The sequence below is a fragment of the Psychrobacillus mangrovi genome, from assembly GCF_037104765.1.
Classification (GTDB): Bacteria; Bacillota; Bacilli; order Bacillales_A; family Planococcaceae; genus Psychrobacillus; species Psychrobacillus mangrovi.
The window spans coordinates 1-43,400 of record NZ_JBAWSY010000025.1 but is presented as its reverse complement, the minus strand read 5'-3'; the positions used below and the strand labels follow the sequence as shown (position 1 = coordinate 43,400).

The following is a 43,400-nucleotide window of genomic DNA, read 5'->3' as shown; positions in this document are numbered from 1 at the left end:
TGGGCTCTAACGCACCATAGTTCATCGACCTTCCTCTCCCAGCCGTAGAATCAGTATGTACGGTTTTTCCCCATTTTCATTCTCTGTGGTGAAGCGCTGATTTTGCGCTTCATGGATGGCTAACGGGGTAGGTTAGTTGAACAAGGTATAGTTAAGAAACAATCTAGAGCCTATTTGAATATAAAAACAGGCTCCATTGAATTTGGAAAAGAGAAATACTAAGTATGAATTCAGTTGTTGAATTTATATTTGATGGGCATCTTCTTTATTCATCGTATCAATTAAGGGCATCAATTGTTGCAAATACTTTTCTGGTTCTGTTTGTTGATTTTGCATCCCATGCATTGCTACCCCGTAAAGCGCCCAGCTTAACGCCACCGAAAATACCTCAATATCCGTATTATTTTGGTTAGGCCATTGTTTATGTGCCCATTTTGAAAAGGAAGCATGAAGTACATTTTTAAAAAGTGTTTCTATTTGTGGTGTAAATGCCTTATAACTGCGATGACATTGGTTACTAATTGATGTTTGGAACCTTATAATTGATAAAAGTATTGATTTTATGCTTTCTTCGTTAATTACCTCATGGGTACTTACCTCTTGAATAACCTCCCTCATGATACTTTCACTTAACACTTTTTCAAGCAAGTCGTACTTATCATAAAAGTGATTATAGAAAGTCGCACGGTTAACCGTTGCAGAAGTTGTTATATCCTTAATGGTCATATCTTTAAAATCCATTTGCATTGATAACTCAATAAACGCTTCCATAATAAGATTCCTAGTGCGAAGAATCCGGGGATCTATTTGTCTTGCCATCAAATTCCCTCCTACTTAATAGACATTTTTCGCAATCTGTCGTTTAAGCGATAGATGCGTTAAATTGTCTATTGCATACGATTTTTCATCTTGATATATTGATTATACAACAAATGTTGTTTAAGCGAAAGGTGTTAAAGTAAGGCTATAGAACTTTAGAAAAATGAAACATAATAACAAATTGGAGGTAATTAAATTATGAAAATTGGTGTAAGTGGTGCAAGCGGCTGGACAACATAGTGTTGTAACAATCACGCGTACTCCGGAGAAAATTGCAATTGATGACGTGGAAGCACGTTTCGGTGATTACGATCAACCATCTTCGCTGATTGAGGCATACAAAGGTTTGGATCGCTTACTGCTTATTCCGTCGTCCGAAGTAAAACCTGGTCGTCGTTCAGAACAATTTATTGCAGCTATTGATGCAGCTGTAGAAGCAGGTGTTCCACACATTGTCCTTATTTCGTCTACAGGCGCGCGCAACACAGAAAAAACGAATATTGCATACGACTATTTTGTCAGTGAACAGCATTTGATGCGTAAAGCAAGCAAATGGAGCATTTTGCGCATGAACTACTATTCAGAGTATTTCATCATGGATGCGCAAATGTCATTAGCTTATGGCGTTCTTTCAGGTCTCACTGAAAGCAAAGTCGCATTCGTTTCACGCGATGATATCGCCACTGCAGCAGCTGGTTTGCTACTCGGCGATGATCACGAAGGTGCAATTTATAACGGAACTGGACCAGAAAGCCTAACAGGTGCACAGCGTGCAGAACTCATCGCGAAAGTTAGCGGTAAACCACTTTCATTTATCACAATACCAGTTGAGACGCTACAAGATCAGCTTCAGCAAGGGGAACTTCCGGCAGAGATCATCAATTTAGTCGTGAATACTCAGCAAAACTTCTCTAATGGAGATTACGATATCGTTACGGGGGACATTGAAAAATTATCAGGTCGTCCAGCACGAAGCCTTGAATCCATCCTGTCAACCACTACATTCCAGTAATTTACTCTTGTGATAAAAGGAGAGCCACCATTTTGATGGTGGCTCTTTTTATGGTAGTGGTTTCTCGTAGTTTGTATGGATAATATAAGATATATAGATACAAATACTATTATGAATAAATAATTAAATCATCTTCAACTAACGGGTGCTTTACTTCAAGAAGGAGTATAGTCTAAAGCGGCAGTTTAGTAGAAGAGCGATGATTAACTGTGTTCAAAAATCGAGCTGAATTATTTGATGATTTAAATTTCTGATTCAATTTGTTAAGATGGTACTAATTGTAAATGACTGGAGGCTAAATTTGTGGTAACATTTGAGGACTTTTTGAAATTGGACATCCGCATTGGTACTGTTATTAACGCAGAACCCTTTCCAGAAGCACGAAAACCTGCAATAAAATTAGAAATTGATTTTGGAGAAATTGGTATTAAACATTCTTCTGCACAAATTACAAAAAGATATACACCAGAACAACTTATTGGACATCAGGTGGTTGCAGTAGTAAATTTCCATCCAAGAAGTATTGTGTCCCTGTGTCAGAAACTTTCATGTTAATTCAAATAAACATGAAAGTCGTGAATTTCACGCTTTTTTCTGACATAGGCACATATTACAAAACCATAGTCATTTCAAACAATCCCCTTAAACAACCGCTTCTTCACTGCTTTGTCCGTTATAAACTATTAATCCCATTACGCCGCTGAGGAATAGCAAAGTGGAAGCCAAAACAAAAACAAACGCATAGGGAATGGTTTCCGACAGCCAGCCTGTCAACAACTGAGAGATGGGAACTGCCCCGAAAGCCGCTAGCGAAACGATACTCATCGTTCTGCCGAGCCTTGCCCTTGGAACATGGGCATGAATCTTTGAAATGATGATGACACTTGATATACCATTCAAAATCCCTATGGCCGCTAAAGATAGCAACACGACCCATACGGAAGGAATAGCTACCAAAAACAAGAGCAGTCCCTGTATAAGTTCAAGCCAGTAAAACGAACGAAGTGTTTTATATTTTGGGTGTAGTTTGGTGACAAACATCATGCCTATGACCGAACCAGCTCCAAAGGCAGCCAAGACGAATCCCATCTGTGAAGGTGCCAGATCGAAGCTTTCCTTTGAATATAGCGGTAATGCGATCTGCATTGGACCGACTACTACCAGTCCCCCCACTAAATCTACCAACAGTACGGTACGGAGCCACTTGGTTGTCCACACTTGCTGAAACCCTTCCACGAAATCTTTCACAATACGCGAGTCTTTCACTTTAGGTGAGCTTTCCTTGTTAACGCTGACCATAATCCCGGTGATAGCGCCAATCAAATAAGACATGGCATTTATGAGAAAACCAGCCTCTATTCCGTAGAGCCCCACCACTAATCCAGCAAGAGGAGGACCAATGAAGATGGCGGTTTGAGAGATTGATTGAACCCATGCATTGGCATTTTCTAAATTCCTTGTTTCTACGATGGAAGGAACAATGGTATTAAATGCCGGATAGAAAAAGCCGCTTGCCACACCAGATAAAGAAAGTAAGAGGTAAAGCAGTGGAAATGACAAGGCATCAAAGAATAAAAATGAAATCAAAACGGTCAAAATCACAAACCGAGCGAAGTCTGAAATCCAAATAACCTGTTTCGCACTTAACCGATCAACTGCAACGCCTCACACCAGCAATAGAAGAATGCGGGGAAAGACCGAGAAGAATAGGGAAAGAGCCATTTGGCTGCCGCTTCCACCCATCTCAAAAATCAAGTAAATCAGGGCGATCTGCTGGAATCCATCTCCTATTGTCGAGAAGGACTGACCAAAGAAAAAATAAGCGAAATTCTTATTGGAGAAGAGGCTGTTTTTAAATAGTCTTCTCATTGTTCTGTTTCTCTTCTCTTAGATTTTGGAGAAACTGGATGAAAAAAACTGCTGAGCGTGTAGAATTTCCGATTATCTGTAGGTGTTCGTTTCATGGAAGAATTATTCATAATTTGATCGATAGCAGATAAATGCTTCTTAATAGAAGCTATTTCTTCGTCTGTTAACCACGCGTGTTCCTGAGTGATGAATGAGTTTGGAAGGAAACCTTCATGATAATCGACACTTTCGATGAGATTCCGGTAAGTTTCATGAAAAGTAGATTCGTAGAGCATATGTTCATCGGATTTGGCCAATTCAAGAGAAGGAGAAAGTCGGAATGAACGGGCTGAAGCCGTATAATATTTTTCGATGATGGATCCTTTTACTTCTTCTCTTGTAAGTCGGATAATGCCAGAGTTCAGGAGTTCCTTTACGTGAAAGTGCACTTTAGGTGCAGACTCTTTGAGGGCGTTTGAAATTTCTTTATTTGTCATTTCATCAAACGAAAGAACGGTTAAAATACGTTGTCTTAACGGATGAGATAATGCGTGCAGCTGCTCAGTCGTTTCGATGATCATTTCATATTTCATGTTTTAGTCTCCTTTTGAGTTTCTCAGATAATAAAATTATATTTATCGATAAATTATAATTTATTAAAGAAATTATAATTCACCTTTTTTAAAATTGCAATATACACATCTAAAGTTTTAGGTTAGAAGCCGGGATAAACTAAGGACTGTTTCTCAAAAACTTTATTCTAAAAAGAATCGAGCCTTTTGATATTTAAGAAGCATTGCCATTTTCAAGGATCGTATCAGAAGTTATTACATCGTACATAGAAAAAAACCACTCTTAGGTATTTGAGTGGTTTTTTCTATTGCATCTATTTCTCGGCTACTCCATTCAGTTGATGTAAAAGGTACATGATTCTTTCTTTTATTTCATCCAATTCCTTTTTATTCATGCCAGTTGCGTCGAATAAGGATTGCGGAACACACGATGCCTTCTCCTGTAGTACTTTGCCAGCTTGCGTAATATAAATGTTCATGACGCGTTCGTCCACTGTGTCACGGCGAGCTCGATGAGACCCGCAGTTTCCATACGTCTGAGTAGTGGAGACAGTGTACCAGTATCAAGATTAAGCACTTCACCCAGCTCTTTAATTGTTCTTTGTGGCTTCTCCCACAGGGTAACTAAGACTAGATACTGAGGATAAGTGAGCTGAAGTTTATCTTTGAAAATGTACTTTATTAATCATTTTTCCTTCCATCATTAAACGAATAAATTGCATTAGATTTTCATTTTTAATTTTGTAGCTCAAACATTGTTGGCTATTTAATTTGGGAAAAAAAGGACATTGACACCTCCATCCTACAAGTGTAGTCTATATTCAGATTACACTTGTAGGATGGAGGAACAAGATGAAGAAAGCAGAGTGCAAAATATCTGATGCAGAATGGATAGTAATGAAGGTGTTATGGGAAGAAGCTCCATTAACTTCTGCGATGATAGTAGAGGCAGTAAGTTCTAATAAGAATTGGAGTCCGAAAACAATTCATTCATTAATAAGTAGACTGGTAAAAAAAGGTGCTTTAGGTGTGAATAAGGAGAAGCCTCTTTATGAGTATTATCCTTTAGTAGATAAAAGAGACTGTATGTTGGATGAAACAAGATCGTTTATTCAAAAGGTATACGATGGTTCTATCCACCTTATGCTCGCCAATTTTATAAAGGAAGAGAAGATTTCTGAGAAGGAAATAGAAGAACTGGAACGATTGCTTAATAAAAAAAATAACAAGTAAAAGGCAGGTAATGATGTATGGTTTTATCTGCAATATTTAAAGAAGTCTTATTACTTTCGCTTATGGGTAGTATTTTAGCATTAGGGATACTTATTATTAAGGCTATTTTTAGACAAAGACTTAGTGCAAAGCTTCATTATTATATTTGGATTTTGCTTGTACTTAGGCTAATAGTGCCAATAGATATTCAAAATCATATAAGCTTTATGAATTTTATTCCAATTGAACAAAAGGAACTTGATCCTCATTTTATAGCAGAACAATATGTTCCTAACATAAAACCAAAAAGTACGATCACAACCGGAAATTCACCGTCTATAGAAGATAGTAACGCATTAGCTGATTCAGGAATTATAGGTGCTATTTTTAGTTATGATACTGCAGCGGTGCTGTGGATAATAGGTGTTTCATCGATTTTACTGTATATTTTATGCGTAAATATCTTAATGAGGGCTAAATTGAAAAAGTGTTCAGTCTGTGAAAGAGAAGACTTAATTAAAATTTTAGAAGCAGAAAGATCAAAGCTTAAAGTTAATTCTAAGATAAAAATTATTTATAGTAATTACTCGAAATCTCCTGCAGTTTACGGGATGATCCATCCTAAAATTATTATTCCAGAGGAGCTTATAGACAAACTAACCCCGGAAGAGTTTGGGTTTGTGTTAAGCCATGAATTAACTCATATTAAGAACAAGGATTTAGTGGTAAACACCTTACTTATGATTGTTAAAGCAATCTATTGGTTCAACCCCTTAATCTGGTATTCACTTAATCAGGTAAAACAAGACTGTGAAGTGGCTTGTGATGCGTCTGTCATCAGCACTTTAAAGACAGAAGAAGTCAAAAAATACGGTCAGACAATAATCAATATGCTTAGACTATTCTCAGAAAAAAGGAGTAATACTGGGACATTAGGATATGCAAGTAAATACAATAAACGGAGAATTGTTATGATTACACAATTTAAAAAAAGTTCGGCAATATGTGCAGTATTGGCTCTATCTCTTACAATTATAGTAGGCTGTTCAAGCACCCTTAAATCTGGCAGCTCAGAGGATATCCCAAATGAAGATAGTGGCACAAATAGTTCTACTCCATCAGAAGAAATAACCTTACAAGATGAAGCACCACAAAGCAATGCAACTCAAGATAATGCAAATCAAGCAACTCAAAACGATACATCCCAAGACAATACAAGCCAAGCTATACGAAGCAATACATCTCAAAATAATACAAGCCAAGCGTCACAAAACAGTGCAAAACAAAATAACAATACAAACCAAGGGGAAGCATCGAAAAACAATACCTCTGCTTTATCATCTAATGGGGATACTCAGCGGAAACTTCTTTCAAGTATCATGCAATTGGCAAAGCAGGGTAAAATCATCAACTCAGAGTTTCCTGTTAAAACAACCGTTATAGAAGACGTAGAGAAAAAACTAGGAAAAGCGGAAAAGGTTGATTGGGTACCTAATGCGAAAGGAAATTATGCTGTATTTTCAAAATACAATGTGGTATTTGGTTTCAACAAAGGATCACGGATTTTTGAGGCGAGATCGTTTGATAAGAAATTAAATGAATTATCACTTTCTATGGTGAAGAAAGAATTTGGAACTCCAGATTATGATGTAAAAAGTAATGGTGAAGAAATTATAGGGTATGTTGCAAGCTCTGATTTCAAGATTTTGTTAGTATTTCCTAAGCCTTCAAACAGTAATCCAGACCCGGTAATGGACCACTACTCCGTGTTTTACCCTAAGGGGACAGTTAATAATATGTCGAATGATCCGGGAAGACAATGGTAATAAAATGTGAAGCGAAAAAGTAACCACACGTAACGAGCTTCTTTTACAGCGTAAACATTATAATTAACAACTTAAATAGAGGATGAATGGATGATTTCATCCTCTGTAAATTACAGGCTTTATTGAGCCGATTTAACGCAATAGAAATAATCATCAGAAACTGAATTCGAAAAATGTAAAAAAGGTCATAATAGTTAAAGGCGAAAAGTTAGAAAGGAAAATTGGATATGAAAAGACAACAAAGAAAATCACGAAATAAACTACGTATTTTTACGATTCCACTTTTAATTTTAGCTATAATTATTGGCGTTTATTATTATGCAATCAAAGAAAATAGTAGCGAACAGACGACGCAAGATAAAGAAAGTCCAATTATTACTCAACCTACCGGTAAAAATACAGTGGATTCAAAGAATGATCTGAATTCAAATCTTGAGAAATTGGTAGAAGAAACTTTTTCCTTATCGAAGGAAGGCAAGGTTCCGAATATTCCCTTTGCTTCTGGTAAAACAGAATGGAAGGAAGTAAACAAAGAGTGGGGAAAATCAGACCATATTTCGGAAACTGCTAAAGGCAGGTATGAGGAATACAAAAGTCATCATTCTACAATAGGCTATACCGATCAGACCGTAAATGATATACGTTCTTATGATTCTGAACTACAAAATATTCCTTTAAATGAAATTACGAAAATTGGTGGAGAACCCGATGCCATTCGATACTATAAAGATTCAACTGTTGACCAAATGATCCTTGTCTATCATGCAACGGCCTCTACTGACTTATTGTGGGTTTTACCAGTAAAAACAGAGCTGGAGCCAAATCCTAAAGTTGACCATATCTCACTCTATACACAGGTTGAAAAAACACCAAATCAGCAAGCCCAAGATGAAAAGAGCCCAAATCAACAAGCAGAAGTAGGGAAACACTCGAATCACCAAGAAAAAACCATTTCAGAAGTAATATCTAAAATGAGCTTAGAAGATAAAATTGGCCAGATGATTCTTGCTGGGGTTTCCGGGACTACAATGGACGCAAATGCAAAAAAATTAATAGGCCAATTTCATGTCGGGGGAATTATTTTCTACAAATATAATTTTGACACCCCTGCACAAACCGTTCAACTTGTTAATCAGCTGAAAGCTAAAAATAGTTCGAGTCTTCCGCTTATACTAAGTGTTGATCAAGAGGGTGGACGTGTGACAAGATTGCCAGGTGGACTTGTAAACTTTCCACCAAATAAACAGATTGGACAAGTAAACAATCCTGATTTTTCTTATAAAGTCGGAACACTCTTAGGCCATGAATTAAAAGAATTTGGTTTAAATCTCGATTTTGCACCTGTTCTTGATATTAACAGCAATCCAAATAACCCAGTAATCGGAGATCGATCATTTGGGAACAATCCAGAAATCGTAAGTAAACTTGGGATTCAAACGATGAAAGGGATACAGTCTCAAAACGTCATCACGACAATTAAGCATTTTCCTGGTCACGGAGATACATCAGTTGATTCTCATCTGGACCTTCCAATTGTAAATAAAAGCCTAAATCAACTTAAAGAACTAGAGTTAATCCCGTTTGAACGTGCGATTAATCAAGGAGCAGATGTTGTGATGGTGGCTCATATCTTATTGCCTCAATTAGATAAAACGAATCCAGGGACCATGTCAAAAGCTGTAATGACGAATCTTCTTAGAAAACAACTAGGCTTTACAGGTGTAATCATGACGGACGATATGACAATGGGAGCCATAACAGAACATTTTGATATTGGTAAAGCATCGGTAGAATCAGTTAAGGCAGGAAGCGATATTATTTTAGTAGGGCATGACTATAATAATGTTGTACAGATTATCTCCTCTTTAAAAGCTGCTGTTCAAAATGGGGAAATTTCCGAACAAAGATTAAATGAAAGTTTAGAGAGAATTATTCAACTAAAAAGGAAATATAGCATTAACGATACGAAAGTAGAAAATCCCAACATAAATGAAATAAATAAATCAATCAATAGTCTTCTGAATAATTATTTACATTAATTATTCATATTGGTTTGTGGTAAACCTTATAATACGAACGGGTGCGCTAGTTGAATAATAAAATAAATAAAGGACCATACATATTAGACATATCTAAAATGTGTGGTCCTTTTATTATCAACCCTTTTGACTCCTAACCTAAATAAACATTGGTTATACCCCTATATGCGCGATAATGATAATGACGGTATGGTAGGTGAGTAAGCCCCTAAAACTTTGAGGCAAAATAAATGAACGAAAGAACATTTTCTTCGTTGGACGATTTATAACAATTTGCGAATGGGTGTCTGTACAGGAACAACTGAAGTTAATGGTCATATCATCTAAATTTGTATGGTGAAAATATAATTATTTTTCACTAATGGGTGCTTTACCTCAAGAAGGAGTAAAGCCTTTTTTTATTGAACTAAAGACGGCAGGTTAGTTCAATAAACGAAGAAATAACCGACTCCAACTGGGTAGTTTCACATAGGTGCAATTAATGTAAAATATGGGATTCAAAGGTTTTTCGGACAGCTCAAGTATAGTGATTGACATCTACTAATTAAATACAAAGTGAACCAGAAATGGACTTGTAAGGTGATTGAACAGTTTGCGGAAGAGGATCTCATATGGTGACCGACACCCGAAAGTAACAGCGTCGTGAATTTGATAGCAAACATTTCGGTTGTTGTTCATCAATGTTTTTGAAACCGAATACTTCGGTATATTGTTTGGAAAACAGTTTGACTTTGAACGAACGTTCGATTATAATCGGTTTATGAAAAATAAAACCGAAAACAAAATGGAACTTATCTATCAGACAACCATTGCACTTCTCAATGAAATAGGGCTATCCGATATATCCATGTCCAAAATTGCGAAAAGGGCAAGCATCTCTTCATCATCCATTTACTTTTATTTTGAAAGTAAAGAAGACTTACTGATTAAACTATATTTTAACCTCAAGGATCAAATGCATCAGCAGATGTTTAGAGGTATAACGGCGGATATGTCAGTCAGGGATGGATTTGAGAAAATATTGCGTAATTATTCCAATTATATTGTGAATAATAAAGCTAACTTTCTGTTAATGGAACAGTTTCTTGACTCTCCGTTTATACGCAAAAGTTGTAAAGATCAAAATGGTGGTGTGTTCAAGCCGATTTATGCTCTATTCGAGAGGGGGATCAAAGAAGGACTATTCAAGGATTCGGAGACCAATCTTCTGGTTACCTACTCCTGTCTGCCATTTGTCCAAATGGGGAAAGAGTATATAAATGGTGAATATGAATTCAGTTCTGCTAATATCGATATAATGATTCAAATGAGCTGGAATGCTATTAAAGCATAAACAGCCCTTTTTTTGAAGTGAGTTGAACGAACGTTCGATAATTTTTGGGGCATATTGAACGGACGTTCGACATTTTTTTTTGAAGAAAATTGAACGAACGTTCGATTAGGAGGTTACGGAGCTGATAAATGGGGAATTGGTCGTACACTGATTGCAAGTCTGCTCCTTCATGTGATTGCCCTGTTTTTTCTCCCGATTGTTGCCGTCACCTTTGCAGGTGCCTTGTTCATACTAGCTCTTTGGATGCTTGGAGCTTGGACAACGGCCCCAGCACAGCAGTTTAGTCTGGTTACTATGGCTCCTCAATCAACCGATATTATTTTGAGTTTGAATTCCTCTGCATTCCATCTTGGTGTTGCCTTGGGGGCAGTTCTAGGTGGTGTGGTTGTCGAACAACTCTCCCTATCATCGATTGGTTGGGTCGGAGGGCTAATCGTATTGCTTGCAACTGTATTTGCAGTGATTTCGATTGCTTTGAAAAATAAACAGAATGTAGCAGAACAACTCAAAAGAGTATAGGAAAAAGATATCTAAATGCAAAACCATACCGTTTTGTGATTACAACATTGAACATGAGGAGTGATTTTTTTATGGAGAAAAGAGCACTTGGATCAAGCGGGCTTGAAGTATCAGCTCTTGGATTAGGCTGCATGACCATGTCCGACTTCTACGGCAGCGACCGGGATGAACAAGAATCCATACGGACGATTCATCGTTCACTGGAACTTGGTGTGGGTTTCTTGGATACCTCGGATATGTATGGTGTCGGCGAAAATGAAAGACTGGTGGGAAAAGCGATTATAGATCGACGTCATGAGGTCACTTTGGCTACCAAGTTTGGGGTAGTACGAGACAAAGGGCCGATGTGGGAATATAACGGAAGAGCGGAATATGTTAAGGCTGCCTGTGAAGCAAGCTTGCGCAGATTAGGCGTTGACCACATCGACCTGTATTATCAGCATCGTATTGATCCCTACACTCCAATCGAGGAGTCTGTAGGGGCGATGGCTGATCTGGTGAAGGAAGGGAAGGTCCGTTATATCGGCCTTTCAGAAGCCTCGCCAGCTATGATTCGCAGAGCACATGAGGTTCATCCAATATCTGTGGTGCAAACGGAATATTCCTTGTGGTCCCGAGACGTAGAGGACGAAGTTCTTCCTACCTGCAGAGAGCTTGGCATCGGCTTTGTAGCCTATAGTCCTCTTGGACGTGGTTTCTTAACAGGTACGATCCAACGATACGAGGATTTGGGAAACGACGACATCAGACGAAACTTCCCTAGATTTCAGGGACAAAACTTACAGAAAAACCTTCAATTTGTCGCCCGGATTCAAGAGATGGCTGATGAAAAGGGGTGTACCGCACCGCAATTGGCGCTGAAATGGATATTGATGCAAGGCAGCGATATCGTACCTATTCCAGGAACGAAAAGAAGAAAGTATTTGGATGAGAATATTGGATCTTTGCAGGTTGAGCTTACGGATTCTGATCTTAAACGAATCCATGAAGTTGCGCCAAGAAACGTTGCCGCAGGACATCGATAATATTTCTGTCTGCGATCAACACGATAAGGAGTATCAGCTATGGCTGAATATACAGATAACTTTGAAATAGGCATCAATACTTTTCTAGAGAACTCACCGGATCTCGTAACGGGAAAGAGGATTAATCATCCCGAGCGGATTCGGAACGGGATCGAAGAAATCGTTATTGCCGATCAAGTCGGCCTTGATGTGTTTGGAATCGGAGAGCATCAACGGTCTGATTATGCCTCGGAATCGCCAGCCGTGGTGCTTGCAGCGGCTGCAGCTTTAACCAAGCGAATTCGGCTCACGAGTGCCGGGGAAGTAGTAAATTAGCCAACTTTTTGGCTAAACAATATTGGCACCCCTTCTTCAACTAACGGGTGTTTTAGTAAAAAATGGACATCAAAATACAATGAGCTGGAGATACATCTCCCAGCTCATTTTTTATCTGCATTTTAAATCAACCTGTACCTTTAACATAGCCTTTTTAAAAGATAGGCTCTGTATTATTGAACAATTGGTAGGCATCCGATGAGCTGCTAATCGGACACCTATTTTACGTTTAATATAGGTAAAGATTTTAAAACTGAACAGCTAAAAAGTTATCAGGATAGCTCTCTTCTATTCCTGCGAAAAAAACGATCAAGTAGTTCATTATACTCTTCCTTTTTTTCTAAAATAGGTAAATGTCCACAGTTATCAAATATGACGACTTCCGCTTTTGGCATAAAGCCTTTGGTTATATAGCTGCTTATTAAGGGGTTTATTTCATCGTATTTTCCACCAATAATTAAAGTTGGAACCTTTACGAACGGTAATATTGGAAGATAATTGGATTTGATTGCTGACAGAGATGAATCGATATAAGTCTTTTTACGAATAAGAAACATTTTCTTTGCAGCATCAATTAGAGTTGATTCCTTTTGATAGAGACATTTTTTGGCGGTGTAAGTAGTATAGTTTTCACTTGATGTTGATTGAAGTTTTTTAATTCCTTTCATAACTGTCAAATGACCTAAAAATGTTGGAACGTAAGAAAATGTATTAGACAAAACCATGGATAAAACACACTCTTTTTTTTGTTTATAAATCTCTTGCACAACTAGACCTCCCATGGAAAGACCGCAAAAGTGTGCTTTTTTTATGTCTAAGGAATCTAGGAGCGATAAAATATCTTGAGCAAAATTGTAAATGGAAATATCGGTGTATATTTCAGATTCTCCATGTCCGCGTAGGTCAGGTATTATTAATCGATAATTGGAGGAGAGGTTGTATTGGTTTACCCAGGATTCTTTTTTACTCCCTAAGCCATGAATTAATACTACAGGTTCACCTTGACCAATGTCCAAGTAATGAATGATGCAAACCTCCTTTACGACAGATTTTAGTTCATGCGTGCATGCTGATTGTTTCTATTTTATTCAGAGAACAGAAGAAGGCTACTTTTATGGAATTTACAGGAGATCTCTTTCTAATGGACGTGGTTTTGTCTTTTTGCTAAAATCCAGTACAATAGTACATAGAGTATTTGATTGTGAAATGGAGGACTAGTTGTGCGTGAAAAAGCGGCTTTACAAAAAGAAGCAATGGATATGCTAAAAAAGACAAGTAGAACATTTTATATCCCAATCACTTTTTTAGAACCGACACTAAAGAAGGCGGTTGCTTCTGCTTACTTATGTATGCGTGCGATAGATGAAATTGAGGACCATGAATCGCTTGGGCAAAATGAGAAACAACAATTATTATTAGAAACTAGCAAAATGCTTTTGAATGATTTTAATCCAAAAGAATACGAGCAGCTTGTTGAACCTTTTAAAGAAATACTACCAGAGGTTTCCATGAGACTTGCGGACTGGCTAGAAATTTGTCCTACTGATTTAAAAGTAACAGTAAAAGCCTACACGGGTGAAATGGCAGAAGGAATGGCTAAATGGGTAGGGAAGGAATGGCAAGTTAAAACAAAAGAAGATCTTGATGAGTATACATATTATGTAGCTGGATTGGTTGGGGTAATGCTATCGGAACTGTGGAAGTGGAATGCAGATATAGATACGGATCGTGATCTTGCGATAGCATATGGACGAGGCCTACAGGCAGTAAATATTTTACGTAATAAAGAAGAAGATAGTGAACGAGGAGTTCAATTTTTTCCAGAAGGATGGACTCGTGCCGAAATGTTCGATTATGCTGAAGAAAACCTATCTAAAGCAGATGAGTATATAAAAAGTATCAATCGTCGCAGTATCTTATTATTTTGCAAGCTGCCACTCGCCCTTGCGCACAAGACATTAAAAGCATTAAAGAGTGGAAAAGAAAAAATGACTCGAACAGAAGTTGAAGCCACTGTAGTAGAAGTACAAGCAGAAGTTAATTAAAACATAGAAAATCCCAAGTCGAGTATGGATCTCTTCTTGGGATTTTGCTTTTCGGAAAAATTTAATTTTCTTTTATTTAGATGTTATAAACTTACCCCTAGTTGTTCCTACGACATTTTTGCAATTTCTAAACGGTCAATGCATTTTATTCATTTAACATGTATATCATTCAATTATTTAGCTCTTATAAATAAAACCTTCAAATAATTTCCTTCTTTAAACAAAGGAGAAGTTTTAAAGTCACTTGGAAGGGAAAATTCTTCTTCAATGATGTATTTTCTGTTGCTTTCTTTAAATGCTTTTTCTACAAAGCTTTTGAATTTTTTCATTCCAAACGTTGCGTTGTTTGTAGATGCAACAATTATGCCACTTTTTTCTGTAATTGCAATAGAGTCTTTTAATAAGTTTGTGTAATCTTTTGCAGAACTGAATGTGTACTTTTTTGACCGAGCAAAGCTTGGAGGATCTAAAATAACGACATCAAAGGATAATTCTTTGCGTTTTGCATACTTAAAATAATCAAACACATCCATCACAATAATGTCTTGTTTTTCTACATCGATACCATTTACTTCAAATTGCTCAGTGGTCTTACCGAGGCTTCGTTTTGCAAGATCGACACTCGTTGTTTTCGTTGCACCACCCGCTGCAGCAAAAACGGAAAAAGCACCTGTATAGGAAAATGTATTAAGCACTGTCTTTCCTTTGGAATAAACATCTCGAATCTTTTTACGAACGTCTCGTTGATCTAAGAACACACCAACCATTGCTCCGTCATTTAAGTAAATAGCAAAGTTCAGCCCATTTTCTTTCACGATTAAAGGGAACTCTCCACGTTGACCTTTCACAAAATCATCGTCTTCTAAATATTGACCCTTTGTATCAAAGCGTTTCTTTTCATATATACCTTTATATGAAACAGATGCTTCTAATGCCTCGAGAATCATTTCTTTAAAGGAATAAATTCCTTCACTATACCAACTAATAACATAAAAACCATCAAAATAATCAATGATCAGACCACCAATTCCGTCTCCTTCACCGTTAAAAACACGAAATGCAGTTGTTTCAGAGCTATTATAAAAATCATCTCGCTGTTTGATAGCTGCAGCTATTTTCTTTTGAAAAAAAGCAGTGTCGATTATCTCATTTTCATTTTTTGTAAGTAGCCAGCCGATTCCTTTATTTTGTTTTCCTACATAGCCTTTACCTAGAAATTTACCTGCTGGATTTTTTAATTTCAGTATAGAACCTTCTTCTAAATTGTCTGTTTCCTGGAATCCATCTTTTAATAAAATAGGAACACCCTTTTGCAAGTCCAGAGCAAGTGTATCTTTTATTTTTATATCTATTTCTTTTTGCATTATAGTCATCCTTAACAATCGTTTTTGTTTATTATCCCACACGAAGGCGTTTTAAAAAAGTAAGGTGATAAATTAGGGGGATAAAAAGATGTATGAACAAATTCATCATATACTTTTTATTTAATTAAATAGTTGAATATTAGTCGAATCTCAATTATATTTAACTACATGGTTAACTATGAGGGAAAATATTTAGATGAGATTTTTCATGCTTTAGCAAATTCAACAAGAAGAGAAATGGTAAATATGATGGCTCTGGAAGATAGGTCCGTTTCTGAACTTGCGGTACCGTTTGATATGTCCTTGGCTGCAATATCAAAGCATTTAAAGGTTTTGGAGCGAGCAAATCTAGTTGAAAGGATTGTAAATGGAAGAACTCACATATGTCGCTTAAATAAAGAAACATTAGCTCAAGCTACAGAATGGCTAGATTTTTATAGGAAGTTTTGGAGTAATCGTTTCGATCTTCTTGAAAATGAACTGTTGAAAGCTAAAAAGGAAGAACAATAATTAATTAAAGGAGCAATAAGATGGAAAACTATTCAACAACCACTTTAAAAATGACAAGAGTCTTTGACGTAGCCCCTGAAAGAGTTTTTGATGCATGGCTGAACCCTGAAATGATGAGAAAATGGTTCTTTACACTGGAGGGGACAAACAAAGTTGCACAAAATAATCCTCAAGTTGGCGGTTCTTGGGAAATTGTTGATCATCGAGAAGGAAAAGATTATAGAGCGATAGGGGAATATCTCGAAATCGATCCTCCTAATAAATTAGTATTTACTTTTAAAATGCCACAGTTTAGCGATACAGTAGATACAATTACAGTTGAACTAAAGGAGCTTTCAAAAGGGTGTGAAATGACATTTTCACAAAACATCATTGTTCCTCATGAAGAAAGTTGGACGAAATCAGATATTGAAAAAGCGCTTGGAGAGTATCACGATGGATCTGAACATGGTTGGAATTTAATGTTCATGGGACTTAAAGAATTAGTTGAGACAGGAAAAGTTAGCTATACAGGCTAATCATAAGTGATAATATATAAATTATAAGTAGCCACATTCTTCAACCGAAGAATGTGGCTTTCTCTTACTACACATTTGTTGATATCATGCTTGATTGTATCTATCTCATCCTTTTTATGAAATTTGACTTTAAAAGTAATTTTTAATCAAACTTTTTTAAACGAGTACACTTCTTACAGAAAGTTGTCGAAGAATGATTATGAGATGGAAAAAGGGGAATAAATAAAATCGAGGATTTTTCTCGGCCACTTTGTTCCTCTTATAAAACCTCTCAAACAAAACCTCCGAGCAAAATACAATTTTAGAAGGAGAAAGGTTCCAAATGAATTGGTATGAGAAGCTCAATCAATACTTTCCGGTCGACGAAATGAAGTCACGAGCGCATATGGAAACACTTTTAGCTGATAAAGGAAATGTGTATATTAAAGATGAAAGTCCAAAGCACGTATTAATGTACGTTGAATTTGAAAACTTTATCTTTGTAGATTATTTATTTGTTTCTAAGGAAGCTCGTGGAGAAGGTCTTGGTCGGAGATTATTGAATAAATTAAAAGAAAAAAATAAAGTCATTTTATTGGAAGTAGAACCCATTAACTATGATGATACAGATTCAGAAAAGCGACTTAGATTTTATGCACGTGAAGAATTTAAACACGCCACACGCATTGGATACACACGTCGTTCCCTCGCTACAGGTGAAAATACCGTTTTGGAAATTTTGTATTGGTCCCCAACTGATGAAGATGAATCTGTGATTTACGAAGCCATGAAATGGACGTATGAAAACATCCACACGTATAAGGATCAGTATTTTTACGGTGATTCCTATGACCCGTCTGATGAAGTATTAGTGTTTAATGATGAGGGTAAGAAAAACATGTTGAATCCATACTGACATCATATTAATAATACCAGGCGCAGGCGTCTATAATGGGCATATAGAGGACCCTGCGAAGTCACCGCAGAAATTGGGCTCATCACACGTGTTGGACTTCTTTCCGAAAGGCGGATTCGTACAGTCCCTTCCAGGAATCTGATGAGGGAATCAATCAGGTTCTGGATTGCTAACAACGTTAAGAAGAAAAAGCTAATATTTGAAGAGAGAAATAGTATAAGTAGACATAGATTGACTAGAGGGATATAGAATGCGCAATTCCCAACACTCGCTTGGGGACTGCGCATTTTTGGATAATACATCTTTGTATGTAAGAGTTTTGTTACATAGGCGTGTGCGTAGTAAATCCTTCCGAATAGTTGAGGATTTGCTATGTGTGTTCTCTATTCTTCTTGAACTAACGAGGTAGTTTAGTTGAATAGCACAATTAAATCCTAAATGTATTATTAATCAATAATCCTGAAAAACTGGAAGTAGGTTTACTTTTTTCATTGAATTATAATTAATTCGATGGTGTTATCAGGATGTACGCCTCACACGCCGCAGGAGCGAGAAGAATGAGACTCCGTAAAGGATGTGGGAGTGACGAAGGAGCGACTCATCCTGCGATCATGCGTAGCGTGCGGCAGCGGACATCCGTGTATTACTCTATGATGATACGAAAGAAATAGTCGCGATTACAACAGCTTTCGCTCCCACGTTTCGTATACTCCTTTCCGCCCGGATTCTTATGATACAATATACTTTACGTATATACTGAGGAAGGAAGTTAACTGTGAAAAAATCAAAAGTAATCGTACCGATTATGATAGTTGTAGCGATATTAGCAACAATTATGCTAAACCAAGACGAATATAATGAAGTAACTATGATAAATAAAATCCTCATTACTATAGGAGCTGCAATTGTCTCCTCTGTTGTAGGATATTTTATACTTGGAGTAGACGTAGATAAAGTCGATCCAAAAACAAACAATCATGAAGTGAAAAACAAAAAGGGAAACAGAAAATAATCTGTTTCCTTTTTTGTTTGATGGAACGTTTCCAATGTAGTGGGGTTCTATGGTAAAGTGAAGGAGATAGGAGTGACCGGAATGCTGGAAAATGCACGAAAATTATTACAAGAATATTTTGGATATGAATCGTTTCGCGAAGGACAAGAAACGATTATTAACTATGTCCTAAAAAATAAATCTAGTTTATGTGTAATGCCTACGGGTGGAGGAAAGTCTTTATGCTATCAAATTCCATCCCTAATGCTTGAAGGAACAACAATTGTTATTTCACCATTGATTTCACTTATGAAGGATCAAGTAGATACATTAATACAAGCGGGAATTCCAGCTACTTTTATTAATAGTACATTAACTGCTGAAGAAGTAAGAGAAACAATGGAAGAAGTGCAAAATGGTCAATATCGTTTACTTTATATAGCACCAGAACGGTTAGAATCCCAAAGCTTTTTAAATCAACTAAAACGAGTGAAAGTACCCCTTATCGCAGTAGATGAAGCACATTGTATTTCTCAATGGGGACATGATTTTCGTCCAAGCTACAGATCCATTCATCGATTAAAGGAAGTTTTTACTGAGCAACCGAGTGTTTTGGCTTTAACTGCCACTGCTACACCAGATGTAAGAGCAGATATTTGCCGCATTCTTCAAATAAAAGAAGAAAACACGGTTATAACAGGGTTCGCTCGCTCAAATTTATCTTTTTCGGTTGTATTAGGACAAGATAAGAACAAGTTTTTAAAGGAATTTATTAAGAAAAATGCAAATGAAGTAGGGATTATTTATGCTGCGACAAGAAAGACGGTAGACCTACTACATGAACTTTTAATAAAAGCAGGTGTCCAATCCGCAAAATACCACGCAGGGCTTCCAGAAGCTTTTCGAAACAAAGAGCAGGAGCGTTTTTTGACTGATGAGGCTCAGGTAATGATAGCGACAAATGCATTTGGAATGGGTATTGATAAATCTAACGTGAGATATGTAATTCATTACCAGTTACCAAAAAATATGGAAAGTTATTATCAAGAGGCGGGAAGAGCAGGGCGAGACGGACTTCCTAGTGAGTGTGTTGTGTTATATGCGTCACAAGATGTACAGACACAACGGTTTTTAATTGACCAAGCGTTGGATCGTGAACGAATTCCACAAGAACTTGAAAAGCTTCAAGGGATGGTTGATTATTGTCATACCGAGAATTGCTTACAACAATTTATCGTGAACTATTTCGGAGAACCTAATGAGGAACCATGTGGTCGGTGTGGTAATTGCACAGATACGAGAGAGATGAGTGATGTTACAAAAGAAGTGCAGATGGTGTTATCTTGTGTTGTACGTATGGGACAGAAGTTTGGAAAGACAATTACAGCGCAAGTTTTAACAGGCTCGCAAAACAAAAAAGTAATGGATTTTGGATTTACAAAACTATCTACTTACGGAATATTAAAAAATAAATCTTTAAAAGAAGTGTCCGGACTAATGGAGTTTATGATTTCAGAAGGATTACTTTTGGTCAACCACGGAAGCTTGCCAACCATTTATGTATCGGATGCGGGGAAAGATGTATTGCTTGGAAAAAGAAAAATTTTGCGAAAAGGAGTCGCAGTGACAAAACAAATTGCGAATAACGATCCATTGTTTGAGGGATTAAGAATACTCCGGAAAAAAATTGCGGACGAAGCCGGTGTACCACCGTTTGTTATTTTTTCTGATAAGACACTACAAGATATGTGTGTAAAGCGTCCGCAAACCGAAGAAGAATTATTAGAAGTACATGGAGTCGGTGCTAATAAACGAGAAAAATATGGAAAAGCTTTTCTCGAAGAAATCCATCGTTATAGCACTGTATAATTTTTATGGGATACTACTGTTAAATTAGAAGGAACATTAATTTTCTTCGCATCCTCAGTAGAAATTTCTACAATAACCGATTGCTCTAAAATTTTAAAAATAGTACCTTGCACTTCGTGATCATTACGAGTAAAAGAGATCTTCTCATCAATTTTCCGTGCTGCTACGAAGTCCGAAACTTCCTTTGGTTGTCTTTGGAAACTCATGTGGTTGCCTCTTTTCTATTTTTATTCGCAGAGAAAGCGATATATTAATTATATCATAGTTAGCTTGTTATAAGATGTTAAAGAGTTTAATTAAGGGCTCTTTCTCGTTAATTAATATAATTATATGCTTTTAGTAGGAAAAGATGTTTTTCGAATACCAACTTATGATAGGCTTAAGTAATATTTCTTCGGGTAATAATATACTAAGGGACATAGAGTAAATTTAGTTAAAACACCAATTTAGATGAATAAGGAAAGGAAAGAATGCATAAAAAAAGCTGCATTAATAGCTATAGAAGATTCAGATGTGTTAGGGATGAAAATAGGGAAGTAAAGAGGAGTTTATGCATAGTGCATTTTAAAGAATTAATGTTAGACGAGAAAATCTTAAAAGCCATTGAACAATTGGGTTATACAGAGCCAACAGAAGTACAACAAAAGGTAATTCCTGTTGCCCTTAAAAAGCAGGATATTCTTGTTAAATCGAAAACCGGTAGTGGGAAAACAGCTGCTTTTGCGACACCATTATGTGAGCTTGTAGATTGGGAAGAAAACAAACCTCAGGCGTTGGTATTGACGCCAACGAGAGAATTAGCAGTTCAAGTTCAAGAGGATATAACGAATATTGGTCGTTATAAACGAATAAAAGGACTAGCCTTATACGGAAAATCACCTTTTGCGAAACAAAAATTAGCATTAAAACAAAAAACACATATTGTAGTGGGGACACCAGGAAGAGTGCTTGACCATATGGAAAAAGGTACGCTTGATGTATCTAAAATAGAATATCTCGTAATCGATGAAGCAGATGAAATGTTGAATATGGGTTTTTTAGAGCAAGTAGAATCCATTATTAAACTACTTCCAAAAGAACGTACAACTATGTTATTTTCGGCTACTCTATCAGACGAAATAAAAAAATTAAGTAATAAATATATGAGGGACGCTGTTTCCATTGAAATTGCTGTTACGGAAGATCACGCTCCAGATATTGAACATGTGAAGTATGTAGTGAAGGAAGAGCAAAAGCAAGCATTCCTTGAAAAGCTAACGATACTAGAAAATCCAGATAGCTGTATTATCTTTTGTCGTACAAAAGAGCGAGTGGATCAGCTTGTGGATGCCCTCGATGCAAAAGGTTACACAGCGGATAAGATACATGGTGGGATGATGCAAGAGGATCGTTTTGAAGTAATGGACGAATTCCGAAAGGGTGAATTCCGTTATTTAATTGCGACGGATGTAGCTGCTCGTGGAATTGATATTGAAGATATTACACATGTAGTGCATTTTGATGTCCCTCTGGAGCAAGAAAGCTACGTCCATCGTACTGGTAGAACTGGTCGAGCGGGACGAAGTGGTAAATCAATCATGTTAGCTACTCCACATGAAGATAAATTTGTAAAAGAAATTGAGGCATTTATTGGCTTTGAAATTCCCACTGGACCTGAGCTTTCAGATGAGGCAGTATCAAAAAATCGTGCAGTTTTCGACTTGAAAATGCAAGAGCAACCAGAACTGAAAAAATCCAAAGGTGAGCAGTTAAATGCGAACATTACGAAACTGTATTTCAACGGAGGCAAGAAAAAGAAACTTCGAGCAGTTGATTTTGTAGGCACTATTGCAAAGATAGAAGGCGTTTCTGCGGACGACATTGGAATTATTACGATTCAGGACAATGTTACTTATGTAGAAATACTTAATGGCAAAGGTCCACTTGTGTTAAAAACAATGCGAAATACTACAGTAAAAGGTAAGCAGTTAAAAGTTCATATAGCACATAAATAAGAAGAAGGATAATTTGTAAAATTAAAGATAAGTGAATGTATGCTTTTATTATAAAAACACTAACTTATCTTTAATGTCACACATTATAAGATAATCAGTACATCACTTATATATAGTGGTGTACTTTTTATGTTTATAAGACCTCTTAAATGACCTCATTTACTACCACAACAATATTCCGGAAATTTGAAATTATATATTCAGTGTCAACTAAATCAACTGAACAAGGGGGCATTTCAATAGACAAATTCGAATTAAGCTCTCCATCTTTTTGCAAGTTTTTTTATACAAAACAAGATATAATACAGCAGGAGCTGGATGGAAAAAAATCCTTTCAAAACTTACATAAAAAAGTTTGAACAAATTTAATAAAAGATGTTTAATTATTTTTAAGCGGGGTATATAAATAGTACAAGGCGAAACTACCGTAGGAAGGGACTGGTAAACTATGAGTTTACAAGAGACTCCAATGGATGATTTGCACAGCCTTGGCGGAAAATTTGCTTTACTGACAAAAGGTACTCTCGTCGGGAACCGATATATTTAGGTTCAGGTCCAACGTGTTTTACCTGGAAGTGAAAGAAAAGTTTTTTGTGGAAGTGCACCTAAATGTCTGGTATTTCATATCAGATGACATAACTGCACTGACGAGATGAATGTGGAATTGTCAGTTACGGTTTAACTTAGCAACATTAACAAATTTTCCGAGTGTATTCCCTCTTAAGGGAAGGAAGAAAGCGTAGTCCTATTTGGATTACGCTTTTTTCTTTCTTTTTTTGTCCCTGTGGTAGAAACAATTCTACCCTACTCTGACAATTTACTGCAATTCAAAAAATAAAAGTAAAACCCATAATCTATAGTGATTTTATATTATGTCTTAAGGTTTCATAGAATTTGTATTAAGTGGCTTTAAAATTGCTCAGTACCTTCCACGTTGTCGAAGGTACTGAGCAATTTTCGCAAATCCTTGACATCGTTTCCCACCTTGAAAACAGAAGATTAAAGTACTTTCCTCAATCATTTCAGTCCAATCTGGAAAAACACCTGAGTAGTAATAATCATTAAAATTATCAAATAATTATGATAAACTATTATTTTGCATACATAAAAAGGTTTTCGCCAAAACAGGTAAAGGACAACTATAGAATTTTTTTATAACTGACTTAACTTTTTTAAATTTCCTTTTAATTCTATGCTTCATTAATATTAGACTAATGAATCTGAATATTTAATATTTTATTATTTATTGGTTTATGTTATTAATTGAAAACTAAGTAGAGTTGAGGTGTTGATTTTGCTGGATGAGAAAAGTGTATTGTTTAACGAAGTAGAAAGTTTAAGTAATGTTTTATTTAGTGTTAGTGATTACATCCATGATAATCCTGAATTAGGTAATGAGGAATTTAAGGCAGTTCAGAAGATTACGGAGACATTAGGAAACTATGGTTTCACTATTGAAAAAGGGATTGCCGGATTAGAAACTGCCTTTATCGCCACCTATAAAAATGGATTGGGAGGTCCGGTAATTGGATTGCTTTGTGAATATGACGCATTAAAGGATCTTGGCCATGGATGCGGTCATAACCTACAATCTGCATCCGTATTAGGAGCAGCCATTGCTCTTTCGAGGCAATTGAGCCACAAGGATGTAACGATTCAAGTAATCGGCACTCCTGCCGAGGAAACAACAAGTGGCAAGATTCCGATGGCTAACGGAGGATATTTTGACCATCTTGATGTGGCATTAATGATGCACGGTGGTGACCGGACAACAGTTGATGGAAGATCACTAGCTGTAGATAACTTTGAATTTGAATTTATCGGAAAGGAATCACACGCTGCTGTGGCTCCTGAACAAGGAATTAGTGCACTAGATGGAGTTCTTATGACCTTTAATGGAATGGAATATTTACGCGAGCATGTTCGTACGGATGTTCGAATTCATGGCATCATCACGGATGGAGGGAAAGCTCCTAACATTGTACCCAAAAGGGCAACAGCCAAATTTTCCGTTCGTGCGAAGGATCGAAAATATTTAAATGAAGTTGTGGAACGAGTGTTTAACGTAGCTAAAGGTGCGGCATTAGCTACCGGAACTAAGGTAATCATTCATCCTGTAAAGTCACTGGAGAATAAGTTGAATGTTCAAAGTTTAAATGATTTGCTCTTAGAAAATGCACGTTTTTCAGGTGCAAAGAATATTACGCCACCCCGTGAAAGAACTGGTTCTACTGATTTCAGTATTGTCACTCACCGTGTGCCTGGTGCATGTATACGTGTTTCTTTTGTACCCTATGGAACATCAAATCATACAGAAGAATGGGTGGAAGCCTCTAAAAGTAATGATGGAAATGAAGCAATTTTAGCGGCTGCCAAGACATTAAGTGGGACTTGTCTAGATTTAGTTTATTCACCGGAATTGTTAGATAGGATTAAAGCTGAATTCATAGTTGCAAAACAAACATTAGAAAGCAATTCAGAAGAATTTGTATCAACTAATTAATTTACTAACCAAAAACTAGGGGGATTTATATGAGGGGCAAATTTTCAGCTTTATCGATTTGTGCACTAGTTTCTATCTTATTACTAGCTGGCTGCACCACTACATCGAAAGGTACAACTACAGAAGTTTCTAAGGAAGAAGATAAGACATTAATCATTTCCTTAGGTCCGGATCTTATGACATGGGATATTCATAACCATACAACTACAACTACAGAGGCAATTCACGTTAATGTATTTGATTATTTATTGATGAGAGACAAGGCAGGAGAAATTCAACCCCATTTAGCAAAAGAATGGAATAAAATCGACGATACGACTGTAGAGTTTAAACTCAACGAAGGCATCAAGTTTCATAATGGGGAAGATTTAACAGCAGAGGACGTTAAATTTACACTTGAAAGAGTTGCAAAGGATGATACGCTTCGAAGTCATGGTGATTATGACACGATAAAAGAAGTTAAAGTATTGGATGATTTAACGTTTCAAATTATTACAACTGAACCTGATCCGATGCTTTTGAGTAGAATTTCAAGACAGGCGTCCGGAATTTTACCAAAGGATTATATTGAAGAAAATGGATGGGATCACTTTGAAAATAGTCCAGTTGGATCTGGGCCATTAAAATTTGTTGAATGGAAAAGGGATAACCAGGTTGTATTAGAGCCTAATCCTGATTATTTTGGAAAGAAAGTTACAAATGTTGACCAGGTTATTTTTAAAGCAATTCCTGAGGATTCAACTAGGGTTGCTGAACTTTTGTCAGGAAACATTGATATTGTTGCAAATGTTCCTCCAAGTGATTGGGAACGAGTAAAAAGTTCTGACAATAGTCAAATTGTTAATGGACCTTCTAATCGAAATTATATGATTTTTCTTCGAACACAGGAAGGTTGGCCAACTTCTGATGTGAAAGTTCGAGAAGCGATGGATTATGCCATTGATGATCAAGCAATCGTGGATAGTTTGTTAAATGGTGGTGGTACTCCGTCACTTTCACGTGTGAACCCAGGAGACATAGGCGCACAAGAGGAGTTATATGGAAAGTATAACTACGATGTTACAAAAGCAAAGCAACTATTAGCAGAAGCAGGTTATGAAGATGGGCTGACTATAGAATTATCTGGTCCAACTGGAAGGTACATTCAAGACCGTGAAGTAATGCAACTGATTGCTGGGATGCTAGAAGAAGCAGGGATCAAAACAGAAATGAATCTGATGAAGTGGGAACCATTCGTTGAGTTAAGAGAACAGCAAAAGTTTAAAGATGGTTACTTAATAGCACTAGGTTCTTCGTTTTTTGATGCTGGTCAGTCACTAAATTACTATGGCACGGCTCGTGCTAGTTCGATTAACGGTTATAGTAACCCAGAAGTTGACCAGTTATTAAGCGATGCTGAAACGTCAATGGATGAAAGCGCTCGCATTGAAATGTATCAACGTGTTCAAGATATTGCAAATGCTGAAAAGCCAATTTTACCTTTATTTCAAATTGATCAATATTTTGGGGTTTCTAAATCTATAGAGTATGAAACAAGAATGGATGAGCTTATTTACATTCCAGATATAACAAATAAGTAGTCTAATTTTAAGAAGCACTATGCTTATTGCCCCTCCCTTTTTTCATCGGAAATAGAGAGGGGGAATTTCTATAAAAACGTCATGGGCTTTGTTTTGAAGTAGCTTCGTAGCAATGTACGTGAAAGGGAAGATTGTTATCGAAAATATTATATTACACCGTTCAACTAAAGGAGAGGATAGCCGTGTGGAAATATTTAGCTAAGAGATTACTTCAAATTCCTCCAGTACTTTTTATCGTTACAATCATGATTTTTGTACTTGTTTATATAGCGGGAGACCCTGTTGCTACAATGTTGCCTGCAGATGCATCACCAGAGGAGATAGCTCAGTTTCGCCATGCATTGGGATTTGATCAGCCGTTTTATGTCCAATTTGGAAATTATATCTTAGATTTGTTTCGGGGGGACTTTGGTGAATCCTATCAATATGGGACTTCAGCATTAGGACTTGTGTTAGAAAGGCTACCCGCAACGCTTGAGTTAGCTACAGCATCGATGATTATTGCGATTCTAATTGCTATTCCATTGGGGATAATATCTGCAGTAAAACCTAATACTGTCATTGACTTTTTTGCAACAAGCTTTTCTGTATTAGGAAAAGCTATACCAAACTTTTGGCTAGGAATTATGTTGATTTTAGTTTTTTCTGTCACTCTAAAAGTTTTGCCGGTTTCAGGAACAGGAAGCTATTCCCATATTGTTTTGCCTGCCATTACTTTAGGAACGGCGATGTCCGCAGAAATCACGCGTCTAGTACGTTCTAGTATGTTAGAAATACTTCATCAGGATTATATTCGAACAGCACGAAGCAAAGGCTTAAAATATTCGGCCGTTGTGATTAAACATGCTTTTAAAAATTCATTGGTACCTGTAATTACGATTACCTTCCTTCAAGCCGCAGCTTTAGTTGGTGGGTCGTTAATTACGGAAATGATATTTGCTTGGCCAGGACTTGGGCAATTGATCATCCAAGCGGTCTATGCAAAGGATCTTCCAATAATTCAAGCCGCAGTCTTTGTCACAGCGAGCATGATTATATTCATCAATATACTAACGGATATCATGTACCGTGTACTAGATCCAAGGATAAAGTTTAATTAACGAGGAGGTAAATCGATGGAATTGAATAATCAGGCTGAGCTATCTCCTTATCCAGTTGAGAGCAGTAGACAAAAAGAAAATATGAGTAAAAAGTTTCTAGTACTATTAAAAAAGTTATTAACTAGCAAAACGGGAGTTGTAGGTCTCCTTATCGTGTTAACTGTATGTTTGATGGCGTTGTTAGCACCGATCATCGCACCATACGATCCCAATAAAATTGATACCGCTAATATGTTAAAGCCGCCATTTTGGCTTGTTAACGGGGACTTAAGTCATATTCTTGGTACAGATAATCTTGGACGTGATATTTTAAGCAGACTTATTTATGGTTCGAGAATATCTATTATTGTAGGTATACTATCTGTTGTTGTCGGAGGGTTAATAGGCGTTGTATTTGGCCTTATTGCAGGTTATTATGGTGGAATTGTTGATAGCATTATTATGAGATTGGTAGATTCTTTTTTGGCGATTCCGACTACCTTATTTTGTATCGTTTTTTTAACGGTATTAAATCCTGGTTTGTTCACTCTGATCTTTGTCATTGGTATAACGAATTGGGTTATGTATGCAAGTTTGGTTAGAAGTGAAACATTAAGTATCAAAGAAAGAGAATATGTAAAAGCGGCGAAGACAATTGGAGTTTCAAATTTTAATATTATTTTCCGTCATATTTTACCAAATGTTTTTTCATCAATTATCGTCATTTCGACATTAAGTATCGCTGGAACTATTATTACAGAATCTTCTTTAAGTTTTTTAGGATTAGGTATTCAACCTCCTGCCATTTCATGGGGTATTATGCTGAGTGAAGGAAGGGAACATCTCGCAACTAGTTGGTGGTTATCGACTTTTCCTGGTGTAGCAATTTCGATTACAGTCCTTGGAATTATTTTTTTAGGAGAATGGTTACGGGATGTACTAGATCCTAGATCACGAGGAACTAAATCTTAGTGAATGGAGGAATGGAAATGACAAAGATGCTTGAAGTAGTCAATTTAAAAACTCATTTTTATACAGATAAAGGAATTATTCCTTCAGTAGATGGCGTGTCATTCACCATCGATAAAGGACAAACAACTGCAATTGTTGGTGAATCAGGCTGCGGTAAAAGTGTCACTTCTTACTCAATCATGAGATTAGTAGATTCACCAGGAAAGGTTGTAGATGGTGAAGTTATTTTTGAAGGGAAAGATTTAACAAAGATTTCAGAAAAAGAGATGAGATCGATACGAGGTAATGACATTTCGATGATTTTTCAAGAGCCACTAAGTTCTCTTAATCCGGTGGTTAAAATTGGGAAACAGCTTATTGAAACACTGATCCTTCATCAAAAACTAACAAAAAAAATGGCTAAACAACGAAGTATAGAGATGTTAAATAAAGTAGGATTACCACGAGCTGATAAGATATATGAATCGTATCCCCATGAGTTAAGTGGTGGGATGAGGCAACGTGTGATGATTGCTATGGCATTGGCTTGTAGCCCAAAGTTATTAATCGCTGACGAACCGACGACTGCTTTAGATGTAACTATTCAAGCTCAAATCTTAAAATTAATGAAAGGACTAAGAGATGATTTTGATACATCCATTTTATTAATTACACATGATTTGGGTGTAGTAGCAGAAATAGCGGATAAAGTGATTGTTATGTACTCAGGTCAAGTAGTAGAGGAAGCAGATGTATTTAGTCTTTTTGCAAATCCAAGGCATCCATATACAAAGGGATTATTAAATAGTACTCCCCATCTGGATGATGAAAAGGATGATTTAGAACCAATTAAAGGTAACGTACCTTCTCCAGCGAATCGACCTACTGGTTGTTCCTTTCATCCAAGATGTCCACACGTGAAGGCAATCTGCCGCAAAGAGAGTCCAAATCTAACAAGCTTGGGGGATTCCAATAAGGTCAGATGCTGGCTTTATGAAGAAAACCAGGAGGAGTTGCTTTATGCTGAAAACATTGGAAGATAGCATTCGTTTAAATGGAGAAACTGGACAGCAACTATTGATCTTAGAAGGTGTCAAAAAGCATTTTGAGGTAGGAGGACATCTTCTTAAAAAGAATAAAGAATATTTGAAGGCGGTCGATGGCATCGATCTAACCGTTAATAGAGGAGAAACTCTAGGGATTGTTGGAGAATCAGGGTGTGGGAAATCAACGTTAGGCAATTTGATAATGGGTTTATTAAAACCTACAGAAGGAAAGATTGTTTTTGATGGAATAGAAATATCCTCATTAAAAGAAAAAGAATTGAAGAAGAAACGGACAGATTTTCAAATGATTTTTCAAGATCCTTTCTCATCATTGAACCCGAGGATGAGATTATTTGATATCATAGCTGAACCGTTAATTACTCATATGAAACTCGATAAAAATGAGTTGGAACGAAAAGTGTTTGAATTAATGGATGATGTAGGTCTAGATCCTTCATACTCCAACCGATTTCCTCACGAGTTTAGTGGTGGGCAAAGACAAAGAATTGGGATTGCAAGAGCTCTTGCTCTAAACCCTAAACTTATAGTATGTGATGAACCAGTTTCTGCATTGGATGTATCCATTCAAGCTCAAATATTAAATTTGTTATCCTCTATTCAAAAAAAATATCATTTAACTTATATTTTTATCGCGCACGGGTTACCAGCTGTTAAACATTTTAGTGATCGTATTGGTGTTATGTACTTAGGAGATCTAGTTGAGTTAACAACGAAAGAGCAGTTATTTAAAAGGCCGATGCATCCTTATACTGCTGGATTGTTATCTTCTGTCCCTATTTCTAGCCCTACATTAAGAAATAATCGTAAGGATGTTGGTATAGAGGGAGATATCCCGAGTCCAGTTAATCCACCATCTGGCTGTAAGTTCCATACGAGATGTCCAATTGCAACCCAAAAATGTAAAGACGTGCTACCAGAATTTACTGAAAAAGAGAGTGGTCATTTTGTTGCCTGCCATTTCCCGTACTAGATTTATAGAGAAAAGCCTATAATAAGGCTTTTTTCATATGTTCGACAAAGCTTTTAACCGGTGAAAGCTCAAGGGAAGACTCTCGGTACATTAGCCATGTCTTCCGGGTTATTAACTCATCATTTTCGGCTCTTAAATCATATGTATAGAATGAGTCATGTGAAGTAAGAGCTGATTTAGGGATGATGGCATATCCTAAATTATTCGCAACCATCTCTTTGCATGTTTCTACCTTATCAATCTCCATGCTAATCATTGGAGCTGATGTAAAGTTCTCTTGCCACCAATTTTCAATTAGTTTGGATAAAGGGTTTGAAGGCTTTTGCGTTTTTCTAATAAGGTTATTCGGCTGATAGGAAATCATTGGTGTAGAGGGCAACTCTTTCAGCTGGATAGGTCTATTAGAAATAATGGAAATTGGATCTTCATGTAAAAGTATCTTATCTTCATACCAATCATAGTTTCCTGTTACAATCCCAATTTGAATAACATTTTCTTTTAATAACTGTACAATCTCTGAACTCCAACCAGAATTTATCTTAACTTGCACTTTAGGAGTCAACTCCAGGAATTTTTTAATGATAGGGGGTAGACTGTACAACGCAAAATTACTAGAAACACCTATTCTAAGTCGTCCCTGGGTATTGTTTTTGATTAAACTCATATAATCCTTCATTTTACTTATCTCAAGTAGCATATTTTTTGAGAATTCAACTAAGTAATCCCCTTCGGGTGTAAACCTCATTTTGTTACCTTCTCGTTTCAGAACTTTAATATCATACTCCTGCTCAATTTGCTGCAGCCGATAGGTAAGAGCAGGTTGAGACATAAATAACCGATTCGCTGCCTTCGTAATATTTTGTTCCTCATGTATAATCACTAACAATAAGCAATCTTGTTCTTTCATAAATTGGAATCTCCTCTTTGTGAGACGTTTGACTAGGTTAAGTATAACTATACTTGAATTATACACGCTTAAAAAGAGTCCCTTTGCTAGAATTAAATTTAAATTATTCTGACTATTTCGCGTTTTATTATTTTGATAAAATGAAACTATGAGGAATTACGGGATGGTCTAATTTTGGCACAGTTTGACTAATTATTGTTTTTCCGAGCTTGAAAGGGTAGCTTTTTCTTATTGAACGAACGGTCAGGTTAGTTGAGGAAAAAATTTTTAGCTTGTTCAATAATCGGGACATTTAATCGAATAAATAATGCATAAACTATTAAAAAACATAAAAAGCGAATTTCTTTTATTAAAGAATTCGCTTCGAATTTTTCCCACTAGCAATGATTTTACCTCCAATGTTAAGTTCCTTCACTTCTCCGCCTTCCAATGCGTAACTTGTAACACCATCACCGTGCGTGATAATATTTCCATTAACGGTCAAACTTTCAATTTTGCCCCCTGATTTAATACTTACGGCATTTGCCGCAAGTTTCGTGATTGCGCCTTTAACTAGGGAGTTGCCAACAGAGCCATAGGTTGTGACATTTTCTTCAATAATCATATTTCCAATAGGCTTACTGACTTGTAACCCAATGGAACCATCCCCATAGGTTGTGATGGATTTAAATTTAATATTTTCTACTGTACCGTCATATTGGTTAAATCCTCTTGCTCCTAATCCATAGGTAATAATATCCTGCGCCAAGAAATCTTTTACTGTTCCAAAATTCACAAATCCGATGCCGCTTGGTCCATAAGATATGACTGGACAATGGCTAATCCATTTTTCAACTTTTCCCCATGTATCCAGAACCATATCATTTACACCGTAAGTCACAATCTCGTCATGATGTTCAACTATTTTTGCTTCCACACCATACACAATGAATACTGCCGCGGTAATAATATCAGCTGTCCCATACGGCAGCATTCCATTTGAATAAACAGCACCTGTAGTTAGTGCTTCTAAATTAATCTTGCCACCTTCATCGCCAAACCCACAAACAAAAATACCTGAGCCAATTACAGGAGCGTTTTTAACGCCTATGGAGATGTTTGTTAATTTGCAATCAATTTGACTGTTAGGATCTGAATTAAAATTGTATACAGTCATAGCTCCTTGATACACATTAACGCCATACTTTTGAGGTTGCTCACTATAATGCCTCGAATCGCAAGAGTTAATATGGATATTGTTTCCATAAAGATTAATCCTGTCCGTTCCTTGCCTAGAAATAATCGAAACTTGACCTGAAATATGCAAATTTTCAAGGTCAAGTTTCCCCATATCCGGAATGCCACACACTGTATAAATGGCTCTGTTTGTTTGTTTTGTTATTACAGTTAGGTTAGAGATGGTATTGTTGCGAGTCACTCCAAAACCATCACTATTATTGAAGCTTACTATACATGATTCAATATTTTTTCCAGTTAATTGATAGCCTTCGGGTATAGTAATCGAATGAGGGGAAAGAATGGATCCTTGTACTTCCAAAACTTGTGGCACATTTTCATAAATAGCATTCAATAGTTCTAATAGTGTAGTTACTTTTGTTTTTTTCAATTTTAACATTCACCCTTAAGTTCGTTTTACTTATCATAAAGCTATGTTGACCAATTTTTTAGAATGGTATACTTTCCATTAAGGTAAAATTTGAATACGATTTAATCAATGATTTACCACAATCGGGAGCGATTGTTTAATAAGCGTCATTGTTCTTATTAAACTCCCATGAAAATTAAAATCTTCGATTTAGAGAAAAAGACAATACGGAATCAGACGCGGCTCATTTAATTTTTAAAAAAGTGCAGCGCCTAAATGGGGATCAAATTATGATTGGATTAGGAGGCGTTTGGTTCTGTAATTGTTACGTTATAACCTAAGTTCTCAAGCCTGCGAACAGAATACCGTACAATAGATTGTTGTTTTTGTTTTTCAAAGTAATCTTCCCCTAGATCATAAGTGAGACGCGCTAGGGAATTGCTTCTCGACATCCATTCCGACTTCGGCTAAGATTTGTTCGGCCATTCGAGTGCCGATGCCGGGAATGGAATCCAACCTCTCAATATCTTCTTGGTGGGAGGATAGTCTAGTAGTCACCTCTTGGTTTAGCAGGTCAACCTGTTCAGTAAGAAATTCTATATGAGTCAGAATGGTTTTTAACATTAGCCGTTGATGTGGATTGATATGCACTCGAAGGGCTAGTTCAAGTTCATCCTTTTTCTTTTTCATTGTTCGACGGGCAAAGCTTGCCAGCTTCTCAGGATCGTTTTCGCCATCGGCGATTGCACGAAGCATATCAAGGGATGAGACACCCATAATGTCGGAAACAACGGAGCCAAGTTTGATATTTGCACCTTCCAACACCTTTTGAATCCGATTATGTTGTCTAGCACGTTCTTCGATAATACTACGGCGGTACCGAACTAACTCACGCAGTTCTCGCTGATTCCGGTCCGGAATGTAACTTGCTTTAAGTAGACCGTGACGAAGAAGTTTGGCAATCCATTCTGCATCTTTCACATCGGTCTTGCGACCAGGTACTGCCTTCATATGTTGGGCATTCACGACTAAAAATTCTATACTTTCAGCTTCAAGTAAGTTAACGATAGGCTTCCAAAAAACTCCCGTGCTCTCCATTGCCACGTGGGTACAATTATGCTCCTCAATCCAGTCGATTAACTGTAATAGAAATACAGTTTTAGTGGAAAACGTTTGAATCTCCTTTCCTTTTGGCGTAATGATACAAGCAGTAATGGAGTCTTTATGGACATCCATCCCACATGCTCTTTCAATGACTACATCCATTGAAAACATCCTTTCTACGGCTCTCATAATAATTGGAGGCTGGTGCTACAATCAGAATAGGATTAATCTACCATGTGTGCTTCCCGTAAGGGAGCGACAGTCAGTGGTGCACCGTGGTCGTTGGAGTCAGACTAACGGATGGGCTTTAACATACCATAGTTAAACGACCTTCCTCTCCCAGCCGTAGAAATAGTATGGACGGTTCTTAACTATTTTCATTCTCTGTGGTGAAGAGCTGATTTTTGCGATTCATGGATGGCTAACGGGTGCTTTAGTTGTAGAAGTTTAGGAAATTTGTTGTGGTAAAAACTTTGTTTGTTGTTGTAGTAAATGAGGTCATATGTTGTACAAAAGGATAGATGTAATCAGGTATAACCTGTTCATCTATCCTTTTCTTTTTACCCCTATATAATATGTGATATTATAATAAACCACTTAATTATAGGGTTTCATAATTGTTTTCTTGACTTTAGATAAAAGTAGTTGCCTTCTTCTTTTCTATTGTTTGCCTCTTTTACTAAAGAGAGGCATCTAGCTCGGTAAATTAGAGAGAATTAGAACAAATTATTATCCCAGTATTTAATAATGTGGTTTAAAGTAATATTATAAAGATGGATTATTTTAAGGATTTAATACAAAATACAAGAAGAGACATATGAGGAAACATTGGCTTTCAAACTCAAATATTACGTAAGAAGGAGACAGCAGATATTGAGATTACGGATGCTATAAAAGAAAATTGCATTCCAATTGAGATCTAGCATAAGGAGAAGAAGATGGATATGGATAAAGTCTTTGATTACTTTCAGGTAGTGGAGTCAGAGGAACTAATTCTTGGGAGAATAGAAGAAAAACATTTACAGGATTTGTTTAGAATTTACGATAATGAAAAAGTTTTTGAATACTGTGGGATCATACCTAAACATAATGTACAAACAGTTAGTAAAATGATTGGGCATTTTGAAAGAGATTTTCAAAAAAGAAGCAGAATCAAGTGGGGGATCTTTCAGAAGAGGGATAAACATAAATTAGTAGGAATTATGGAATGCATGGATTTTAACCAAAAGATCAACTCGGTAACTATTGGGTACTATTTGGCTGAAGATTGTTGGGGCAATGGGATTGCAACAAAATCGGTCAAACTAATCGTAAAATACTTATTTGAAGAAGTGAATATTAATCGAATTCATGCAGAGGTCATGCCTGCCAATGAGACCTCAAAGAAAGTACTCATAAAGAACGGTTTTATAAGAGAGGGACTGTTAAGGCAAGCTTCATTATGGTCTGGCAAAGGAATTGTCGACTTAGAAATTTACGGTATACTTAAAGAGGACTATGTTGAAAAAAGGTTCATATAAAACCCGGCCGCTTGAGGACGGGTTTGTACTGAACTTACAAAAACTCGTCTTCTATAAATTTTCGATAAGATTCCAATATGCCGCCTGGTAAATGTTTAGGTGAAAAAAATTGAAGACTAATTGATTCGTTTTCATCTGGTGTGATATTTCCTATGTATTCAAATGCTTTATAGACAGCAGTTACAGAGTAAAATTTATCGCCATTTGGATTCTCCATATAATATTCTGGACCAGAATATACATTACATAATGTTAAACTTCCAAGCTGTAGTCCCGTTTCCTCCAAAACCTCTCTTCTTGCGGTATCTTCTAAGCTTTCTCCCAGTTCCATTAACCCACCAGGTAATCCAAAAACTTCTTGTTCTCTTTCCTGCAATAAAATTTCCCTCTTATCATTTAAAATAAGCACGACTGCTCCAGGAAGTATAAGTGGGTCATGTCCGACATATTTTCGTAGTTGCTTATAATATTCCATAGACTTTATCCCTTCAAAAATCATTATCTTGCTAACAGTATAGAACAAAAAATGGTAAGATACATTATAAAGTGAAACTTCATTTAAATTGAATCGTAATAAATATTAAAGAAATAACTCGAGGATGTGAGCACTAGTTGGCAAATAAGCGTTGGTTCCAAGTTGGAGTAGCAATACTTCTTACACTATTAATCATTTTTATGTTCATGAAAGTTAAAACTATTTTTTCACCACTAGTAATTGTCGGGCAAGCAATATTTTTCCCTTTATTAATAGGTGGCGTCTTATTTTATTTATCAAGACCACTTCAAAAATGGTTGGAGTCAATAAAGTTTCCAAGGTGGGCAAGTATCATTTCCGTTTTTGTAGTAATTGGTTTAATTGGTTGGGGATTTTATGCACTGGTCGGACCACCTCTAACAAAACAAGTGAATGATCTTGTGAAAAATACACCGGCATTTATTAGTGAGGTAGAGGATTTTACAAGATTCGCCTTTTCTCAAAAAGAAAAGTTGCCGGATCTTCCAGAGTCAGTACAAAAAACGATTGAAGATGTAGCAGGAAAAATTGACACGATTGCGGTTTCTGCAGGCTCTTTGTTAATTCGATTCATTCAAAGCTTGTTCCAGGGAATATTCTTATTAGTTCTAGTTCCTTTTTTCCTAGTATATATGCTAAAGGATCATGAAAAATTTGCTCCATTTATTGCAAAGTTTTTTAAAGGAGAAAAGAAAACCTGGATACGAAAGACATTAGCCGATATAGATGATACATTACGTTCTTACATTCAAGGACAATTATTTGTTAGTTTTTTAGTTGGCCTTATGCTATTCATAGGTTATTTTGCAATTGGACTGGAGTATGCCCTGTTACTTGCTTTATTCGGAATGATTATGAATGTAATCCCGTTTTTGGGACCATATATTGCGGTCGTGCCCGCTCTTATAATTGCATTAGTTCAAGAGCCAAAGCTTGCAATATACGTAGCCATTATCATGCTCGTGTCACAACAAATTGAAAGTAATTTCATTACACCAAATGTAATGGGTAAATCATTGGATATTCACCCACTAACAGTTATAACGATTATTTTAGCAGCCGGAAATATTGCGGGGCTCTGGGGGATTATTTTAGGTGTACCAACATATGCAGTAATAAAATCAATCCTTAAAAATTTATATGCACATCGTGAAGGTATAAAGGATGCTGCAACAGAATCAATATAGATAGGTGGGTGATTCTATGACGTTTAAATCAAAAAGAGATCGGTCATTTATTAATCTACTCATCATAGCCATTGGAATTATCGCAATAGCAACATTATGGCCGGTAGTATTTGAATTATTTTATACAGAGGCTCCTGATGTAGGAGCTATTTGGGTAATGATTATTCTATTTGTAGTAATGACTTGGTTTATCGTATGGATTTCTTTTGATATTGAATACACTTTTAAAGAAGATTACTTATTTATCCGTGGAGGTCTTTTTAGAAGTAAAATTCCATATGAAGACATAACGAAAGTAAATCGCACGTCAGATATTCTCGTTGGCTATCGTATTCTTTCTTCTAAAGATGCTATAGAGGTTCATTATAAAAAGGCGTTCATGGGAAGTGTAATCATCTCTCCAGAGGATCAAGAAGAGTTTTTAAAGGTTTTAAAGGAGAAGGTACCGCAAATTCATATTGTAAAGTGAGGTTTTAATATGGAAAACTTCAATAAACCAAGCAATGATTTAATCGGTGACATCTTAAAAAACTATGAAAAAACCGGCGGAATGGATAATTTGAAAGGGCAAGGCAAACCTCTGTCAGATGAATATTTTTCCGGAGATATATTTCAGCACTTTCAAAAAATAGCGAAGGATGCTGGATTCAAACCACATTGGTTAAAGTTGCAGCATGAAATTAGAGATGAATTAAAAGATATTGCCCAAAAGTACGTAAACGGACAAAAGACTGATTTACAGTTTAGGGTGACAAAAGTAAATGAAAAAATTATTGCATATAATAAATCTTGTCCGCCCCCTATGCAAAAAAGCGTTGTTCGATTGGAAACAATCGAATCAGCAAGTCAAAGGTGGGAATAAACAGTGTTCTATTACCTAGGGCACTGAAAAACTCTTCAAGGTATCTCTTAGCGAGTATGAGAACAATTTTTCGTTCTCATACTCGCTTTTTGTCTGGACCCGTTAATTTCCGTTCCTGGCGGATGCTTTCCGCCGGCATGGCTTCAGCCTTCCCTTGCTCCTGGCAAAGCTCGTCGCAAAAAACAATGCTCCTGCGCAAGATCGTCGCAAAAATTATTTTCCCTACGCTCAGTCCAGGGTCTTCAGCTCATGCACCTGCCGCTTCGCTTTCGGTGCAGAAAACATTTGCTATTGCGGCTGGAGTCGCCGCCTTCCACTACAATCAACTATTGTATGTTTACAATTAAGCCTTTCCTATATCTAAGATAACATCGTTTCCCTGTATAATAAATTTAAGAGGCAACAATCCTATGCGCTGTTAATTTCAAATAAGAAAGAAACAAGACGTTTTCTGACAACTATGTTATTTAAATCGTAAGTTTTTCATTGTTGTTTTTTTATATTGACGAAATCTTTTATTTTTATTATGATGTTTTTGTGTTAACTTAATTGAAGGTAAGGTTAACTCATATATACATAGGGGGAAATAAAAGTGAGAAATGAAAGTTTGAAAATGATGATTGTCGCAGCTTTATTTGCAGCAATAATAGCGGTTGCTGCCCAGCTGATGATTAATATTCCACCAGTACCGTTTACATTAATGACAATTGCGGTCATGTTAACAGCTACGATTCTTGGGAAAAAATATGGATCATTGGCGGTTACTGTATATGTTTTGATGGGTCTAGTTGGAATTCCAGTATTTGCAGGAATGAAGGGCGGATTTGGAATAATTTTAGGGCCTACAGGTGGTTATCTTGTAGCTATTATTCCAGCCGCTTTATTTATAGGGTGGTACTTAGAAAAATTTAAGCATACAAAAGTACAAGCAATTATCGCTAATATGATTGCTGTTCTCATTATATTAATTATTGGAACGGTTTGGCTAAAAGTAGTTGCAGATCTTCCGTGGAATGGTGCATTTAAAGGGGGATTGCTCCCGTTTATTTTACCAGATCTTGCAAAAGCAATAGTTGCAGCACTGTTAGGGGTTATCATCAGAAATCGTTTAGTATCAGCAAAATTAATATAAAACAAGCTCCGAGGTGCTCGGAGCTTGTTTTATTAGTTAGGGGGATATCGTTCTTCACTTATAGAACGATCTTTTGTGTGGTGGTGGTAGTTTTCGTCTTGTACCTTCATGTTCAGTTCTTCTACTTGAATGGCATCTACAGTTTGCATATCTTCATGCATATCGAACAAACTTTGTTTCGTTGTTCGGACCCCATCCGGATTATCAAGAAATGGACCTTCAGCATCTTTACGAATTCTATCCTTCATTTTTTACGAGGTTTAACAGCATATGGCTTAGTGCATGTTGCTCTTCTTTACTTCCACTATTCCATAACTGTTGTAGAAGATGTTCCTCACGATTTCGAGGGTCTTCATGCTTTGCTAAATAGCCAGCGACTTTTTCAGTTGCCTTTGCTAAAGCCTCATCACTTAAGCCCAATTTTTCTCCAGCAGCCACTTTTTCTGATAAATAAGATTTGAATGCCGAAAAGTTTTTTAGAATTTCTTCTTTTTCTTCTGTGCCAATGCTATTGAGCTTATTGTCAATGCGTTCATCTATTTTGTTTCCCAAGCTTTCTCACTCCTTTAATATTAGACTCTTATTAGCTATTCCCAAAGCTAACTCAAACATGCATTAAAAAAGTTTATTTGTTTTCAAGTAAAATGTTTTACTCTTACACGTAGTAATTATCTAATTATTTTCGGGAGTGCTTTTCAAATTGGGCAGAATCCACATCGTTGAAGTCCAGGTATATCTTTTGAAAAACAGCAAGTTTTTCGGACGGTTGTATTAATTAATTCGGCTGGCTTTTTGCCTTTCAAATAATTAGCTAATAAATATTTTGTAGTAAAATTTTTCCAAACACCTTCTTCTTGGAGTAGCAACCAGTCTTCATTCGCTTGTTCCGAAGTTACCGGATTATCCAGAAAAACGTAGTAATGCCATAGTAAATAACCAAAAACATTCTCCCATAACGTCAGAGGAGAAATACTGCATTGTGACCGAAGTTGTTGGATAATTGGATAGCATTGTTGTTTCCAAACCATTTCAATATCTTTAGCGCGATCATCTCGTACATCTCTGTAAAATTTTGATGGGATATATGTGCTAATAGTTTTATTTCCATACTCCGTAGTGGCGAAGTATTGAAGTTCTTCTAAAGGGCCATCCCAAATCTCATCATACAAAGTCATCATATAAAACTGCATCGAGATGAACATCCCGACTCTTCTCATGAAGAAAGAGGCGGCGATAGGATCATTTGAAGCTCCAGAGATTAATTTAATAACAGGAAGAGCAGTATCTACGTTTTTTGCATGAAAAATTGGAGTACCAATAGGTTCAATATACACACTATAATTATTCAGTTGTTTTATTTGGTCGTTCGTTAAGGTTGTCATAAAATTAGTATACAATTTTTTCGATTATTTGTTGACTTTTTAAATGAAAATGATTATCATTACCATATAGAAACTTACTCTTATGTGAGAAGATTCTTACCAGCGACTTTTCTCCAATTGTAGCTGATCAATCGCACACTTAACCCCCTCAACGTTAAGTCAGTGCATTTAAGTTATCGGGAACCAATATGGTTGCCGATTTTTTTATGCACTTATAAACGCACTTAACCCTCCGTTATTCTAATTCAGAAGAAAAAATAATAAATAACTCGAAAAAATAAATTTGTTTAATGTGAAATGTATAGTTAATACTATGGTTATAAAATTCGAATTCAGGTCAGTAATAGCCTTAATTTCTGTAGAAAAATATGGGTCATTGTGCAACCCTTCACTAAATTGACTTTAACACACTAAATCATTATAATTCTCAGAATATACTGCTATTTAGGAGTTAAGTACCTAAAAAGCTAATAAAAATATATGGAGGGTGAAGTGAGGAGATGGATTCAATGGACTTAAAAACAAAAGCATTAAATTTGCATCGAACGTACAAAGGTAAAATGGAGATGAATTCAAAGGTACCTATGGAAAGTATGGGGGATTTGAGCCTAGCTTATTCTCCTGGAGTGGCAGAACCTTGTATCGAAATAAAAAATAATCCCTCGACTATTTACGATTACACGATGAAAGGCAATTTAGTTGGAGTAGTTACAGATGGTACGGCAGTTTTAGGTTTAGGTGATATCGGGCCTGAAGCAGCATTACCTGTTATGGAAGGGAAGGCTATTTTGTTAAAACGTTTTGCCAATGTCGATGCTTTTCCAATTTGTTTAGACACAAAAAATGTAGATGAGATTGTGCAAATTGTAAAGGCAATAAGTCCAACATTTGGAGCGATTAATCTGGAAGATATTTCAGCTCCACGATGTTTTGAAGTGGAAGATCGACTTCGCCAAGAATTAAATATACCTGTTTTCCATGATGATCAACATGGAACAGCTATTGTCGTTGGTGCGGGACTACAAAATGCCGTAAAGTTAGTTCAAAAAGAAATTCCTTTATTAAAAGTAGTTATAAATGGAGCAGGAGCAGCGGGAATGGCCATTTTAAGAGTTCTCCAACAGTTAGGTTATCAACAGATAATTATGTGTGATTCAACCGGTATTATTTATGAAGGTCGAGAAGAGGGGATGAATCCGGTTAAACAGGCGATTGCTAGCAGTACAAATCCGCTAGGTTTAAAAGGCACATTAAAAGATGCTATGGATAGTGCGGATATCTTTATTGGAGTTTCCGTAGCAAATCTTTTAACGAGAGAATTAATTGATGCGATGAATCCTGATCCTATTGTTTTTGCGTTAGCGAACCCTACACCTGAAATTGCCTATGACTTAGCAAAAGAATGGGGTGTTAAAGTCATTGCGACAGGGCGTTCTGATAATCCGAACCAAGTCAATAACATATTGGCTTTTCCAGGGATCTTCAGAGGGGCACTAGATGTAAGAGCAACTGATATTAACGAAGAAATGAAGCTGGCGGCAGTTCAGGCAATTGCTTCTCTTATTGACGAGAGTGATTTAAGGGAAGATTATATCATTCCAGATGCATTTGATGAAAGAGTAGTAAGCGTAGTTGCAGAAGCTGTTAAAGAAGCAGCAATTGAATCAGGCGTTTCAATCCTTTATCAACGAGTATTAGAAGTATAATCATCAAAGCGTTCCAGAAAGTTCTTCTGGAATTTCAGACTGTAGACAAACTCGAAAAAAACGAGTTGTCTATAGTCTTTTTATTTTTTGATAGATAAGTTACTTCTTGAAATTAACAGCGGATAGGGTCGTTGCTCCTTGAACCTCCTTGCCAAACAGGCCCGCATCTTTGTTGTATTCAAATTTTTCTTCCTGTTTTCGATTTCTTTCTGATATTGCTGGATTTAGTTTCGCCACAAGCGCAATTTCTTGTACCTTCATATTTTCAATATTTACCTTCATTAATTTTACGAGGCATATCACCTCTAGGCACAAAATATCGTAAATCGCTATATATGGATTTCTGTTGTTGAAATCATGGGGAACACCTACATGCATTTACTTTAATTTATTTTCACGATGTTTTTTAGATAGCATACAATAGTTGATTGTAGTGGAGGGCGGCGACTCCAGCCGGAATAGCATGAGCTGAAGACCCTGGACTGAGCGTAGCGAGGGAAGCGGCTGAAGCCATGCCGGCGGAAACATACTAACATTAGTAGTACAAACCAAGGCCATGGTTTGTGCTACTATTTTTATATAGTAGAAGTGAGGGAAAGTCGAGCGGACGCTGGGATCTTAGAATCCGTATCGGAAACCGGCTAA

General features: G+C 36.6%; 41 protein-coding genes and 5 pseudogenes. 29 read left to right on the top strand and 17 right to left on the bottom strand.

Annotation, left to right across the window (positions count from 1 at the left end; all coding sequences use genetic code 11):
* Nucleotides 1-243 precede the first annotated feature (243 nt).
* A complete protein-coding gene (locus WAX74_RS19160; RefSeq protein WP_093061239.1) occupies nt 244-819 on the bottom strand; it encodes a TetR/AcrR family transcriptional regulator in 576 nt (191 codons plus the stop codon).
* A 214-nt stretch (nt 820-1,033) separates the two neighbouring features.
* Here WAX74_RS19160 and WAX74_RS19155 point away from each other — a divergent pair, with 214 nt between their 5' ends.
* Together WAX74_RS19155 and WAX74_RS19150 are read left to right on the top strand one after the other, a co-directional pair.
* Nucleotides 1,034-1,831 carry an SDR family oxidoreductase gene (locus WAX74_RS19155; RefSeq protein WP_336499263.1) on the top strand — a complete coding sequence of 266 codons (798 nt, stop codon included), beginning with the start codon at nt 1,034-1,036 and terminating at the stop codon, nt 1,829-1,831.
* Nucleotides 1,832-2,134: 303 nt separating this feature from the next.
* Nucleotides 2,135-2,356: pseudogene (locus tag WAX74_RS19150) on the top strand (tRNA-binding protein); the annotation flags it as partial.
* 117 nt (nt 2,357-2,473) lie between these two features.
* Here the strand turns inward: WAX74_RS19150 and WAX74_RS19145 are convergent.
* The 5 genes and pseudogenes from WAX74_RS19145 to WAX74_RS19125 all read right to left on the bottom strand — a co-directional run.
* Nucleotides 2,474-3,484, bottom strand: a pseudogene (locus WAX74_RS19145) (MFS transporter); the annotation flags it as partial.
* Between the two features lie 12 nt (nt 3,485-3,496).
* Nucleotides 3,497-3,700: a hypothetical protein gene (locus tag WAX74_RS19140; RefSeq protein ID WP_336499262.1), complete on the bottom strand. Its 204-nt coding sequence runs from the start codon at nt 3,698-3,700 to the stop codon at nt 3,497-3,499.
* On the bottom strand, nt 3,697-4,272 hold the full coding sequence (locus WAX74_RS19135; RefSeq protein WP_336499261.1) for an ArsR/SmtB family transcription factor: 576 nt from the start codon (nt 4,270-4,272) through the stop codon (nt 3,697-3,699). Before WAX74_RS19135 ends, WAX74_RS19140 begins: the two co-directional genes overlap by 4 nt.
* Before the next feature lie 293 nt (nt 4,273-4,565).
* Nucleotides 4,566-4,730 carry a hypothetical protein gene (locus WAX74_RS19130; RefSeq protein WP_336499260.1) on the bottom strand — a complete coding sequence of 55 codons (165 nt, stop codon included), beginning with the start codon at nt 4,728-4,730 and terminating at the stop codon, nt 4,566-4,568.
* The gene (locus tag WAX74_RS19125; RefSeq protein ID WP_413789000.1) at nt 4,727-4,870 is read right to left on the bottom strand and encodes a MarR family transcriptional regulator; all 144 of its coding nucleotides are present in this window, start codon (nt 4,868-4,870) and stop codon (nt 4,727-4,729) included. The genes WAX74_RS19130 and WAX74_RS19125 overlap by 4 nt, the downstream gene beginning before the upstream one ends.
* 233 nt (nt 4,871-5,103) lie before the next feature.
* Between WAX74_RS19125 and WAX74_RS19120 the strand changes: the two genes are divergently transcribed.
* From WAX74_RS19120 to WAX74_RS19090, 7 genes and pseudogenes are all read left to right on the top strand, one after another.
* On the top strand, nt 5,104-5,484 hold the full coding sequence (locus WAX74_RS19120; protein ID WP_336499259.1) for a BlaI/MecI/CopY family transcriptional regulator: 381 nt from the start codon (nt 5,104-5,106) through the stop codon (nt 5,482-5,484).
* A gap of 17 nt (nt 5,485-5,501) precedes the next feature.
* The gene (locus WAX74_RS19115; protein ID WP_336499258.1) at nt 5,502-7,289 is read left to right on the top strand and encodes a M56 family metallopeptidase; all 1,788 of its coding nucleotides are present in this window, start codon (nt 5,502-5,504) and stop codon (nt 7,287-7,289) included.
* Between the two features lie 227 nt (nt 7,290-7,516).
* Nucleotides 7,517-9,328 (top strand): beta-N-acetylhexosaminidase, encoded by a 1,812-nt coding sequence (nagZ, locus tag WAX74_RS19110; protein ID WP_336499257.1) that lies wholly within the window; start codon nt 7,517-7,519, stop codon nt 9,326-9,328.
* Nucleotides 9,329-10,088: 760 nt separating this feature from the next.
* Entirely contained in the window at nt 10,089-10,661 is a 573-nt protein-coding gene (locus tag WAX74_RS19105) for a TetR family transcriptional regulator (protein WP_336499256.1), read from the top strand.
* A gap of 120 nt (nt 10,662-10,781) precedes the next feature.
* Nucleotides 10,782-11,180 (top strand): annotated as a pseudogene (locus tag WAX74_RS19100) (MFS transporter); the annotation flags it as partial.
* A 71-nt stretch (nt 11,181-11,251) separates the two neighbouring features.
* Complete coding sequence (locus WAX74_RS19095; RefSeq protein WP_336499255.1) at nt 11,252-12,205, top strand: aldo/keto reductase; 954 nt, start codon at nt 11,252-11,254, stop codon at nt 12,203-12,205.
* Nucleotides 12,206-12,244: 39 nt separating this feature from the next.
* A pseudogene (locus tag WAX74_RS19090) lies at nt 12,245-12,517 on the top strand (LLM class flavin-dependent oxidoreductase); the annotation flags it as partial.
* 275 nt (nt 12,518-12,792) lie between these two features.
* Here WAX74_RS19090 and WAX74_RS19085 read toward each other — a convergent pair.
* Entirely contained in the window at nt 12,793-13,536 is a 744-nt protein-coding gene (locus tag WAX74_RS19085) for an alpha/beta fold hydrolase (RefSeq protein WP_336499254.1), read from the bottom strand.
* A 204-nt stretch (nt 13,537-13,740) separates the two neighbouring features.
* Here WAX74_RS19085 and WAX74_RS19080 point away from each other — a divergent pair, with 204 nt between their 5' ends.
* Complete coding sequence (locus WAX74_RS19080) at nt 13,741-14,565, top strand: phytoene/squalene synthase family protein (protein WP_336499253.1); 825 nt, start codon at nt 13,741-13,743, stop codon at nt 14,563-14,565.
* A gap of 173 nt (nt 14,566-14,738) precedes the next feature.
* On the opposite strand, the gene WAX74_RS19075 is transcribed toward WAX74_RS19080, so the two are convergent.
* Nucleotides 14,739-15,929 (bottom strand): class I SAM-dependent rRNA methyltransferase, encoded by a 1,191-nt coding sequence (locus tag WAX74_RS19075; protein WP_336499252.1) that lies wholly within the window; start codon nt 15,927-15,929, stop codon nt 14,739-14,741.
* Between the two features lie 168 nt (nt 15,930-16,097).
* Here WAX74_RS19075 and WAX74_RS19070 point away from each other — a divergent pair, with 168 nt between their 5' ends.
* The 5 genes from WAX74_RS19070 to recQ all read left to right on the top strand — a co-directional run bounded on the left by WAX74_RS19070 (nt 16,098) and on the right by recQ (nt 20,712).
* Nucleotides 16,098-16,439 (top strand): ArsR/SmtB family transcription factor, encoded by a 342-nt coding sequence (locus tag WAX74_RS19070; RefSeq protein WP_336499251.1) that lies wholly within the window; start codon nt 16,098-16,100, stop codon nt 16,437-16,439.
* Nucleotides 16,440-16,459: 20 nt separating this feature from the next.
* Nucleotides 16,460-16,957, top strand: coding sequence for an SRPBCC family protein (locus WAX74_RS19065; RefSeq protein ID WP_336499250.1), 498 nt, complete (start codon nt 16,460-16,462; stop codon nt 16,955-16,957).
* A gap of 322 nt (nt 16,958-17,279) precedes the next feature.
* Complete coding sequence (locus WAX74_RS19060; protein WP_336499249.1) at nt 17,280-17,852, top strand: GNAT family N-acetyltransferase; 573 nt, start codon at nt 17,280-17,282, stop codon at nt 17,850-17,852.
* 775 nt (nt 17,853-18,627) lie between these two features.
* Entirely contained in the window at nt 18,628-18,864 is a 237-nt protein-coding gene (locus tag WAX74_RS19055) for a hypothetical protein (protein WP_336499248.1), read from the top strand.
* Nucleotides 18,865-18,945: 81 nt separating this feature from the next.
* On the top strand, nt 18,946-20,712 hold the full coding sequence (gene recQ / locus WAX74_RS19050; RefSeq protein WP_336499247.1) for a DNA helicase RecQ: 1,767 nt from the start codon (nt 18,946-18,948) through the stop codon (nt 20,710-20,712).
* Here recQ and WAX74_RS19045 read toward each other — a convergent pair.
* A complete protein-coding gene (locus WAX74_RS19045) occupies nt 20,697-20,918 on the bottom strand; it encodes a DUF2187 family protein (protein ID WP_336499246.1) in 222 nt (73 codons plus the stop codon). The genes recQ and WAX74_RS19045 overlap by 16 nt on opposite strands.
* Before the next feature lie 369 nt (nt 20,919-21,287).
* Between WAX74_RS19045 and WAX74_RS19040 the strand changes: the two genes are divergently transcribed.
* The 7 genes from WAX74_RS19040 to WAX74_RS19010 all read left to right on the top strand — a co-directional run bounded on the left by WAX74_RS19040 (nt 21,288) and on the right by WAX74_RS19010 (nt 30,856).
* A complete protein-coding gene (locus WAX74_RS19040; protein WP_336499265.1) occupies nt 21,288-22,706 on the top strand; it encodes a DEAD/DEAH box helicase in 1,419 nt (472 codons plus the stop codon).
* A 1,294-nt stretch (nt 22,707-24,000) separates the two neighbouring features.
* The gene (locus WAX74_RS19035; RefSeq protein ID WP_336499245.1) at nt 24,001-25,209 is read left to right on the top strand and encodes a M20 family metallopeptidase; all 1,209 of its coding nucleotides are present in this window, start codon (nt 24,001-24,003) and stop codon (nt 25,207-25,209) included.
* A 29-nt stretch (nt 25,210-25,238) separates the two neighbouring features.
* A complete protein-coding gene (locus WAX74_RS19030; protein ID WP_336499244.1) occupies nt 25,239-26,789 on the top strand; it encodes an ABC transporter substrate-binding protein in 1,551 nt (516 codons plus the stop codon).
* A 182-nt stretch (nt 26,790-26,971) separates the two neighbouring features.
* Nucleotides 26,972-27,889 carry an ABC transporter permease gene (locus WAX74_RS19025; RefSeq protein ID WP_336499243.1) on the top strand — a complete coding sequence of 306 codons (918 nt, stop codon included), beginning with the start codon at nt 26,972-26,974 and terminating at the stop codon, nt 27,887-27,889.
* A 15-nt stretch (nt 27,890-27,904) separates the two neighbouring features.
* Entirely contained in the window at nt 27,905-28,840 is a 936-nt protein-coding gene (locus WAX74_RS19020; protein ID WP_336499242.1) for an ABC transporter permease, read from the top strand.
* 17 nt (nt 28,841-28,857) lie between these two features.
* Nucleotides 28,858-29,862, top strand: a complete 1,005-nt coding sequence (locus WAX74_RS19015) for an ABC transporter ATP-binding protein (protein ID WP_413788999.1) — start codon at nt 28,858-28,860, stop codon at nt 29,860-29,862.
* Nucleotides 29,840-30,856 (top strand): ABC transporter ATP-binding protein, encoded by a 1,017-nt coding sequence (locus WAX74_RS19010; protein ID WP_336499241.1) that lies wholly within the window; start codon nt 29,840-29,842, stop codon nt 30,854-30,856. The genes WAX74_RS19015 and WAX74_RS19010 overlap by 23 nt, the downstream gene beginning before the upstream one ends.
* Nucleotides 30,857-30,872: 16 nt before the next feature.
* On the opposite strand, the gene WAX74_RS19005 is transcribed toward WAX74_RS19010, so the two are convergent.
* From WAX74_RS19005 to WAX74_RS18995, 3 genes and pseudogenes are all read right to left on the bottom strand, one after another.
* A complete protein-coding gene (locus WAX74_RS19005; RefSeq protein WP_336499240.1) occupies nt 30,873-31,763 on the bottom strand; it encodes a LysR family transcriptional regulator in 891 nt (296 codons plus the stop codon).
* Between the two features lie 349 nt (nt 31,764-32,112).
* Nucleotides 32,113-33,369, bottom strand: coding sequence for a hypothetical protein (locus WAX74_RS19000; protein ID WP_336499239.1), 1,257 nt, complete (start codon nt 33,367-33,369; stop codon nt 32,113-32,115).
* 396 nt (nt 33,370-33,765) lie between these two features.
* Nucleotides 33,766-34,614: pseudogene (locus WAX74_RS18995) on the bottom strand (IS110 family RNA-guided transposase); the annotation flags it as partial.
* Between the two features lie 776 nt (nt 34,615-35,390).
* On the opposite strand from WAX74_RS18995, the gene WAX74_RS18990 reads away from it, so the two are divergent.
* The gene (locus tag WAX74_RS18990; RefSeq protein ID WP_336499237.1) at nt 35,391-35,972 is read left to right on the top strand and encodes a GNAT family N-acetyltransferase; all 582 of its coding nucleotides are present in this window, start codon (nt 35,391-35,393) and stop codon (nt 35,970-35,972) included.
* 34 nt (nt 35,973-36,006) lie between these two features.
* Here the strand turns inward: WAX74_RS18990 and WAX74_RS18985 are convergent, their stop codons facing one another.
* Entirely contained in the window at nt 36,007-36,447 is a 441-nt protein-coding gene (locus WAX74_RS18985; protein WP_336499236.1) for an NUDIX hydrolase, read from the bottom strand.
* Between the two features lie 137 nt (nt 36,448-36,584).
* On the opposite strand from WAX74_RS18985, the gene WAX74_RS18980 reads away from it, so the two are divergent.
* The 5 genes from WAX74_RS18980 (at nt 36,585) to WAX74_RS18960 (ending at nt 39,667) form a co-directional block, all read left to right on the top strand.
* The gene (locus WAX74_RS18980; RefSeq protein ID WP_336499235.1) at nt 36,585-37,673 is read left to right on the top strand and encodes an AI-2E family transporter; all 1,089 of its coding nucleotides are present in this window, start codon (nt 36,585-36,587) and stop codon (nt 37,671-37,673) included.
* A 16-nt stretch (nt 37,674-37,689) separates the two neighbouring features.
* Complete coding sequence (locus tag WAX74_RS18975) at nt 37,690-38,142, top strand: PH domain-containing protein (protein WP_336499234.1); 453 nt, start codon at nt 37,690-37,692, stop codon at nt 38,140-38,142.
* A gap of 9 nt (nt 38,143-38,151) precedes the next feature.
* Nucleotides 38,152-38,535 (top strand): DnaJ family domain-containing protein, encoded by a 384-nt coding sequence (locus tag WAX74_RS18970; protein WP_336499233.1) that lies wholly within the window; start codon nt 38,152-38,154, stop codon nt 38,533-38,535.
* A gap of 56 nt (nt 38,536-38,591) precedes the next feature.
* On the top strand, nt 38,592-38,882 hold the full coding sequence (locus WAX74_RS18965; RefSeq protein WP_336499232.1) for a hypothetical protein: 291 nt from the start codon (nt 38,592-38,594) through the stop codon (nt 38,880-38,882).
* A gap of 245 nt (nt 38,883-39,127) precedes the next feature.
* Nucleotides 39,128-39,667: a biotin transporter BioY gene (locus WAX74_RS18960; RefSeq protein ID WP_336499231.1), complete on the top strand. Its 540-nt coding sequence runs from the start codon at nt 39,128-39,130 to the stop codon at nt 39,665-39,667.
* Between the two features lie 32 nt (nt 39,668-39,699).
* Here the strand turns inward: WAX74_RS18960 and WAX74_RS18955 are convergent, their stop codons facing one another.
* From WAX74_RS18955 to WAX74_RS18945, 3 genes are all read right to left on the bottom strand, one after another.
* A complete protein-coding gene (locus WAX74_RS18955) occupies nt 39,700-39,915 on the bottom strand; it encodes a hypothetical protein (RefSeq protein WP_336499230.1) in 216 nt (71 codons plus the stop codon).
* Nucleotides 39,905-40,219, bottom strand: a complete 315-nt coding sequence (locus tag WAX74_RS18950; RefSeq protein WP_336499229.1) for a DUF3243 domain-containing protein — start codon at nt 40,217-40,219, stop codon at nt 39,905-39,907. Before WAX74_RS18950 ends, WAX74_RS18955 begins: the two co-directional genes overlap by 11 nt.
* 143 nt (nt 40,220-40,362) lie before the next feature.
* Complete coding sequence (locus WAX74_RS18945; protein ID WP_336499228.1) at nt 40,363-41,049, bottom strand: hypothetical protein; 687 nt, start codon at nt 41,047-41,049, stop codon at nt 40,363-40,365.
* A gap of 509 nt (nt 41,050-41,558) precedes the next feature.
* Between WAX74_RS18945 and WAX74_RS18940 the strand changes: the two genes are divergently transcribed.
* Nucleotides 41,559-42,755, top strand: coding sequence for an NAD(P)-dependent malic enzyme (locus WAX74_RS18940; RefSeq protein ID WP_336499227.1), 1,197 nt, complete (start codon nt 41,559-41,561; stop codon nt 42,753-42,755).
* Nucleotides 42,756-42,854: 99 nt separating this feature from the next.
* Here WAX74_RS18940 and WAX74_RS18935 read toward each other — a convergent pair whose 3' ends face one another.
* Complete coding sequence (locus tag WAX74_RS18935; RefSeq protein ID WP_336499267.1) at nt 42,855-43,037, bottom strand: hypothetical protein; 183 nt, start codon at nt 43,035-43,037, stop codon at nt 42,855-42,857.
* Between the last annotated feature and the right edge of the window lie 363 nt (nt 43,038-43,400).

Bases quoted from the DNA above. Each gene is read 5' to 3' on its own strand.
- WAX74_RS19160 (WP_093061239.1), bottom strand. From the start codon at position 819: ATGGCAAGACAAATAGATCCCCGGATTCTTCGCACTAGGAATCTTATT.
- WAX74_RS19140 (WP_336499262.1), bottom strand. From the start codon at position 3,700: ATGAGAAGACTATTTAAAAACAGCCTCTTCTCCAATAAGAATTTCGCT.
- WAX74_RS19135 (WP_336499261.1), bottom strand. From the start codon at position 4,272: ATGAAATATGAAATGATCATCGAAACGACTGAGCAGCTGCACGCATTA.
- WAX74_RS19130 (WP_336499260.1), bottom strand. From the start codon at position 4,730: ATGAACATTTATATTACGCAAGCTGGCAAAGTACTACAGGAGAAGGCA.
- WAX74_RS19120 (WP_336499259.1), top strand. From the start codon at position 5,104: ATGAAGAAAGCAGAGTGCAAAATATCTGATGCAGAATGGATAGTAATG.
- WAX74_RS19115 (WP_336499258.1), top strand. From the start codon at position 5,502: ATGGTTTTATCTGCAATATTTAAAGAAGTCTTATTACTTTCGCTTATG.
- nagZ (WP_336499257.1), top strand. From the start codon at position 7,517: ATGAAAAGACAACAAAGAAAATCACGAAATAAACTACGTATTTTTACG.
- WAX74_RS19105 (WP_336499256.1), top strand. From the start codon at position 10,089: ATGAAAAATAAAACCGAAAACAAAATGGAACTTATCTATCAGACAACC.
- WAX74_RS19095 (WP_336499255.1), top strand. From the start codon at position 11,252: ATGGAGAAAAGAGCACTTGGATCAAGCGGGCTTGAAGTATCAGCTCTT.
- WAX74_RS19075 (WP_336499252.1), bottom strand. From the start codon at position 15,929: ATGCAAAAAGAAATAGATATAAAAATAAAAGATACACTTGCTCTGGAC.
- WAX74_RS19070 (WP_336499251.1), top strand. From the start codon at position 16,098: ATGGTTAACTATGAGGGAAAATATTTAGATGAGATTTTTCATGCTTTA.
- WAX74_RS19065 (WP_336499250.1), top strand. From the start codon at position 16,460: ATGGAAAACTATTCAACAACCACTTTAAAAATGACAAGAGTCTTTGAC.
- WAX74_RS19060 (WP_336499249.1), top strand. From the start codon at position 17,280: ATGAATTGGTATGAGAAGCTCAATCAATACTTTCCGGTCGACGAAATG.
- recQ (WP_336499247.1), top strand. From the start codon at position 18,946: ATGCTGGAAAATGCACGAAAATTATTACAAGAATATTTTGGATATGAA.
- WAX74_RS19045 (WP_336499246.1), bottom strand. From the start codon at position 20,918: ATGAGTTTCCAAAGACAACCAAAGGAAGTTTCGGACTTCGTAGCAGCA.
- WAX74_RS19040 (WP_336499265.1), top strand. From the start codon at position 21,288: ATGTTAGACGAGAAAATCTTAAAAGCCATTGAACAATTGGGTTATACA.
- WAX74_RS19030 (WP_336499244.1), top strand. From the start codon at position 25,239: ATGAGGGGCAAATTTTCAGCTTTATCGATTTGTGCACTAGTTTCTATC.
- WAX74_RS19020 (WP_336499242.1), top strand. From the start codon at position 27,905: ATGGAATTGAATAATCAGGCTGAGCTATCTCCTTATCCAGTTGAGAGC.
- WAX74_RS19015 (WP_413788999.1), top strand. From the start codon at position 28,858: ATGACAAAGATGCTTGAAGTAGTCAATTTAAAAACTCATTTTTATACA.
- WAX74_RS19010 (WP_336499241.1), top strand. From the start codon at position 29,840: ATGCTGAAAACATTGGAAGATAGCATTCGTTTAAATGGAGAAACTGGA.
- WAX74_RS19005 (WP_336499240.1), bottom strand. From the start codon at position 31,763: ATGAAAGAACAAGATTGCTTATTGTTAGTGATTATACATGAGGAACAA.
- WAX74_RS18990 (WP_336499237.1), top strand. From the start codon at position 35,391: ATGGATATGGATAAAGTCTTTGATTACTTTCAGGTAGTGGAGTCAGAG.
- WAX74_RS18985 (WP_336499236.1), bottom strand. From the start codon at position 36,447: ATGGAATATTATAAGCAACTACGAAAATATGTCGGACATGACCCACTT.
- WAX74_RS18975 (WP_336499234.1), top strand. From the start codon at position 37,690: ATGACGTTTAAATCAAAAAGAGATCGGTCATTTATTAATCTACTCATC.
- WAX74_RS18970 (WP_336499233.1), top strand. From the start codon at position 38,152: ATGGAAAACTTCAATAAACCAAGCAATGATTTAATCGGTGACATCTTA.
- WAX74_RS18965 (WP_336499232.1), top strand. From the start codon at position 38,592: ATGAGAACAATTTTTCGTTCTCATACTCGCTTTTTGTCTGGACCCGTT.
- WAX74_RS18955 (WP_336499230.1), bottom strand. From the start codon at position 39,915: ATGAAGGATAGAATTCGTAAAGATGCTGAAGGTCCATTTCTTGATAAT.
- WAX74_RS18945 (WP_336499228.1), bottom strand. From the start codon at position 41,049: ATGACAACCTTAACGAACGACCAAATAAAACAACTGAATAATTATAGT.
- WAX74_RS18940 (WP_336499227.1), top strand. From the start codon at position 41,559: ATGGACTTAAAAACAAAAGCATTAAATTTGCATCGAACGTACAAAGGT.
- WAX74_RS18935 (WP_336499267.1), bottom strand. From the start codon at position 43,037: ATGAAGGTAAATATTGAAAATATGAAGGTACAAGAAATTGCGCTTGTG.